The 55913-nt window shown below is 66.2% G+C and carries 53 protein-coding genes and 1 pseudogene (2 of these 54 cut by a window edge); 36 read left to right on the top strand and 18 right to left on the bottom strand.

Annotated elements, in window-relative coordinates:
• On the top strand, nt 1–43 hold the end of the coding sequence (locus DXK93_RS20370; protein WP_054450590.1) for a LysR family transcriptional regulator. 854 nt of this gene lie to the left of the window's left edge; only the last 43 of its 897 coding nucleotides appear in the window; its start codon lies beyond the left edge, outside the window; its stop codon occupies nt 41–43.
• A gap of 142 nt (nt 44–185) precedes the next feature.
• Here DXK93_RS20370 and DXK93_RS20365 read toward each other — a convergent pair whose 3' ends face one another.
• A complete protein-coding gene (locus tag DXK93_RS20365) occupies nt 186–3242 on the bottom strand; it encodes an Rne/Rng family ribonuclease (protein ID WP_225591433.1) in 3057 nt (1018 codons plus the stop codon).
• Nucleotides 3226–3273: pseudogene (locus DXK93_RS32630) on the bottom strand (hypothetical protein); the annotation flags it as partial. The gene DXK93_RS20365 and the pseudogene DXK93_RS32630, both read right to left, overlap by 17 nt.
• A 501-nt stretch (nt 3274–3774) precedes the next feature.
• Between DXK93_RS32630 and DXK93_RS20360 the strand changes: the two are divergent.
• The 4 genes from DXK93_RS20360 to msrQ all read left to right on the top strand — a co-directional run bounded on the left by DXK93_RS20360 (nt 3775) and on the right by msrQ (nt 7195).
• Nucleotides 3775–4737 (top strand): RluA family pseudouridine synthase, encoded by a 963-nt coding sequence (locus DXK93_RS20360; protein ID WP_175181235.1) that lies wholly within the window; start codon nt 3775–3777, stop codon nt 4735–4737.
• Nucleotides 4738–4739: 2 nt separating this feature from the next.
• Nucleotides 4740–5390: an HAD family hydrolase gene (locus tag DXK93_RS20355; protein WP_054450595.1), complete on the top strand. Its 651-nt coding sequence runs from the start codon at nt 4740–4742 to the stop codon at nt 5388–5390.
• Between the two features lie 182 nt (nt 5391–5572).
• Nucleotides 5573–6535: a protein-methionine-sulfoxide reductase catalytic subunit MsrP gene (gene msrP / locus DXK93_RS20350; RefSeq protein ID WP_054450597.1), complete on the top strand. Its 963-nt coding sequence runs from the start codon at nt 5573–5575 to the stop codon at nt 6533–6535.
• Nucleotides 6536–6544: 9 nt separating this feature from the next.
• A complete protein-coding gene (msrQ, locus tag DXK93_RS20345) occupies nt 6545–7195 on the top strand; it encodes a protein-methionine-sulfoxide reductase heme-binding subunit MsrQ (protein WP_119450974.1) in 651 nt (216 codons plus the stop codon).
• A 12-nt stretch (nt 7196–7207) separates the two neighbouring features.
• Here msrQ and DXK93_RS20340 read toward each other — a convergent pair whose 3' ends face one another.
• The 3 genes from DXK93_RS20340 to DXK93_RS20330 are packed head-to-tail and all read right to left on the bottom strand — an operon-like array spanning nt 7208 to nt 9306.
• The gene (locus tag DXK93_RS20340) at nt 7208–7993 is read right to left on the bottom strand and encodes an N-acetylmuramoyl-L-alanine amidase (protein ID WP_054450601.1); all 786 of its coding nucleotides are present in this window, start codon (nt 7991–7993) and stop codon (nt 7208–7210) included.
• Between the two features lie 3 nt (nt 7994–7996).
• Nucleotides 7997–8707, bottom strand: coding sequence for an SAM-dependent methyltransferase (locus DXK93_RS20335; RefSeq protein ID WP_119450973.1), 711 nt, complete (start codon nt 8705–8707; stop codon nt 7997–7999).
• Nucleotides 8704–9306: a Maf-like protein gene (locus tag DXK93_RS20330; RefSeq protein WP_119450972.1), complete on the bottom strand. Its 603-nt coding sequence runs from the start codon at nt 9304–9306 to the stop codon at nt 8704–8706. Before DXK93_RS20330 ends, DXK93_RS20335 begins: the two co-directional genes overlap by 4 nt.
• 241 nt (nt 9307–9547) lie before the next feature.
• Between DXK93_RS20330 and DXK93_RS20325 the strand changes: the two genes are divergently transcribed.
• From DXK93_RS20325 to DXK93_RS20235, 18 genes are all read left to right on the top strand, one after another.
• The gene (locus DXK93_RS20325) at nt 9548–10096 is read left to right on the top strand and encodes a DUF177 domain-containing protein (protein ID WP_199728318.1); all 549 of its coding nucleotides are present in this window, start codon (nt 9548–9550) and stop codon (nt 10094–10096) included.
• 52 nt (nt 10097–10148) lie between these two features.
• Nucleotides 10149–10331: a 50S ribosomal protein L32 gene (gene rpmF, locus DXK93_RS20320; RefSeq protein ID WP_013392223.1), complete on the top strand. Its 183-nt coding sequence runs from the start codon at nt 10149–10151 to the stop codon at nt 10329–10331.
• A gap of 59 nt (nt 10332–10390) precedes the next feature.
• Complete coding sequence (gene plsX, locus DXK93_RS20315; RefSeq protein ID WP_054450609.1) at nt 10391–11458, top strand: phosphate acyltransferase PlsX; 1068 nt, start codon at nt 10391–10393, stop codon at nt 11456–11458.
• On the top strand, nt 11458–12444 hold the full coding sequence (locus DXK93_RS20310; protein WP_054450612.1) for a beta-ketoacyl-ACP synthase III: 987 nt from the start codon (nt 11458–11460) through the stop codon (nt 12442–12444). Before plsX ends, DXK93_RS20310 begins: the two co-directional genes overlap by 1 nt.
• A 98-nt stretch (nt 12445–12542) precedes the next feature.
• Nucleotides 12543–13478, top strand: a complete 936-nt coding sequence (gene fabD / locus DXK93_RS20305) for an ACP S-malonyltransferase (protein ID WP_054450614.1) — start codon at nt 12543–12545, stop codon at nt 13476–13478.
• 4 nt (nt 13479–13482) lie between these two features.
• Complete coding sequence (gene fabG / locus DXK93_RS20300) at nt 13483–14235, top strand: 3-oxoacyl-ACP reductase FabG (protein WP_059374778.1); 753 nt, start codon at nt 13483–13485, stop codon at nt 14233–14235.
• 215 nt (nt 14236–14450) lie between these two features.
• Nucleotides 14451–14690: an acyl carrier protein gene (gene acpP, locus DXK93_RS20295; RefSeq protein ID WP_003813816.1), complete on the top strand. Its 240-nt coding sequence runs from the start codon at nt 14451–14453 to the stop codon at nt 14688–14690.
• 192 nt (nt 14691–14882) lie between these two features.
• Nucleotides 14883–16112: a beta-ketoacyl-ACP synthase II gene (fabF, locus tag DXK93_RS20290; protein WP_054450616.1), complete on the top strand. Its 1230-nt coding sequence runs from the start codon at nt 14883–14885 to the stop codon at nt 16110–16112.
• 492 nt (nt 16113–16604) lie between these two features.
• The gene (gene rpoE / locus DXK93_RS20280; RefSeq protein WP_006389292.1) at nt 16605–17204 is read left to right on the top strand and encodes an RNA polymerase sigma factor RpoE; all 600 of its coding nucleotides are present in this window, start codon (nt 16605–16607) and stop codon (nt 17202–17204) included.
• Between the two features lie 12 nt (nt 17205–17216).
• A complete protein-coding gene (locus tag DXK93_RS20275; protein WP_054450617.1) occupies nt 17217–17723 on the top strand; it encodes a sigma-E factor negative regulatory protein in 507 nt (168 codons plus the stop codon).
• Complete coding sequence (locus DXK93_RS20270; RefSeq protein WP_054450619.1) at nt 17723–18805, top strand: MucB/RseB C-terminal domain-containing protein; 1083 nt, start codon at nt 17723–17725, stop codon at nt 18803–18805. Before DXK93_RS20275 ends, DXK93_RS20270 begins: the two co-directional genes overlap by 1 nt.
• 40 nt (nt 18806–18845) lie before the next feature.
• Entirely contained in the window at nt 18846–20333 is a 1488-nt protein-coding gene (locus tag DXK93_RS20265) for a DegQ family serine endoprotease (protein ID WP_054450621.1), read from the top strand.
• Between the two features lie 199 nt (nt 20334–20532).
• On the top strand, nt 20533–22326 hold the full coding sequence (gene lepA / locus DXK93_RS20260; protein WP_054450623.1) for a translation elongation factor 4: 1794 nt from the start codon (nt 20533–20535) through the stop codon (nt 22324–22326).
• Between the two features lie 22 nt (nt 22327–22348).
• Nucleotides 22349–23233 (top strand): signal peptidase I, encoded by an 885-nt coding sequence (gene lepB, locus DXK93_RS20255; RefSeq protein WP_054450625.1) that lies wholly within the window; start codon nt 22349–22351, stop codon nt 23231–23233.
• 2 nt (nt 23234–23235) lie between these two features.
• The gene (gene rnc / locus DXK93_RS20250; protein ID WP_054450627.1) at nt 23236–23997 is read left to right on the top strand and encodes a ribonuclease III; all 762 of its coding nucleotides are present in this window, start codon (nt 23236–23238) and stop codon (nt 23995–23997) included.
• Nucleotides 23994–24884, top strand: coding sequence for a GTPase Era (era, locus tag DXK93_RS20245; RefSeq protein ID WP_054450629.1), 891 nt, complete (start codon nt 23994–23996; stop codon nt 24882–24884). The genes rnc and era overlap by 4 nt, the downstream gene beginning before the upstream one ends.
• On the top strand, nt 24877–25464 hold the full coding sequence (recO, locus tag DXK93_RS20240) for a DNA repair protein RecO (RefSeq protein ID WP_054450631.1): 588 nt from the start codon (nt 24877–24879) through the stop codon (nt 25462–25464). Before era ends, recO begins: the two co-directional genes overlap by 8 nt.
• 18 nt (nt 25465–25482) lie before the next feature.
• Complete coding sequence (locus DXK93_RS20235) at nt 25483–26391, top strand: LysR family transcriptional regulator (RefSeq protein ID WP_054450632.1); 909 nt, start codon at nt 25483–25485, stop codon at nt 26389–26391.
• Between the two features lie 24 nt (nt 26392–26415).
• On the opposite strand, the gene DXK93_RS20230 is transcribed toward DXK93_RS20235, so the two are convergent.
• The 9 genes from DXK93_RS20230 to DXK93_RS20190 form a co-directional block, all read right to left on the bottom strand.
• On the bottom strand, nt 26416–27513 hold the full coding sequence (locus DXK93_RS20230) for a pyridoxal-phosphate dependent enzyme (protein ID WP_119450971.1): 1098 nt from the start codon (nt 27511–27513) through the stop codon (nt 26416–26418).
• Nucleotides 27514–27516: 3 nt separating this feature from the next.
• A complete protein-coding gene (locus DXK93_RS20225) occupies nt 27517–28497 on the bottom strand; it encodes a succinylglutamate desuccinylase/aspartoacylase family protein (RefSeq protein WP_119450970.1) in 981 nt (326 codons plus the stop codon).
• 31 nt (nt 28498–28528) lie between these two features.
• Nucleotides 28529–29491, bottom strand: a complete 963-nt coding sequence (locus tag DXK93_RS20220; RefSeq protein ID WP_119450969.1) for a tripartite tricarboxylate transporter substrate binding protein — start codon at nt 29489–29491, stop codon at nt 28529–28531.
• A gap of 90 nt (nt 29492–29581) precedes the next feature.
• Complete coding sequence (locus DXK93_RS20215) at nt 29582–30871, bottom strand: NTP/NDP exchange transporter (protein ID WP_119450968.1); 1290 nt, start codon at nt 30869–30871, stop codon at nt 29582–29584.
• 4 nt (nt 30872–30875) lie between these two features.
• On the bottom strand, nt 30876–31793 hold the full coding sequence (locus DXK93_RS20210) for an aldo/keto reductase (protein WP_054450642.1): 918 nt from the start codon (nt 31791–31793) through the stop codon (nt 30876–30878).
• A 131-nt stretch (nt 31794–31924) separates the two neighbouring features.
• On the bottom strand, nt 31925–32635 hold the full coding sequence (locus DXK93_RS20205; protein ID WP_054450644.1) for a Bax inhibitor-1/YccA family protein: 711 nt from the start codon (nt 32633–32635) through the stop codon (nt 31925–31927).
• Nucleotides 32636–32765: 130 nt separating this feature from the next.
• Nucleotides 32766–33164, bottom strand: a complete 399-nt coding sequence (locus DXK93_RS20200) for a hypothetical protein (RefSeq protein ID WP_119450967.1) — start codon at nt 33162–33164, stop codon at nt 32766–32768.
• A gap of 46 nt (nt 33165–33210) precedes the next feature.
• Nucleotides 33211–33675 carry a DNA polymerase III subunit chi gene (locus DXK93_RS20195; protein WP_119450966.1) on the bottom strand — a complete coding sequence of 155 codons (465 nt, stop codon included), beginning with the start codon at nt 33673–33675 and terminating at the stop codon, nt 33211–33213.
• 22 nt (nt 33676–33697) lie between these two features.
• Nucleotides 33698–35206 carry a leucyl aminopeptidase gene (locus tag DXK93_RS20190; protein WP_054450650.1) on the bottom strand — a complete coding sequence of 503 codons (1509 nt, stop codon included), beginning with the start codon at nt 35204–35206 and terminating at the stop codon, nt 33698–33700.
• Between the two features lie 57 nt (nt 35207–35263).
• Here DXK93_RS20190 and lptF point away from each other — a divergent pair, with 57 nt between their 5' ends.
• On the top strand, nt 35264–36367 hold the full coding sequence (lptF, locus tag DXK93_RS20185) for an LPS export ABC transporter permease LptF (protein ID WP_054450652.1): 1104 nt from the start codon (nt 35264–35266) through the stop codon (nt 36365–36367).
• A gap of 51 nt (nt 36368–36418) precedes the next feature.
• Here lptF and DXK93_RS20180 read toward each other — a convergent pair whose 3' ends face one another.
• The gene (locus DXK93_RS20180; RefSeq protein ID WP_054450654.1) at nt 36419–37339 is read right to left on the bottom strand and encodes a LysR family transcriptional regulator; all 921 of its coding nucleotides are present in this window, start codon (nt 37337–37339) and stop codon (nt 36419–36421) included.
• 223 nt (nt 37340–37562) lie between these two features.
• Here DXK93_RS20180 and DXK93_RS20175 point away from each other — a divergent pair, with 223 nt between their 5' ends.
• The 4 genes from DXK93_RS20175 (at nt 37563) to DXK93_RS20160 (ending at nt 41923) form a co-directional block, all read left to right on the top strand.
• Nucleotides 37563–38780, top strand: coding sequence for an ABC transporter substrate-binding protein (locus DXK93_RS20175; RefSeq protein ID WP_054450656.1), 1218 nt, complete (start codon nt 37563–37565; stop codon nt 38778–38780).
• A gap of 93 nt (nt 38781–38873) precedes the next feature.
• Nucleotides 38874–40367 (top strand): CoA-acylating methylmalonate-semialdehyde dehydrogenase, encoded by a 1494-nt coding sequence (locus DXK93_RS20170; protein WP_054450658.1) that lies wholly within the window; start codon nt 38874–38876, stop codon nt 40365–40367.
• Nucleotides 40368–40461: 94 nt separating this feature from the next.
• Entirely contained in the window at nt 40462–41406 is a 945-nt protein-coding gene (locus tag DXK93_RS20165; RefSeq protein WP_054450660.1) for a CysB family HTH-type transcriptional regulator, read from the top strand.
• 193 nt (nt 41407–41599) lie between these two features.
• Nucleotides 41600–41923 carry a DUF2325 domain-containing protein gene (locus DXK93_RS20160; RefSeq protein ID WP_054451313.1) on the top strand — a complete coding sequence of 108 codons (324 nt, stop codon included), beginning with the start codon at nt 41600–41602 and terminating at the stop codon, nt 41921–41923.
• Nucleotides 41924–42079: 156 nt separating this feature from the next.
• Here the strand turns inward: DXK93_RS20160 and DXK93_RS20155 are convergent, their stop codons facing one another.
• Complete coding sequence (locus DXK93_RS20155; RefSeq protein ID WP_054450662.1) at nt 42080–42739, bottom strand: C40 family peptidase; 660 nt, start codon at nt 42737–42739, stop codon at nt 42080–42082.
• 287 nt (nt 42740–43026) lie between these two features.
• On the opposite strand from DXK93_RS20155, the gene DXK93_RS20150 reads away from it, so the two are divergent.
• From DXK93_RS20150 to ltaE, 6 genes are all read left to right on the top strand, one after another.
• Entirely contained in the window at nt 43027–44916 is a 1890-nt protein-coding gene (locus DXK93_RS20150) for a propionate--CoA ligase (RefSeq protein WP_054450664.1), read from the top strand.
• Nucleotides 44913–45320, top strand: a complete 408-nt coding sequence (locus DXK93_RS20145) for a heme-binding protein (protein ID WP_119450965.1) — start codon at nt 44913–44915, stop codon at nt 45318–45320. The genes DXK93_RS20150 and DXK93_RS20145 overlap by 4 nt, the downstream gene beginning before the upstream one ends.
• A complete protein-coding gene (locus DXK93_RS20140) occupies nt 45317–46657 on the top strand; it encodes an MFS transporter (RefSeq protein WP_054450669.1) in 1341 nt (446 codons plus the stop codon). Before DXK93_RS20145 ends, DXK93_RS20140 begins: the two co-directional genes overlap by 4 nt.
• Nucleotides 46658–46874: 217 nt before the next feature.
• Nucleotides 46875–48854, top strand: a complete 1980-nt coding sequence (gene acs / locus DXK93_RS20135; RefSeq protein ID WP_119450964.1) for an acetate--CoA ligase — start codon at nt 46875–46877, stop codon at nt 48852–48854.
• Nucleotides 48855–49007: 153 nt separating this feature from the next.
• Nucleotides 49008–49895 (top strand): DMT family transporter, encoded by an 888-nt coding sequence (locus DXK93_RS20130; protein WP_119450963.1) that lies wholly within the window; start codon nt 49008–49010, stop codon nt 49893–49895.
• A 38-nt stretch (nt 49896–49933) separates the two neighbouring features.
• Complete coding sequence (gene ltaE / locus DXK93_RS20125; RefSeq protein ID WP_119450962.1) at nt 49934–50944, top strand: low-specificity L-threonine aldolase; 1011 nt, start codon at nt 49934–49936, stop codon at nt 50942–50944.
• Nucleotides 50945–50957: 13 nt separating this feature from the next.
• Here the strand turns inward: ltaE and DXK93_RS20120 are convergent, their stop codons facing one another.
• Both DXK93_RS20120 and DXK93_RS20115 read right to left on the bottom strand, forming a co-directional pair.
• Nucleotides 50958–52292 (bottom strand): aspartate aminotransferase family protein, encoded by a 1335-nt coding sequence (locus tag DXK93_RS20120; RefSeq protein WP_119450961.1) that lies wholly within the window; start codon nt 52290–52292, stop codon nt 50958–50960.
• Nucleotides 52293–52450: 158 nt separating this feature from the next.
• Entirely contained in the window at nt 52451–53332 is an 882-nt protein-coding gene (locus DXK93_RS20115; RefSeq protein ID WP_054450677.1) for a GntR family transcriptional regulator, read from the bottom strand.
• Nucleotides 53333–53489: 157 nt separating this feature from the next.
• Here DXK93_RS20115 and DXK93_RS20110 point away from each other — a divergent pair, with 157 nt between their 5' ends.
• Entirely contained in the window at nt 53490–54596 is a 1107-nt protein-coding gene (locus tag DXK93_RS20110; protein WP_054450679.1) for a C45 family peptidase, read from the top strand.
• Between the two features lie 50 nt (nt 54597–54646).
• Nucleotides 54647–55913 carry the 5' portion of an ABC transporter substrate-binding protein gene (locus DXK93_RS20105; RefSeq protein ID WP_054450680.1) on the top strand. It continues 305 nt past the right edge of the window, so 1267 of the gene's 1572 nt are visible here — the first part of the coding sequence; it begins with the start codon at nt 54647–54649; its stop codon lies beyond the right edge, outside the window.

The raw sequence follows: 55913 nt of genomic DNA, 5'->3' as shown, positions 1-55913 counted from the left end.
CCTGGCTTTGAACCTGCCCGCGGAGCCGATAGAGGACGAGTGAGCGGCCGAGGGGGCGCGCTGCGAATCGCGCGGGGCGTCGCTGCCCTGCGGACCCACCATGAAAAACACCCCGTACGCTGGATCGGTATCCAGCGTACGGGGTGCGATGTGCTGCCAGTCGCAAGCCCTTGCGGGCCTGCGGTTTAGTGGCGCGTTTCGACCTGAACCAGCGGCTCGTTGGAAACGGGCGCGACCGGCTTGCGCTCGCGGCCCAGGCGGACCGGCGTGTGCGCAGCGGCGATACGCAGCTGGGTCTGGGCGTGGCGGTCCGGATCGGTCTCCACCCACTGCAGGCCGGCGGCATTCACCACGTCGTGCAGGGCCTGGGCCTTGGCCGACGGGGCGACAGCCGGCACCACGATGGGCTGGCTGGCTGCGGGCGTCGCGGCAGCCGCTTCCTGCGCGACAGGCGCGGCCGGAGCAACCGGGGCCACCGGCGCCGGGGCGGGAGCAACCACGGGTTCGACGGCGGCGGCTTCCACCGGCGCCGGCTCGGTCGCTGCGGGGGCGGAAACCTCGCTCGCGGCCTGCACGGACACCGGCTGGGTCACTTCGGCGGCAGCCGTCTGCACGGGCTGGGCCACGGGTTCGACGGCTTGCTCGGCTTGGGCCTGCACGGGCGCTGCCGGCTGGGTTTCAACCGGAGCAGCGGCAACCTGGACGGGCTCGGCTGTCGTGGTTTCGGGCTGCTGGGCTTGCGCCGGAGCGGCCTGGACATGTGCGGCAGGTTCCTCGGTTTGCGCAGCGGTCACGGCGGGCTGGGCAGCGGCTTCTTCCGACTGTTCGATGCTGTCGTCGTCGGCGCCATCTTCCTGCTGGTCGTCGCTGCCGGCCAAGCCAGCTTCTTCCTGGCTGCGGCGGCCACGGCGGCTGCGGCGGCGGCGGCGCTTGCGCTCGGGATCGGCGGCGCCTTCGGCGCCTTCCACGGCGGGTACGCCATCGGCGGTCTGTTCGAGCACGGCTTCGGCTTCGCCGGCCTCGGCGGTCACCGCGGCGGCTTCAGGAGCCGGTTTGGTTTCGGGCAGGGCGGTGGCGACCGTCTGCGCCAGGGCGGCGACCATGCTTTCCTGTTCGCTCATCGGGGCGTCGGACTGGCCTTCCTCGCGGCGATTGCGGCCACGGCCGCGGCGGCGGTTGCGGCCGGCGCCGCTGTCCTCGCCGCCAGCTTCCACGGCTTGCTCGGGGCGGTTGGACGCCAGGGCAGCTTGCGCAGCCTGGGTGTCGCGTTCGCCACGGGCGTCGTTGCGGTTGTTGCGGTCGCCGCGTTCCTGGCGCTCGCCCTCGGCGCGGCGGTTGCCGCGGACGTGGTGGCGGCCGCCTTCGCTGCCCTCGGCGCCTTCGCCGCGGGATTCGCCGCGGCGGTTGCGGTTGCGGTCCGAACCATGGCGTTCGCCACGGCGTTCCTGGCCGTCATGGCTGCTGCGGCCCTTGCCGCGGCCGGAGCTGGCGCGCTTGGCGCTGTCTTCCTGGGCAGCGGGAGCGGGCTTGGCCGCTTCGGAGCTGCCGCCCAGCCAGCCGAACAGGCGCTTGAACAGGCCGCCCAGGCCGCCGGTTGCTGCCGGCGCGGGAGCCGGCGCAGCGGGAGCCGGGGTCGAAACCGGAGCGGGCTGCGAGGGCGTGATGCCCTTGACCAGCGCTTCCGGACGCGACTTGATTTCGTGCTCGCGCGGCTGCCAGGGGGCGTCCGTGGCCGGGGCTTCAACCAGTTCGAAGCTGGTCTTCAGTTCTTCCAGGCGCGGATCGTCGTGGCGCAGGCGCTCGATGTGGTGGTGCGGCGTTTCCAGATGCTTGTTGGGGATCAGCATCAGGTTGACCTTGAGGCGGGCTTCCATCTTGGTGATGTCGGCGCGCTTTTCGTTCAGCAGGTAGGTTGCAACGTCGACCGGCACTTGGGCGTGCACGGCGGCGGTGTTTTCCTTCATGGCCTCTTCCTGCAGCAGGCGCAGCACATGCAGGGCGCTGGACTCGGCGTCGCGGATCACGCCGGTGCCGTTGCAGCGCGGGCAGGTGATGTGCGAGCCTTCGTTCAGGGCGGGACGCAGGCGCTGGCGCGACAGTTCCATCAGGCCGAAGCGCGAAATCTTGCCCATCTGGACGCGGGCGCGGTCGAAGTGGAGGGCGTCACGCAGGCGCTGTTCGACGGCGCGCTGGTTCTTGCTGTCCTCCATGTCGATGAAGTCGATGACGATCAGGCCGCCCAGGTCGCGCAGGCGCAACTGGCGGGCCACTTCATCGGCTGCTTCCGAGTTGGTGCGCAGCGCGGTTTCCTCGATGTCGGCGCCGCGCGTGGAGCGGGCCGAGTTGACGTCCACGGAAACCAGGGCTTCGGTGTGGTCGATGACGATGGCGCCGCCCGAGGGCAGCGTGACCGTGCGCGAGTACGCCGTTTCGATCTGGTGTTCGATCTGGAAACGGGAGAAGAGGGGGATATCGTCGCGGTAGCGTTTGACGCGCTGGACGTTGTCCGGCATCACCACGCTCATGAAGGCCGTGGCCTGGTCGGCGATCTCGTCGGTATCGATGAGGATCTCGCCGATTTCCGGGGAGAAGTAGTCGCGGATGGCCCGGATGACCAGGCTGGATTCCAGGTAGATCAGGATCGGCGCGGAGTTGTCGCGCGCGGCGCCGTCGATCGCGGTCCAGAGCTGCAACAGGTAGGACAGGTCCCACTGGAGCTCTTCGACGTTGCGGCCGATGCCGGCGGTGCGGGCGATGATGCTCATGCCCTGGGGCAGATCGAGCTGCTCCATCGTGTCGCGCAGTTCCTGGCGGTCCTCGCCCTCGACGCGGCGCGAAACGCCACCGCCACGGGGATTGTTGGGCATCAGGACCAGGTAGCGGCCGGCCAGCGAGATGAACGTGGTCAGGGCGGCGCCCTTGTTGCCGCGCTCTTCCTTTTCAACCTGGACGATCAGTTCCTGGCCTTCGCGCAGGGCGTCCTGGATGCGGGCGCTGCGGACGTCCACGCCTTCCTTGAAGTAGCTGCGGGCCACTTCCTTGAAAGGCAGGAAACCGTGACGGTCTTCACCGTAGTTGACGAAGCAAGCTTCGAGGCCGGGTTCGATCCGGGTGATGACACCTTTGTAGATATTGCCTTTGCGTTGTTCGCGGCCGGCAGTCTCGATGTCGAGGTCGATGAGTTTTTGCCCATCGACGATAGCGACGCGTAATTCTTCCTGATGCGTCGCATTGAACAGCATGCGCTTCATGAGAGGGGTTCTCCGTTGTCATGACGCGCCGATATCGGCGCGTGACCTCGGGTCACTCGGGCTGCGGGCTGAAGCGGGCAAGAGTTGCGGACCGTACCTGGGCGGCGCCCAGGCGTATCCGCCGCGGGTCAGGCGGGCACGTCGAGCCGTGGGGCTCGGGGTTCTGTCAGCAGGAGGGTCAGCTTCACTGAATGTGGTTTGACGGAAAAGTGCTGTGAACGGCAGTTGCGGTCGGATTGGTTGCCCACGCGCAGCTGGTGCTTTAAATATGCGACGATTCTTGCGGTGCTTCAGAGCCGCTTGCGGCATGCAACGGACCTGCTGGGACAGCGGGCAAAATGAATGCCACACCACTATCCGGCAGGGCGCGGTTGCGCCGGCGACCAAATGACCCCGGGGGTTGAATGAGCAGGCAGTACAATGGCGGCCCGCGCGCTCGACGGAGTTGCGTAACGTTGCATCTCTACGTCAGGCGGCTAGTTCAGCCCCTTTAGGCTGTCCCGATTATATGTCGCTTTTCGCAATGCGCAAAGAAACTTCCCCCTCGCTTTCCCTCTCTAAAGCTCCCCCTGCCGTCCGGATGGTGGAAGTCGATGCCGAGCATGCCGGCCAGCGTCTGGACAACTACCTTGCGCGCCTGTGCAAGGGCGTCCCCAAAACCCATATCTACAAGGCCATACGCGGCGGCGAAGTGCGGGTAAACAAGGGACGCACTTCGGCCGACTACCGCGTCGCCGAGGGCGACGTGGTCCGCGTTCCGCCGCTGCGGCTGCCTGACCCGGGCAAGCCCCGTCCGGTGCCTGGCGCCGAATTCCCCGTGGTGTTCGAGGACGAGGCGCTGCTTGTCGTGGACAAGCCCGCCGGCGTGGCGGTCCATGGCGGCAGCGGCGTGTCCTTCGGCGTGATCGAACAGCTGCGGGCGGCCCGGCCCGGCGCCAAGTTCCTGGAACTGGTCCATCGCCTGGATCGGGAGACCTCGGGTCTCTTGATGGTGGCCAAGAAGCGCAGCGCCCTGCTGGCGTTGCACGCCATGCTGCGCGAAGGAAAAGGGGACAAACATTACCTGGCCCTGGTCGAGGGCGATTGGGTCAATGACCGCCAGCACATCAAGCTGGGGCTGTCCAAGTGGACCACCCAGTCCGGCGAGCGCCGGGTCAAGGTCGATCCGGACGGCCAGTCGGCGCACACCATCGTCACGCTCAAGCAGCGTTTTGGTGGCTATAGTCTGGTCGACGCCGAATTGCGTACCGGTCGCACCCATCAGATCCGGGTGCACCTGGCCGCCAGCGGCTTCCCCATCGTGGGCGACGACAAGTACGGCCACGACGAAGTACGGGCGCAGTTCGCGCGCATGGGTTTTGGCAGGATGTTCCTGCACGCCCACCAATTGACCCTGGCCCACCCGGTGACGGGCGAGTCCCTGACGCTTACCGCCGAGCTGCCCCCAGCTTGCCGGAAAATACTGAAACAACTGGAGTCGGTCTGATTATGTCGTATTCGCTGGTCGTTTTTGACTGGGATGGCACCCTGATGGATTCCACGCACAGCATCGTGGCCGCCATCCAGGGCGCCTGCCGCGACCTGGAACTGGCGGTGCCTTCGGCATCCGATGCCAGCTGGGTGATAGGCCTGTCCCTGGAAAGCGCCCTGCGCCGCGCGGTGCCGGAACTGACGCAGGCGATGCTGCCGCGCTTCCTGGAGCGCTACCGCACGCACTATCTGCTGCGTGATCCGGAATTGCGCCTGTTCGAGGGTGTGCAGGAACTCTTGGCCGAACTGGCCGGGCAGAACGTGCGCCTGGCGGTGGCTACCGGCAAGAGCCGCGTGGGCCTGACCCGCGCGCTGGCCGCGACCGGCCTGGGGCCGCTGTTCGATGCCACGCGCACCGCCGACGAAACTTTCAGCAAGCCGCATCCGGCGATGCTGCACGAGCTGATGCAGGAGCTGGACGTGGATCCGGACCGCGTCGTGATGGTGGGTGACACCTCGCACGACCTGCAGATGGCGATCAATGCCGGCGTGCATGGCCTGGGGGTGACCTATGGCGCACATACCCTGAAGGAACTTGAGGGTTGTTCGCCCCAGGCGGTGCTCGACAGCGTGCCGAAGGTGCGCGAATGGCTGCTGCCTCGTATCTAGCGACCTGGCGCCCGGGATTCTCCGGGCGTGCGCAGTCCGGGCGCGGAACGCCCGCCGTACGCGCGGGTCTATAGGAAATACCCGCAAGCGCCGGCTGCCGCGGAATATCATGGGGCGGCGCGGCGTCCATGGCTTGCGCAGGGCGCGTCCATGATCCTGCGGGCGCTACACCGGAGACCATGATGTTGATACGCAAGCCCGACGATATTCTTCCGTCCGAGATCACCTCCGAGGACGTCTGGCGTTCGCGCCGCGAACTGATGCTGCGCGCGGGGCTGGTCGCGGCCGCCGCAGGCCTGCCGGGGTGGGCCATGCGCAGCGCGCACGCCCAGGAGGCCGGCGTCCTGCCGGGCAAGCTCAACCCCGCCTTGAGCGTCATGGACAAGCAGACGACGCTGGCCGACGTCACCTCCTACAACAACTACTACGAGTTCGGCGTGGATAAGGGCGATCCGGCCGCCAATGCCGGCAAATTGCAGACACGCCCCTGGAGCGTGAGCGTCGAGGGCGAAGTCGGCAAGCCGCGCACCTTTTCCATCGAAGAGCTGCTCAAGCTGGCGCCGATGGAAGAACGCGTCTACCGGCTGCGCTGCGTCGAGGGCTGGTCCATGGTGATTCCGTGGATGGGCTATTCGCTGTCGGCGCTGCTCAAGCAGGTCGAACCCACGGGCAACGCCAAGTACGTGGAATTCGTCACCGCCGTGCAGCGCGAGAACATGCCGGGCGTGCGCGCCGCGATCCTGGAATGGCCTTATGTGGAGGGCCTGCGCATCGACGAAGCCATGAATCCCCTGGCCATGCTGGTGTTCGGCGTCTACGGAAAGGTGCTGCCGAACCAGAACGGCGCGCCGCTCAGGTTGGCGGTGCCCTGGAAGTATGGTTTCAAGTCGGCCAAGTCCCTGGTCAAGATCCGCCTGGTCGAAAAACCGCCCGTGTCGTCGTGGATCAAGGCCGCGCCCCAGGAGTACGGCTTTTACGCCAATGTGAATCCCGAGGTGCCTCATCCGCGCTGGAGCCAGGCCACGGAACGCCGCATTGGCGAGGACGGGCTGTTCTCCCCCAAGCGCAAGACCCTGATGTTCAACGGTTATGCCGAACAGGTGGCGTCGCTCTACCAGGGGATGGACCTGAAGGCGAACTACTGAGGCGATTCTATGCCTGACGGCACTCCGCAGGTGGCTCCGGCCACGCCGCCGCGCAAGACCCAGCTTTCCGCCAAGACTGTGGGGCGCTTCAAACCGTTCCTGTTCCTGCTGGGGCTGGCGCCGTTCGCGCGCTGGATCTGGCTGGGCGTGAATAACGGGCTGACGGCGAACCCGGTCGAGTTCCTGACCCGTTCATCGGGCACCTGGACCCTGGTCTGCCTGCTCGTGACCCTGGCCATCACGCCGCTGCGCCGGCTGACTGGCCAGCCGGCATTGGTGCGTCTGCGGCGCATATGCGGTTTGTTCGCGTTTTTCTATGGATCCATGCACTTCATGGCCTGGGTCTGGTGGGATCGCGGCTTCGATCCGGCGGGCATGCTGCGCGATATCGGCGAACGCCCCTTCATCATGGTGGGATTTGCGGCGTTCGTGCTGATGGCCGCTCTGGCGGCTACCTCCACGCAGTGGGCCATGCGCAAGCTGGGCAAGCGCTGGCAAAGCCTGCACCGCGCCATCTATGCCATCGGCCTGCTGGCGGTGCTGCATTATTGGTGGCACAAGGCCGGCAAGAACGACCTGACGCAGCCCGCCTTGTACGCCGCCGTGCTGGCCTTGTTGCTGGGCTGGCGGCTGGTCGCCTGGTTGCGCGGCAGGCGGTAGCGCTGCGCGTCCCTACAGCATCGCCAGCATGATGGCGGCAGTCTCCGCGTCCGGCTGGCCGTCGTACAGTGTCGGCCGGTAGTGCATCTGAAAGGCTGCCAGCGCGCCGATGGTGGCCGGGCTCAGTGTGCCGTCCTGTGGACACGCATAGCCCAACCGTGCCAGCTGTTTCTGGAACCATGCGACATCCGGGATGCCCTGGACCTGAAGGCGCGCGAGGTGTTCGGCGGCTCCGGTCTCGTCGTACCAGCGCCCGATTCCCGCCTCGGCCAACGTCTTCCACGGGAAAAGAGGGCCGGGATCCACCTTGCGCTGGGGCGCGATGTCGCTGTGGCCCACGATGTTCTCGGGCGTGACGCCATGCCGTTGCGCAATATCGCGCAGCAATATGGTCAGTGCGCGCAATTGCTGGTCGTTGTACGGATGCCAGACAGGCTTGCCGTCAGAGCCCTCCGTCCAGCCTGGGTTGACGATTTCTATGCCGATGGACGTGCTGTTCATGGCGATGTTGCCATACCAGGAGCTGGCGCCGGCATGCCAGGCGGCGCGGTTCTCGTCGACCAGCCGGTAGACGCGGCCGGCGTCGTTAACCAGATAGTGCGAACTGACCTTGCCCTTGGAGAGCAATTCCATGGAACGGGCGTCGTCCACGCTAGTGTAGTGCAGCACGATGCTGCGTACCCGGCTGGCCTGGCTGACCGCGGTGATCGAGGTGTCCAGGTCCAGGCCGGCGGGGCCGCGCGCGGCGCATCCCGCCAGGATGGCCGCGGCAAGCGGCACAAGGAATAGGCGGCGCATGGATCAGCGCGCCAGGAAGAGGAATAGCGTGGGCAGCTTGTCGAGCTGGGGCGCCGGCTGCTTTTTCCAGTCGGCCACGCTGCGGGTGACGATCCATTCGTCGGCGGTCGTGACCGAGCGAGCCACGCACAGCTTGGTGTCGCCCTTCAGGCTGGCCAGCAGCGTGGCGAACATGGCGGCGTTGCGATAGGGGGTCTCGATCAGCAGTTGGGTCTGGTTGTGCTTGGCCGAGTGCTGCTCCCAGGCGCGCAGCTGCTTGGCGCGTTCCGCGGGGTCCACCGGCGCGTAGCCATGGAAGGCAAAGCGCTGGCCGTCCAGTCCGCTGGCCATCAGGCCCAGCAGGATGGAAGAGGGGCCGACCCAGGGTTTTACCGTGATGCCCAGGCGGTGCGCGGCGTCCGCGACCTTGGCGCCCGGGTCCGCGACCGCGGGGCAGCCCGCCTCGGAGACCAGGCCGATTTCCGCGCCCTTGAGCGCCGGTTCCAGCCAGGCCTTGATCTGGGCGGCGTCTACCTTGTCGTTCAGGGTGTGGATGGTGATTTCCTGCAGCGGCCGGGTTGTGCCGATCAGCTTGAGGAAGGCGCGCGCGGTCTTGGCGTTTTCGGCGATGTAGGTGTCCAGCTGGCCTGCCAGGGTGCGGACCTCGGCGGGGAGCCAGCGCTCGGGCGGGGCTTCACCCAGGCCGACCGGGATCAGGTGCAGCGCGCCGCTCATGCGGATGCTCCGGGGGCGTCCAGCGGATCCAGGCCGAACTGCGCCAGCATGCCGGTCAGCGCGATCAGCGGCAGCCCGATGATGGCGGTGGGGTCGTCGCTCTGGATGCTTTCCATCAGGGCGATGCCCAGGCTTTCCGCCTTGGCGCTGCCTGCGGTATCGTAGGGTTCTTCGGCGCGCAGATAGGCTTCGATCGCGCGGTCCGACAGCTGGCGGAAATGGCAGCGCGTGACGATGTCGGCTTTTTCCACCCGCTGGCCGTCCGTGACCGCCAAGGCGCTGTGAAATTCCACGATTTGACCCGACAGGGCCCGCAATTGCGCCAATGCGCGCGGGAAATCCCCCGGTTTGCCGATGGGCTGTCCGTCGATGGTGGCCACCTGGTCCGAGCCGATCACGATGCTGCCGGGGTAATTGGCCGCGACCGCCATGGCCTTGGCCACGGACAGGCGCAGCGCCAGGGCTTCGGGCGTTTCGCCGGAGTGTGGCGTTTCGTCTACATCGGGGGAAATCGCCGTGAAAGGCAGGCGCAGGCGGGACAGCAGTTCTTTGCGGTAACGCGAGCTGGACGCGAGGATCAGGCTGGGCTTGGAAGGCATGCGATATTTGACGTTAAGGCGTAAGTCACAGTATTATCTAACGTTTTGCGGGATTTTTGCATGAATGGGCGCGCGAGCAAGCCGGTGGCGAAGCTTGGCGGCCTCGGCAAAATCATGGGTTCTGGGTTTTTCGGGGTTTAAACCCCCGGGGTTTTAAACCCGCGAGTTCGGGCTCTGTGAACAGCCCCGCGAATGCAAAGGACTGAACATCAAGCGCATCGATGCATACGCATTTGCCCAGATGGGCAAGGAAGCGCAAGGAACCATACCTCTTGTGCGGCTTACGCGCGTGGTTGACGGGCTGCCCGAACAACCGCAGGGCGATGCCGGACTCGTGACGTGGTCCGTGCGCGGCGAAATGGGTAGAACCGGCCTGCTGATGGGCCGGCCGCTACTGCATATCCATGTGCAGGCGAATCCGGTGCTGGTGTGCCAGCGGTGCAACGAGCCGTTCGTGTATCCGATCGACAGCGAAGTCCTTTTGCAGCTGGTCAAGTCCGAAGCCGATCTCGACGACGATGCTTCCTACGGGGATCCATCCGGCGAGGACGACGAGGACGAAGAAGGAAATGGTTTTGTGTCCAACCTGCCTGAAAAGGTGGTGGGTTCGCATCATTTTGATCTGCTGGCCCAGATCGAAGATGAGCTCATTCTGAGCGTTCCGTATGTGCCCAAGCATGATGTATGCCCGGGCGCGCTGGCCAAGGTCAGCGAAGCTTCTCCCGAGGAGCCCGCTGTCAAGCGTCCGTCGCCGTTTGCGGTGCTGGAACAACTGAAGCACAAAGATTGAGATCAACATCGGGCCGCATCGCGTACAATGCGCCCCGTTTCTAGGAGTCATCATGGCCGTTCAACAAAACAAGAAGTCCCCGTCCAAGCGCGGTATGCACCGCTCGCACGATTTTCTGGTGAACCCGCCGACCGCGATCGAACCCAACACGGGCGAAGCGCATCTGCGTCACCACATCAGCCCCAACGGCTTCTACCGCGGCCGCAAGGTCCTGAAGACCAAGGCCGACGAATAAGGCCCCCGGGCCGAACTCGTACTCGGACCATTTCGGCTGAGCGCTGATACCTGGCACCCGTGATACGCATCGCCATAGACTGTATGGGCGGAGACTTCGGTCTGCCCGTCACGATTCCGGCTGCGATCGAGTTCGCCCGGCAATTTCCGGATACCCGGCTATTGCTGGTCGGGCTTCCCGACGCCATCGAAGCGGCGCTCTCCGAGCACCGCGGCGTGGCGCGTGATCGCATTGAGATCGTGGCGGCTTCCGAAGTCGTCACCATGGACGACCCGGTCGAGGTCGCCCTGCGCCGCAAAAAAGACTCCTCCATGCGCCTGGCCGCCCAGTCCGTCAAGGACGGGCGCGCCGACGCCTGCGTTTCCGCGGGCAATACCGGCGCGTGGATGGCCATTTCACGCTATGTGCTCAAGACGCTGGACGGCATAGACCGCCCCGCGATCGCCACGTCCATTCCGAACCAGACGGGCCGCGCCACCACGGTGCTGGACCTGGGCGCGAATGTGGACTGCACGGCCGAGCATCTACTCCAATTCGCCATCATGGGCGCCGCGCTGTCGCAGGCGGTGGACCATCGCGAGCGCCCCTCGGTGGGCCTGCTCAACATCGGCGAAGAAGTCATCAAGGGCAACGAAGTCGTCAAGGAAGCCGCCGAGCTCCTGCGCAGCAGCCCGCTCAACTTCTACGGCAACGTGGAAGGCAATGACATATTCAAAGGCACGGTCGACGTCGTCGTCTGCGACGGTTTCGTCGGCAACGTCGTGCTCAAGTCCGTCGAAGGGCTGGCGAAGATGTTGTCCAGCGTCATTCGCGAAGAGTTCAAACGCAATCTGATCACGCTGCTGGCTGGCGCGGTGGCCAAGCCGGTGCTCAACCGCCTGCGCACCCGCGTCGACAACCGGCGCTATAACGGCGCCGCGCTGCTGGGCTTGCGCGGCGTGGTCATCAAGAGCCATGGTTCCGCGGACGTCTACGCCTATGGATTTGCGTTGCAGCGCGCCCGTGAAGCCGTAGTGAGTAAACTGCTGGAGCGCACCGCTGAGACGGTCGCTCAGATTACCAAGCGCGTTCAATCTGGCGAAGGCCCCTCGGTGTCGTCGCCAAACGTGGCTGGGGACACCGCTTGATGGATACCGCAATGAAATATTCCGTGATCGCGGGCACCGGCAGCTTCCTGCCGGAACGCGTGGTTTCGAATGACGAACTGGCGGCGGAGCTGGCGACGCGCGACATCGCCACCTCCGACGAATGGATCGTCGAGCGCACCGGCATCCGCCAGCGCCATCTGGCCGAGCGCGGCGTGACCACCAGCGTGCTGGCGACCGAGGCCTCGCGCCGCGCGCTCGCCGATGCCGGCGTGGACGCCTCCGAGGTCGACCTGATCGTCCTGGCCACGTCGACGCCGGACTTCGTGTTTCCGAGCACCGCCTGCATCGTGCAGTCCAATATCGGCGCCAAGGGTTCGGCGGCATTCGACGTGCAGGCCGTGTGCAGCGGTTTCGTCTATGCGATGACCACCGCCGACAGCTTCATCCGTGCCGGCCGTGCGCGTTGCGCGCTGGTCATCGGCGCTGAAGTCTTCTCGCGCATCCTGGACTGGAACGACCGCTCCACCTGCGTGCTGTTCGGCGACGGCGCCGGCGCCGTGGTGCTCAAGGCTTCCGACAAGCCTGGCATCCTGGCCGCGCAACTGCACGCCGACGGCAGCCAGGCCAAGATCCTGAACGCTGCGGGCAACGTAGCCTATGGCGACGTGACCGGCGATCCGTTCCTGCGCATGGACGGGCAGGCCGTGTTCAAGCAGGCCGTTACCGTGCTGGACCGTTCCGCGCGCGACACCTGCGCCGAAGCGGGCGTCGAGATCGCCGACGTCGATTGGCTGATCCCGCACCAGGCCAACGTGCGCATCCTGAATTTCCTGGCGCGCAAGCTTGCCGTGCCGGTCGAGAAGGTCGTCGTCACCGTCGACAGCCACGCCAACACCTCTGCAGCCAGCGTGCCGCTGGCCCTGGACGCCGCGCGCCGCGACGGCCGCGTCAAGCCGGGCCAGTTGATCCTGATGCAAGGCGTGGGCGGCGGATTCACCTGGGGCTCGGTACTGGCCCGCATGTAAGGGCGCGCTCCGGCGCGGCGTGGCGCTCGGCGCCGCGGCCGCCGGAACGATGTGCCTGGCATTCCACACAGACACTGAATCAATCCAAACGGTCAAACATGAAAATCGCTTTTGTCTTTCCTGGCCAAGGTTCCCAAGCTGTCGGCATGCTGGACGCCTGGTCCGGCGTCGCGGCCGTCACGGACACCGTGGCGCGCGCCTCGCAGGCGCTGGGTCAGGACCTGGGCGCGCTGATCGCGCAAGGCCCTGCGGAACAGCTCAACCTGACCACCAACACCCAGCCCGCCATGCTGACCGCTGGCGCTGCGTTCTACGCGGCCTGGTGCGCTGCTGGCGGCCGCAAGCCCGACGTCGTGGCCGGCCACAGCCTGGGCGAATACGCCGCGCTGACGGCCGCGGGCTCGCTCGCGCTTGAAGATGCCGTGCGCCTGGTGCGCGTGCGCGCCGACGCCATGCAGGCCGCCGTGCCGGTAGGCACCGGCGCCATGGCCGCCATCCTGGGGCTGGACGACGACGCCGTGCGCGCGGCCTGCGAAGCCGCCGCCCAGGGCGAGGTTGTCGAGGCCGTGAACTTCAACGCGCCCGCGCAGGTCGTGATCGCAGGCCACAAGGCCGCGGTCGAACGCGCTTGCGAACTGGCCAAGGCCGCAGGCGCCAAGCGCGCGCTGCTGCTGCCGGTGTCCGCGCCGTTCCACTCCAGCCTGCTCAAGCCCGCCGCAGACGTGCTGGCCGGCGCGCTGGCCGGCGTGACCGTGTCCGCGCCGCAGGTGCAAGTGATCAACAACGTCGACGTGGCTTCGCCTGTCGAACCCGATGCAATCCGGGATGCGCTGGTGCGCCAGGCATGGCATCCTGTGCGCTGGGTCGAAACCCTGCGCGCGATGAAGGCGCAAGGCGTCACGCACGTCATCGAATGCGGTCCCGGCAAGGTGCTGGCCGGCCTGACCAAGCGCATCGATCCCGAACTCACGGGCATGGCCATTACCGATCCTGCTTCGCTTGAAGCAGCGTTGGCCGCCGTCAACGGAAATTAAGAACATGGACAACACCTCGATCGAACTGCAGGGCAAGATCGCGCTGGTGACCGGCGCCACGCGTGGCATTGGCCGCGCCATCGCCCAGGAACTGGCTGCGCGCGGCGCCACCGTCGTCGGCACCGCCACGTCCGAATCGGGCGCTGCCGCCATCACCGAAGCGCTGGCGCCCCTGGGCGGCCGCGGCGTGGTGCTGGACGTGACCGACGCCGCTGCCTGCGATGCGCTGATCGACGCGCTGGGCAAGGAGGGCGGCGGTCCCCACATCCTCGTCAATAACGCAGGCATCACCCGTGATACGCTGGCGATGCGCATGAAGGATGAGGACTGGTCGGCTGTCATCGATACCAACCTGGCTTCGGTTTTCCGCCTGTCGCGCGCCGTGCTGCGCAGCATGATGAAGGCCCGCTGGGGACGCATCATCAACGTCACGTCCGTGGTGGGTTCCAGCGGCAACCCGGGCCAGGCCAACTACGCCGCGGCCAAGGCCGGCGTGGCAGGCATGTCGCGCGCCCTGGCGCGTGAACTGGGCAGCCGCAACATCACCGTGAACTGCGTCGCGCCCGGTTTCATCGATACCGACATGACGCGCGCGCTGGGCGAAAATCAGACTGCGGCCTTGCTGCAGCAGATTCCGCTGGGCCGCCTGGGTTCGCCTGCCGACATCGCCCACGCCGTGGCGTTTTTGTCCGGGCCGCAGGCGGGTTACATTACCGGCACCACCCTGCACGTCAACGGCGGGATGTACATGCAATAAGTCACGAATCGCGCGTAGGCGGCCAGTTCCGCCATGCCGCCGCCGGACACAAACGGCGAGGCAACGCGAGGTTCAACCGGAAACGCCGCACACCGGTTTCCTGCGCCATTCCCGGCGACAGATCAAGTGCGCGGTGTTATTTTTGTCACGGCCAGGCGTCGCAAAACTCCGCGCTTGGCTATAATTCGCGGGATTTTTCCCAATTGGAGATCTGCATGGAAAGCATCGAACAGCGCGTCAAGAAGATCGTCGCTGAACAACTTGGCGTCAACGAAGCCGAGATCAAGAACGAATCCTCCTTCCTTGACGACCTCGGTGCCGATTCGCTCGACATGGTCGAACTGGTCATGGCGCTCGAAGACGAATTCGAGACCGAGATCCCCGACGAAGAGGCCGAAAAGATCACGACCGTGCAACAAGCGATTGACTACATCAATTCGCACGGCAAGCAGTAAGCTGGGCTTTTACCCTTCTGGTTGCCTCGCGACGTCCGTCGCAGCCAGCCGGAAAATCGGGGCGGTTTCAGGAATTTGCCGTGCGGTCCGCATGCGGGAAGGGCGTAGTAATGCCCGACCCGCTTTCGCGTGGGCCGCACGTGCAGCGCATCCCGAAAACCGCCTTTCTTTTGTCTGTTTGAGGAGTCATCCGTGAAGCGACGTGTCGTCATCACTGGCCTGGGTATCGTTTCTCCCGTCGGGAACGACTTGACCACCGCTTGGGACAATATCGTCAACGGACGTTCTGGCATCAGCCGCATCACCCGTTTCGATCCCTCGGCCATCACCACGCATATTGCCGGCGAAGTCAAAGACTTCGACATCAGCACCTATATCTCGGCCAAGGAAGCCCGCCAGATGGATACCTTCATCCATTACGGCCTGGCCGCCGGGATGCAGGCATGGCGCGACAGCGGCCTGGAAGTCACCGAAGCCAACGCGGAACGCATCGGCGTGATCGTGGGCTCGGGCATCGGCGGTCTGCCGCGCATCGAGGAAACGCAGGTTGAATACCTGGCCAAGGGTCCGCGCCGCATTTCGCCGTTCTTCGTGCCGGGTTCGCTGATCAACCTGATCTCCGGTCATTTGTCCATCGCATATGGCATGAAGGGCCCGAGCTACGCGGTCGTGTCGGCCTGCACCACCGGCCTGCATTGCATCGGCGACGCTGCGCGTCTGATCGAGTACGGCGATGCCGACGTCATGGTTGCCGGCGGCGCCGAGTCCACCGTGTCGCCGCTGGGCATCGGCGGTTTTGCCGCGATGCGCGCCTTGTCGACCCGCAATGACGATCCTCAGACGGCTTCGCGTCCCTGGGACCGCGATCGCGACGGCTTCGTACTGGGCGAGGGTGCGGGCGTACTGGTGCTGGAAGAGTACGAACACGCCAAGAAGCGCGGCGCGCGCATCTACGGCGAGTTCGTGGGCTACGGCATGAGTTCCGATGCGCACCACATCACGGCTCCAGACAAGGACGGTCCGCGTCGCGGCATCGTGAATGCGCTGCGCAACGGCGGCCTGAACCTCGAAGACGTGCAGTACGTCAACGCGCATGGCACCTCGACGCCCCTGGGCGACAAGAACGAAACCGACGCCTTGAAGCTGGCTTTCGGCGATCACGCCAAGAAGCTGGTGGTCAATTCGACCAAGTCCATGACTGGGCACCTGCTTGGCGCGGCCGGTGGTATCGAGGCGGTGTTCACCACCCTGGCGGTCTACAACCAGGTGTCGCCGCCCACGATCAACATCTTCAATCAAGATCCGGAATGCGATCTGGATTACTGCGCCAATGAGGCGCGGCAGATGAAGATCGATGTCGGCCTGTCCAACTCGTTCGGCTTCGGCGGCACCAACGGCTCGATGGCCGTTCGCCGGGTCTGATTTGGAAGAGGCGCTCGGGGAACGCTGGGCGTTTCGCGTGCCCGTCAGGCGGCCAGGAAGCGCCACGGCGCTTTTTGGCCTGGCGCTGGCCGCGGCTGGCGCCAGCGTGCTGACGGCGGCGTCCTGGCACGGCGTGGCATGGGCAGCGGGCGCGGCGATTGCGCTCCTGCTTGTGCTGGCCGGGCTGTTACACTCGGCACGGAGCAGCCTGTCCCCCGTATCCGCGTTGCGCGCGGCAGCCGGGGCAGGGAGCTGGCAGGTACGCCTGCCGCAAGGCTGGCAGGACGCAAGGCTGTTGCGAGAACAGCGTGGTCCCCGCTGGCTGACGCTCACTTTGCAGCCCTTGTCCACCGGGAGTACGGCCTTTACCAACAGCACAATCACCCTCACCGTCTGGCAGCGGACGTTGCGCCCCGAGTCCTGGCGGCGCCTGTGCCTGCTGGCCGGCGCGGCGCGGCCTGCCCGTCCGGCGCCCAGCCTGCGGGAGGCGTCATGAGCGAGCGCGAAGTCGACGCCGAGCTTGTCGCGCGCGTCCAGCGGGGCGACAAGAAGGCTTTCGACCTGCTGGTGCTCAAGTACCAGCGCAAGATTCTCCGTCTGCTGGCCCGCATGATCCGCGACCCCGCGGAAATCGAGGACGTGGCCCAGGAGGCTTTCATCAAGGCCTACCGCGCCTTGCCCCAATTCCGTGGGGAGAGCGCCTTTTACACCTGGTTGTACCGGATCGCCATCAACACGGCGCGCAACTGGCTGGCCTCGCAGGGCCGGCGTCCCAGCGCGCCCAATGCGATAGAAACGGAAGACGGTGAAACTTTTAACGAAACCGACAACCTAACCGATATAAGCACGCCGGAATCCATGGTCGCCAGCCGCGAAATCGCCGAGACGGTGAACGCGGCTATTGAGGAATTGCCGGAAGAATTGCGTACCGCAATTGTCCTGCGTGAAATCGAAGGTATGAGTTACGAAGACATCGCCCAGAGCATGGATTGCCCGATAGGTACGGTGCGTTCCCGCATTTTTCGTGCGCGTGAAGCCATCGCCACCAAGTTGCGTCCGTTGCTAGGCACCGATGCCGAGCGTCGCTGGTAAGGAGTGGCAGTCATGCAAACAGCAGCCAAATCCGTTGTGATCGCCGAGTCCTCCTGGGAGGAGTCGGTTTCCGCCTGGATGGACGGAGAGGAATCCGACGACATCTTTCCCGGCTTGTTGTCCCGCGAGGGGCGCGAGACCTGGGACACCTATCATCTGATCGGTGATTCCCTGCGCAACGCCGATCTGGCGCTGACCCCCAGCGCGGCCTTCCAGGCCCGCCTGGCACGGGCGCTGGACGCGGAATTGCCCATTGTTGCGGCGCCTCGGCGCCGCTCGCCATTGCGGGTCGGCCTGTCCGGCCTGGCGGTGGCCGCTGCCGTGGCGACCGTCGCCTGGGTGGCGCAGCCTTACCTGACCGGCGAACCGGCGACCGAAGTCCGGGTACTGGCCGATGCCAGCTCGCCCGCCGCGGCTGCCGACGATTCGGGCTTGCGCGACTACCTGGAAGCGCATCGCCAGATGGCTGGCCCGAGCGCCGTGCGCCAGGTGTCCTTTGACACCGGGGTGGGGCGCTGATGGCGTTGGTGCTTCCATCGCGCTGGCCGGTGCTGGGCCGGGCCGCCACGCTGCAGGCCCACCGCGCCGGCTGGTTTGCCGCCACGCTTTTGACCGCTTTCCTGGCTGCGCACGAACCCGCGCGCGCGGCCGATGCCGCGCCTGCCGTCACCGATGACGTGGTCCAGCTGCTGACCCGCATCCAACAAGCCGCCCGCAAGCAGGACTACGCGGGCGTCTTCATGTACCAGCAGGGCGAAACGATCCAGTCCTCGCGCCTGGTGCACGTGGTGGACGGCACCGGTGAACGCGAACGCCTGGAAATCCTCGACGGCCAGCCCCGCGAGTACCTGCGTCACAACGAAGACGTGCAGTGTCTGCTGCCCGAGCGCAAGACCGTGTTGCTGGAGCGCCGCCGAGGCGACCGCTTCCCCGGCCTGCTGCTGGGCGACGCGGCCAACCTGTCCGAGCACTACAAGATCCACGCCGAGTCCGCGCTGCACCGCGTGGCCGGGCGCGAATGCCGCCTGATCACGATCGAGCCGCTGGACAAGCTGCGCTACGGCTACCGGCTGTGCGCGGACGTCGAAACCAATCTGCTGCTCAAGGCCCAGACGCTGAACGCCGCCCGCGGCGTGGTCGAGCAGGTGTCCTTCACCTCGCTGCGGCTGGGCTCGGAAGTCGATCCCCAGTTGCTGAGCTCGCGCTGGAGCACGCGCGACTGGAAGGTGCTGGAACCCTCGATGAAACCGGTGGATCTGGCTGCCCAGGGGTGGCGCATCCCGGCGCCCAAGGGCTTCAAGGCCGTCATGCAGGTGGCCCGTTCGATGGGGAAGGGCATTACGGTCAACCAGATGGTATTGTCCGACGGACTGGCGGCCATTTCCGTGTTCATCGAACCCTACGACAGCCAGCGCGGCCACCGTCCTCCCCACGGCGCCGCGCAGCGCGGGGCGATCACGGTCTATGGCACGCGCATCGCTGATTTCTGGCTGACCGCCGTGGGCGAAGTGCCCATCGCGACGCTGGAGCAGCTGGCGCAAGCCACTGAATATGTGCCCGCCGCGCCTGCGGCAGCAGCCCCCGGGGCCGAGTCCAAGTGATCGGCCGGGTGTGGCAAGCAGCAATTTCGGAGTAACACTTATGAAAGCAATGACAGTGTCGAATGCTTTTTTCCGGCGCTTTCTGGTGGCGGCCGCGGCCAGCGTCATGTTGGCCGGCGCCTATGTGCCTGCCGCCGTCGCCCAGGCGCCGACGGTGACGCTGCCTGATTTCACTAGCATTGTCGAAAAGGCCGACCCCGCGGTCGTCAACATCCGCACCACGGCCACGGTGCCGGTGCGCGGCATGGGCCCCGGCGGCGGCAATGATCCCTATGAACTGTTCCGCTGGTTCTTCGGCCCCGAATTCCAGCCGCCCGGCGGCGGCGCTCAGCCCGGCCCCTCGCCGCGTCAGCGTCCGCAGCCATCCCAGCCCGAAGAGCGCACCGTGCCGCGCGGCGTGGGTTCCGGCTTCTTCATTTCCGATGACGGCTACATCCTGACCAACAACCACGTGGTGGTGGACGCGACGGACATCTACGTCACGCTGACCGACGGCCGCGAGTTCAAGGCCAAGGTCATCGGCACGGACGAGCGCACCGACGTGGCGCTGATCAAGATCGAAGCCAAGGACATGACCCCGCTGGTGATCGGCGATCCTAAGAAGCTGAAGAAGGGGCAGTGGGTGCTGGCCATCGGTTCGCCGTTCGGCCTGGATTCCACCGTGACCTCCGGCATCGTCAGCGCCATCGGCCGCGATACCGGCGAATACCTGCCGTTCATCCAGACCGACGTGGCGGTCAACCCGGGCAACTCGGGCGGTCCGCTGATCAACCTGCAAGGCGAGGTGGTGGGCATCAATTCCCAGATCATTTCGCGCAGCGGCGGCTTCATGGGCATTTCGCTGGCCATTCCGATCGACGAAGCCATGCGCGTGGTGGACCAGTTGCGCGCTACCGGCAAGGTCACGCGCGGCCGCGTCGGCGTGCAGATCGGCGAAGTGGGCAAGGACGTGGCCGAAGCCATCGGCCTGCCCAAGGCCGAAGGCGCGCTGGTCAGCAGCGTGGAAGCCGATGGTCCTGCCGAGCAGGCAGGCGTGCAGCCGGGCGACGTGATCCTCAAGTTCAACGGCGAACCCATCAAGCGTTGGTCCGACCTGCCCCGCATCGTGGGCGAAACCAAGCCGGGCACGCGCGCCGACATGGAAGTGTGGCGCAAGGGCAAGAACCTGACGCTGACGGTCAAGGTGGGCGAGATCCCGACCGAGAAGGCCGCGGGCGCCAGCAAGAAGGGCGCGCCGCCAGTCCCGGAAGTCACCAATGCGCTGGGTCTGGGCGTGGTCGACGTGCCGGCCGACGTGCAGAAGAAGCTGCGCATCAAGGGCGGCGTCCAGGTCAAGGTGGCCGAAGGCGCTGCGGCCAAGGCCGGCCTGCAGGAAGGCGACATCGTGTTGGCCCTGAACGACACCGACGTCACGGGCGCCAAGCAGTTCGGCGAACTCGTGGCCAAGCTGGACAAGGGCCGCGCCGCAGGGTTGCTGGTGCGCCGCGGCGACCAGACGCAGTGGGTGGCGGTGCCGGCATCGAAGTAATGCCGGGCCCGTCTTCCGAGTCCGCAGAAAAAAGGCGCAAGACCGGCTAAAATGCCTGGTTGCCGCAAGAGGGGGCGCATGGCGCCCCCTTGTTTTGCCCGGGCCAGGCCCGTTGGCACCCTCCTCGTCAGCCGTGCGTATTCCGGCGGCGGTGTCTTCCGGCCCAGTGCCGAGTGTTCCGTCCCTTATAACTTCAAGCATGCAGCATATTCGCAACTTCTCCATCATTGCCCACATCGATCACGGCAAATCGACCCTGGCCGATCGCCTGATCCAGCGCTGCGGCGGATTGGCGGATCGCGAGATGTCGGCGCAGGTCCTCGATTCCATGGAAATCGAACGCGAGCGCGGCATCACCATCAAGGCCCAGACCGCGGCCCTGCACTACAAGGCGCAGGACGGCAAGGTCTACAACCTGAACCTGATCGACACCCCGGGGCACGTGGACTTCTCGTATGAAGTCAGCCGCTCCCTGTCGGCCTGCGAAGGCGCGCTGCTGGTGGTGGACGCTTCGCAGGGCGTGGAAGCGCAGACCGTGGCCAACTGCTACACCGCCATCGAGCTGGGCGTGGAAGTGCTGCCCGTGCTGAACAAGATGGACCTGCCGCAGGCTGATCCCGACAGCGCCCGCCAGGAAGTCGAGGATGTGATCGGCATCGACGCCTCGCAGGCGGTGCTGGCCAGCGCCAAGACCGGCATGGGCATCGATGAGATCCTGGAAATGGTCGTGGCCCGCGTGCCGCCGCCCAAGGGCGATCCCGACGCGCCGCTGCAGGCCCTCATCATCGATTCGTGGTTCGACAACTACGTGGGCGTGGTGATGCTGGTGCGCATCATCAACGGCGTGCTCAAGCCCAAGGACAAGATCCTGCTGATGGCGTCCGGCGCCACCCACCTTTGCGAGCAGACCGGCGTGTTCACGCCGAAGTCGCAACAGCGTCCGCATCTGTCGGCGGGCGAAGTGGGCTTCATCATCGCCGGCATCAAGCAGCTGGAAGACGCCAAGGTGGGCGATACCGTCACGTTGGCCAACAAGCCTGCAGCCGAACCGCTGCCCGGCTTCAAGGAAGTGAAGCCGCAGGTGTTCGCGGGCCTGTACCCCGTGGAAAGCTCCGAATACGACCAGCTGCGCGATTCGCTTGAAAAGCTCAAGCTGAACGACGCCGCGCTGATGTTCGAGCCGGAAGTGTCGCAGGCGCTGGGCTTCGGTTTCCGTTGCGGCTTCCTGGGTCTTTTGCACATGGAAATCGTGCAGGAGCGCCTGGAGCGCGAATTCGACATGGACATCATCACCACCGCGCCGTCGGTGGTATACGAGGTCGAACAGCGCGACGGTTCCGTGATCACCGTGGAAAGCCCGTCGCGCATGCCGGAAATCGGCAAGATCGCCGACATCCGCGAACCCATCGTGAAGGTCACGCTGTTCATGCCGCAGGACTACGTGGGTCCTGTCATGACGCTGTGCAATAACAAGCGCGGCGTGCAGGTCAACATGAGCTACCACGGCCGCCAGGTGCACCTGGTGTACGAGATCCCGCTGGCCGAGATCGTGCTGGACTTCTTCGACAAGCTGAAGTCGGTGTCGCGCGGCTACGCTTCGATGGACTACGAGTTCCTGGAGTACCGCTCGGCCGACGTGGTGCGCGTGGACCTGCTGATCAACAACGACCGCGTCGACGCGCTGGCCGTGATCGTCCACCGCAGCAACGCGCGCCATCGCGCCCGCGACGTGGTCACGCGCATGCGCGGCCTGATTCCGCGCCAGATGTTCGACGTGGTGATCCAGGCCGCCATCGGCGCCGAAATCATCGCGCGTGAAAACGTCAAGGCGTTGCGCAAGAACGTGCTGGCCAAGTGCTACGGCGGCGACATCTCGCGCAAGAAGAAGCTGCTGGAAAAGCAGAAGGCCGGCAAGAAGCGCATGAAGCAGGTGGGTAGCGTGGAAATTCCGCAGGAGGCGTTCCTGGCCATCCTGCAAGTGGAAGACAAATAGAACCCGAAAAGGCGGTTAGCTGATGAGTTGGAACTTTGCCCTGATTCTTTTTGTTTTGCTGGTGTTGACCGGCATTATCTGGGTGCTTGATCTGGCAGTGCTGCGCAAGGGCCGCGAACGCCGGGCCCAGGCGGCAATGGCGCAATACGATACGGCCCTGGTCGGCGACGCCCAGGAAGCCGAGCGCCTGCGCCGCGAAGCCGGCGACGCCGCGCGCCGCATGCCGTGGTGGATCGAATACGCCGTCAGCTTCTTCCCCGTCATCCTGTTCGTGTTCATGCTGCGCTCGTTCGTGGTCGAGCCGTTCCGCATTCCGTCGGGCTCGATGCTGCCGACCCTGCAATCGGGCGATCTGATCCTGGTGAACAAGTTCAGCTACGGCCTGCGCCTGCCGGTCATCGACAAGAAGATCATCGAGGTGGGCAAGCCCCAGCGCGGCGACGTGTTCGTGTTCCGCTACCCCGTGGATCCGGACGTTGACTACATCAAGCGCGTGGTCGGCCTGCCGGGCGACGAGGTCGCCTACCTGGACAAAAAGCTCTACATCAACGGCGAATTGGTGCCGCATGAGCGCGACGGCGACTACTTCGAGCCGGATCGTGTGTCATATATTGCGCAATATAAAGAGAAGTTGGGCGACGTTGAGCACAAAATCCTGCTGGATGAGGGCAAGCCGCAGGAGTATGGCCCGATGTGGCAATTTCCCAACCGCCAGAACTGCCAATACAGCCGTAATGGGGTACGCTGCAAAGTACCCGAGGGGCAGTTTTTCGCCATGGGCGATAATCGGGATAACAGCGCCGACAGCCGATACTGGGGCTTCGTACCGGAAGCCAATATCGTCGGCCGCGCGTTCTTCATCTGGATGAATTTCAGCGATCTCAGCCGCATCGGCCGGTTCAACTGATTATGTCGCTAGCCACGCTAGAAAACCGCCTGGATCACCACTTCAGTGATTCGGCATTGCTCGAACAGGCGCTGACGCACCGCAGCCACGGTGCGCGCCACAACGAGCGCCTGGAATTCCTTGGGGATTCCGTGCTGAACTTCGTCGTTGCGGCGATGCTGTTCGAGCGTTATTCCAAAATCGACGAAGGCGATCTGTCGCGCCTGCGCGCCAATCTGGTCAAGCAGGCCTCGCTGGCGGATATCGCCCAGCGGCTGGAACTGTCGCAATACCTGCGTCTGGGCGAAGGCGAATTGAAGAGCGGCGGTTTCCGCCGGCCTTCCATCCTGGCGGACACGGTCGAAGCCCTGTTCGGCGCCGTGTTCCTGGACGCGGGTTTCGACGCCGCCCGTCGCGTGATCGTGCGCCAGTACCAGCCGGTGCTGGCTTCGGTCGATCCCAAGACCCTGGGCAAGGACGCCAAGACCTTGCTGCAGGAATTCCTGCAGGGCCGCAAGCTGGCGCTGCCGGTGTACACGGTGGTGGCCACGCATGGCGCGGCCCATAGCCAGCAGTTCGAAGTCGAGTGCGCCATTCCGGCGCTCGAGATCAAGGTGATGGCGCCCGGCGCCAGCCGCCGCGCCGCCGAGCAATCGGCGGCCAAGCTGGCGCTGGAGGCCGCGTTGGCCGTCAGCCCGGCGACCAAGGCTGCCCGCAAGTCGGGCAAGGCGCGCAAAACCGCGCAATTGTCGCTGCCGGTGGCAGTGGCTCAAGAGACTAAATGAGCGATACCCCTTTTCGTACCGGCTTCGTCGCCATCGTGGGCCGCCCCAACGTGGGCAAGTCCACCCTGACGAACGCCCTGATCGGTTCCAAGATTTCCATCGTGTCGCGCAAGGCGCAGACCACGCGCCACCGCATCCACGGTGTGTTGACGCGCGAGCACGAGCAGTTCGTATTCGTCGATACGCCGGGTTTCCAGACCCGCCATGGCGGCGCCATGAACCGCATGATGAACCGCGTGGTCACGCAGGCCCTGGCCGACGTGGACGTGGTGGTGCATGTGGTGGAAGCCGGCAAATGGTCCGAGGGCGACGCCAAGCTGCTGCCGCTTTTGCCCGCGCCGGAACGCACCATCCTGGTCGTCTCCAAGATCGACGCATTGAAGAACCGCGACGACCTGTTCGCCTTCGTGTCCAAGATCATGGCGCTGCATCCGTTCGGCGCCGTGGTGCCCGTCAGCGCCACCAAGAACCAGCAGCTGGATCAGCTGTTGCAAGAAATCGCGTCGCGCCTGCCGGAAGGCGAGCCGATGTTCGAGGAAGACACGCTGACCGACCGCCCCATGCGCTTCATCGCCGCCGAACTGGTGCGCGAGAAGATCTTCCGCCTGGTTGGCGACGAACTGCCTTACGGCTGTACCGTCGTCATCGAGCAATGGGAAGAGACCAGCAAGGGCGCCAGCATCAATGCCTGCGTGGTGGTCGAGCGCGACAGCCACAAGCCCATCCTGTTGGGCGCGGGCGGCATGCACATGAAGCGCATCGCCACGGAGGCGCGGCAGGACATCGCCAAGCTGCTGGACAAGCCGGTGCACCTGGAGGTCTACATCAAGGTGCGCAAGGGCTGGTCCGACCGCGAGGGTGCGCTCCGCGATCTGGGCTATGAGTAGACGGGCGCCTCGCGTCCAGGATCGCCCCGGATACATGTTGCACGCCACCGCGTGGCGTGAAACCTCCCTCATCGTTCAGACTTTCTCACGCGATCACGGTTGTGTGGCCATGGTCGCCAAGGGCGCGAAGCGCCCGTATTCCGTCCTGCGTCCCGTGTTGTCCGCGTTCCAGCCGCTGCTGCTGTCGTGGACCGGCAATGGCGAGGTCAAGACGCTGACGCGCGCCGAGATCGCGGGCATCCGGCCGCTGACCGGCACCGCGCTGATGTCGGCCTGGTATATGAACGAACTGCTGCTGCGGCTGCTGCCGCGCGAAGACGCCCATCCGCTGTTGTTCGACGCCTACGACTTCGCCTTGCAGCAGTTGTCCGGCGGCACCCGCGCCGCGGGCGCGCTGCGCCGCTTCGAATGGACGCTGCTGCGCGAAACCGGTTATGGCGTGGACGAGGATCCCCCCGATTTCGACGACCCGGCGATCGAGCCGGCCCTGCGCCGCGACCTGCGCGAACGGCTGGCCGAAATCCTGGCGGGCCGTCCCTTGTCGACCCGCCGCGTGTTGCTGGACCTGCAACGCATCTGAGCGCACCGCGATCCGGCCATGACCTTCACGCTCAAGCAGGTCGAGACCTTCCGCACCGTCTATGAAACGGAAAGCGTCACCGCCGCTGCCAGACGGCTGGACGTGTCGCCCGCCACCGTCAGCGCGACCCTGGCCGCGCTCGAAGCCAGCATCGAGCTGCGTCTGTTCGAGCGCGTACGCCAGCGCATGCAGCGCACGCCCGAGGCGACCCTGCTGTATGAAGAAATCCGCCGCCTGAACGTCGGGCTGGAAAGCCTGGGCCGCAAGATCCGCGCCATCCGCGGCGCGGCGCAGCCGCGGCTGCGCATCGGCTGCATCCATGCCTATAGCGGCGCCATCATCAGCGACACTATTGCTCGCTTTCGCGAGCGCTATCCTGATACCGGCCTGTATCTGCAGATCCGGGATTCCAATACCTTGCGCGACATGGTTGTGTCGGGCGAGCTGGACCTGGCAGCTGTGGCCGACGAATCCGAACTCGAAGGCTTGCGCGGCCACCGGCTGGCCAGTTTGCGCGCCGTGGCGGTTTTTCCCAAGGGGCATCCGCTGGCGCGGCTGGAGCAAGTGGATTTTTCGCACCTGGCCGACGCCGACGTGATCGCGCTGAACGCCGAGGACGGCTCGCGCAAGCGCCTGGACGCGCTGTTGGCGCAAGCGGGGCAGAGCCTGAAGGTGGCCATCGAGACGCCTTATTCCAGCACCGTGTGCCAACTGGCGCTGGCGGGGCATGGCGTGGGCATCGCCAACCCGGCCACGGCAGTCGGCATGGCGGCGGCGGGCCTGTGCTATCGCCCGCTGGCCGCGCCGGTGCATTTCGAATGCCACATGATCCTGCATGGCAGCCGCCCCTTGTCCGAGGCGGGCAAGTTCTGGGCGACCTGCCTGCGCGGCGCGTTGGCGCCGCTGGTGGAAAGCTTCGGCGTCTAGCGCGCCGAAGCCGGCCCCCGGGCGCTAGCCGCGGCGCCCGTCCGAGGTCACGATCAACACCACGGACGACTCCGCATCCAACAAGCCCGAGCGCCGCAGCCGCGACACGGCAGCCAGCGCCGCGGCCGATGACAGCTCGGTCGCCAGGCCGATGCGTTCCAGCCGCTGCTGCGCTTGCGCGGCCGCGGCGTCCGAGATCTCCACCGGCGTGCCGCCGGAACGCGTCAAGGCTTCCAGCGATTGCAGCGTGCTGGTGCTGCCCGCGATCGAATACTGGTCCGTCACGCCGTCCCATTGCTTGCGCGCGTCGCCCGTGGCGCGCGCGCGCGACAGGCGGGCGTACGGCTCCACCGCATGCAGGCGCGGCAGGCGCGCGATGCGGCCGGTTTGCAGCAGATGCTGCCAACCCAGGAAGATGCCCCACAGCAGATCTCCGCGCGCGGTGGGCACCACGATGTCGCTGGGCACGCCGCAGCTTTCCAGGATCTCCTGTGCGATGGGCTTGTAGCCTTCCACGCCGTAGGGGTGGGTGCCCACGGGCGGATTCAGATAGTTCGTGCCGGCGAAGGCGCCATGGTTGCGACACAGGTCCTCGACATGGGGCCAGCGGCTCAGGCTGTCCTCGAAGGCGGTCAGCCGGGCGCCGAAGCGCTGCATGGCCTCGCGCTGCAAGGGCGGGCAGTTGGTGGTGATGGCGATGTCGGCTTCCAGCCGCGCGGCGGCGCAATAGGCGGCCAGCGAGACGCCGGCATTGCCGCTGGAGGCGGCCGCCACGCGGGTGGCGCTGGCCAGGCGCGCGCGCGACACCAGTTGGGCCGCCATGCGGTCCTTGTGGCTGCCGGTGGGGTTGGCGCTTTCGCATTTCAGCCAGAGCTGGCCCACGCCTTCGGTCTGCGCCAGCGCGGGCGCCGCGAGGCAGGGAGTGGCGCCTTCGCCCAGCGTGACGGCGTCCAGCACCGGCAGGGGCATGGCGCCGTCGGCCGAGGGTTCGTACAGGCATTCCAGGCTGGCGGGGTGGCCGGCTTCCAGGCAGCTGGGGCAGCCTTCGGGGTAATCGGCCGGCGGCCACAGGCTGGCGCAACGGATGCAGCGCAGGCCGGACAAGCTAGGGTTCATCTGCATGGGTCAATACTTCGAGGCAAGGGAATCGAGGGAAAGGGCGGGCGCGACTTGCAGCAGGCAATCGCCGTCGTCGCTGCGGGCGATGGCGCGCAGGCATACGACAGTGCCGGCCTGCGGACTGGTCAGCGCGCGCGGCGCCATGTCGGGTCGGGCGGGTTCCAGCAGTTGGCCGATGCGCTGGCGCGCATTGACCAGTTGTCCCAGTTCGACAGCGGGCACGAACACGCCAGCCTCGCTGGCGCGCAGGGTGGCGGCGGGAGCGTCCAGGTCATAGAGGCGGACCTCGGGGCGGCGCGCGGGCGGGCGGTCGGGCAGGAGGCCGAGCTCGCCCAGGCAGCCCAGCAGGCCGTCGCGGCAGCGGTCGACCAGCGCCTGGCTGGTTTCGCGGCCGCCCCCGATCTCGGCGCTCAGGCGCAGCACCCCATGGCGGCTGGCGGCGGCCGGCATGGAGCCGGACTCCGTGCCGCGGAAGTACATGCAATCGGGCAGCCCGAAGGCTCGCGCCAGGGCGGGCAGGCGTTCGTCGTAGGCGTCGTCGCCGTAGCGCGTGATGACCGACGAGGGCAGGTAGCGCAGCGACGCGCCGCCGCTGTGCACGTCCACCAGCGCCTGTATGCGCGGCAGCAGCCGGGCTTCCAGCGCGGCGGCCACGCTTTCCGTGTAGCCGCGCGCGGGGGCGCCCAGGAAAGCGCGGTTGAGGTTGCCGCCGTCGGACGGCGACAGGCGCGTGCCCGCCAGCGAGGCCTCGGCGTTGGCCGCGGGCAGCAGGTAGACCGTGCCGCGTTGCAGGATGCCGGGCAGCAGGCGCCACAGCTCCAGGATGGCGGCCTGGCCTTCCCATTCGTCGCCATGCACGCCCGCCATCAAGGCAACGGCGGGGCCAGGCCCCGCCTCGATCCGCAGCATCGGTATGGTGACGCGCCGGTAGGCCGACGCGTTGGTCGCCGCGGCGCAGGAAAAGTCCTCGCGGCTTACCGTGGCCATGCGTCGGCTCCTGCTGATGTGACGATCCGGTTCAATCCAGCGTCGTGCCGGCGGCCTTGATGATGTCTTCCCATTTGGGCAGCTCCTTGCGTATCTGGTTCTGTACGTCCTGCGGCGTGCCACCCAGCGGTTCCTGGGAGCGGCTGCGCAGTTCCTTGCTGACGCCGTCCGAGCGCAGCGCAGCGTTCATTGCCGCGTTCAGCCGCGCGATGACCTCGGGCGGGGTGCCGGCGGGCGCGACCAGCGCGCTCCAGGCCGATTGCTCGTAGTCGGGATACCCTTGCTCCGCCACCGTCGGCACGTCCGGATTGGAGGCGGCGCGGGTCTTGGTCGTGACCGCCAGCGCGCGCAAGCGGCCATCCTTCAGGTTGCCGATCAGTGGCGGCAGGTTTTCCATCATGGAATCGACATGTCCGCCCAGCAGGTCGGACAACTGCGCGGCCGTGGCCTTGTACGGGATCTGGCGCACCGCGGCGCCGGTCTGGGCGATGAAGAGCTTGACCCCGACCTCGCTGGTGGTGCCCGGGTCGGCGGAGGTCATCGTCAGGCGCTCCGGCTGGGCGCGGCTGGCCTCGATGAACCCCTTCAGGTCGCGATAGGGCGAGGACGCGTTCACCACGATGACGTTGGGCGTTTCGGCCACCAGCCCGATGGCGGCGATGTCGCGGTCCAGGTCGTAGAGCTGCTGCTTGAACAGGAACCGGTGCAGCACCAGCGTGCCGACGTGGGCATAGCCGATGGTGTAGCCGTCGGCCGGCGCGCGCGCCACGGCCTGGGTGCCGATGCGGCCGCCCGCGCCGACGCGGTTCTCCACGACCACGGGCTGGCCCAGCTGGCGGCTCATTTCCTGGCCCACCAGGCGCGCGGTGATGTCGGCGTTGCCGCCCGCTGCGGCCGGCACGATCAGGGTGATGGCGCGTTCCGGATAGGCGGCCAGCGCGGCGGGCGCGGCCAGGCTTAGCAACACGGCGGCAAGACAGGCGGTGCGTTTCATGACGTTTCCCCAGGCATTGAGAGCTGCGCCATTGTGCGGTCGCGGCCTGGGGAATACGTTTGTTTCAGTGAGATGGATGTTCAATAAAACCTAAGACCTGTCCGCATTGCGCCGGTCGGCGGTCCGTCCCAGCCCGTGGCCCAGGGCGGCGGCCGCCAGCGCGCACAGGGCGCCCAGCGCGGCGATCAGCGCCGGGCCGTAGCCCAGCATGTCCACGCCCGCCTTGACCCAGCCGCTGGCCGCATCGCCCGCGCGGTAGACCACGGTGTCGATGACGTTCTTGGTCTTGTACTTGTCTTCGGGCGAGACTGCGGTGAACAGCATTTCGCGCCCCGGCCGGATCAGCGCGTATTCGCCGACCCGGCGCACGATCATGGCCGCGGCCAGCACGCCGAAGACGGGAAAGGCCGCCAGCGCCAGGAAAGCGGCCGTCATCGTCAGCGGCACGGCGGTCAGCAGGAAGCGCAGCCCCAGACGCGTGGCCACGCGTCCGGTGATGAAGAGCTGCGACAGCAGCGACAGCGCCTGCACCGTGAAGTCCAGCGCGCTGAAGACCCGGATGCGCTGGGCCGTGTCGGTAAAGGCATGCGCCACCAGCCGCGCCTGCTCCATGTAGAGAAACGTGTTGAGCGTGGCCAGCAGGATCACAAGCAGCGAAATCCCCAGCAGGTAAGGTGACTGGAAGATGCGCGAGAGGCCGGCCAGGATCGAACCTTCCAGCGGTCGGCGCATGTCGTCCGACGCCACGTCCTCGCGGTGGGCCGCGCGCCAGCGCAGCAGCCAGCGCTTGAGGGGCAGGGTGGCGGTCAACAGTAGCGCCGACAGCAGCAACAGGCCGGCCGGACCGAGCGCGCCGGCCAGCAGGCTGCCCAACAGCGGGCCTGCCAGCCCGCCGGCGCTGGCGCCCGCGGCAATCAGCGCGAACAGGCGCTTGGCGGACTCCATGCGGAATACGTCGGCCATCAGGCTCCAGGCGATGGAGACGACGAACAGGTTGAAGACCGACAGCCAGACGTAGAAGCTGCGCGCCGCCCAGACGCTGCCGGGGCGCAGATGGAGCAGGGCGGCGAAGCCGGCCATGCTGAGCGCGAAGGCGGCATAGACCCAGGTCACCAGCATGGCGCGCGGCACGCGCGCCGACAGCCAGCCGAACAGCGGCACCACGGCCAGCATGGCGATGAAGGTCGCGGTGAACAGCCATTGCAGCTGGTCGACGCCCGCCTGGATGCCCATGGTCTCGCGTATCGGCCGCAGCATGAAATAGCCGCAGAACAGAAAGAAGAAAAACGCGAAGCCGCAGGCTGCCGGCGCCAGTTCTTCCTGCGGAATGCCCAAGGCCTGCGCGGCGCGGCCTGGCAAGCTGCCGGGGGCGGACGCCATGGCGTCAGGCCAGCAGCGCGGCGATGCGTTCCCGCATGGCGGCGTCCGGCAGCGGCCCGAAGCCGGCCTGCGCGTTGTCCGCCATGTTGGCCGGCTTGGAAGTGGCGGGAATGACGGCGGTGACCGCGGGATGGCCGATGATGAACTTCAGGAAGATCTGCGCCCAGGATCCGCAATCGATCTCGGCGGCCAGCTCGGGCAGCGCCATCCCCTTGACCCGGCGGAACAGCGCGCCGTCCTGGAACGGGCGGTTGATCAGCACCGCGACGCCGTGGGCCTGGCAGGCGGGCAACAGGCGTTTTTCGGCGCTGCGGTCGGCTACGGACAGGTTGATCTGCAGGAAATCGGGCTTTTCGCGTTCGACCAGTTCGGTCAGTTCGTCGTGGGCATGGTCGGTGTAGTGCGTGATGCCCAGATAGCGGATCATGCCTTGCTGCTTCAGTTCGCGCAGCAGCGCCAGCTGGTTGGCGGTGTCGATCAGGTTGTGCACCTGGACCAGGTCGAGCTTGTCGCTGCCCAGCGCCTGTTGCGATTGGCGCACCTGGCGCATGGCCGACTCGTGGCCCTGCGTGCTGATCTTGGTCGCCAGGAAGGTCCTGGCCCGCACGCCGCCGTCGCGCGCCAGCAGCGCGCCGGTGACCGCTTCCGCCTGCCCGTAGCTGGGCGCGGTGTCGATCAGCTTGCCGCCCTTCTGCAGCAGCGTATCCAGCACCTGCGCCAGCGGCGCCATGGCGGCCTTGTCGGCGGGGGACACGTTGAAGGTGTCGGCGGTGCCCAGGCCGATCACAGGCAGCGCCTCGCCGGAGGCGGGTATGTTCCGCCTGTGCATGGGAGTTACCACGCTGAGGGCGCGGGCCGTCCAGGCCGGCCCGGTCAGGGCGGCGGCGGCAGCGGTCTGGAGGAAGCGGCGGCGGTCGGGCATGGCGTGGCTCCAGCGGCAAAGGGCGCCCGGGAGGGGCAAAGAAAAGGGCCTACACGTGAATGCAGGCCCAAGGTAAAAAAAGAGCCTACACGTGAATGTAGGCTCTTTGTGCCGGTTTGGCTGCGTTGCGATTACTCGCGGTTGCCGCCGAAGATGCCCAGCAGCATCAGCAGGTTCGAGAAGACGTTGTAGACGTCCAGGTAGATGGCCAGCGTGGCGGACACGTAGTTGGTTTCGCCGCCGTTGACCACGCGCTGCAGGTCGACCAGCATGAAGGCCGAGAAGATGACGATGGCCAGGACCGAGATGGTCAGCATCAGCGCGGGCAGTTGCAGGAAGATGTTGGCCAGGGCCGCCACCAGGATCACGACCGCGCCGATGAACAGGAATTTCTGCAATCCCGACAGGTCGCGCTTGATGGTGGTGGCCAGGGTGGCCATCGTGCCGAACACGATCGCGGTGCCGCCGAAGGCCGTCATGACCAGCTGCGAGCCGTTGCTCATGCCCATGACGAAGCCCAGCAGGCGCGACAGCATCACGCCCATGAAGAACGTGAAGGCCAGCAGCAGGACCACGCCCAGCGAGCTGTTCTTGTTCTTTTCGATCGCGAACATCAGGCCGAACGCGCCCACCAGGAACACGATGGCGGACAGGCCGGGACTTGCGCCCATGATGCGGTTGATGCCGGTGTACATGCCCACGGCCGCGCCCAGCACGGTCGGGATCAGCGAGAGCGCCAAGAGCCAATAGGTGTTGCGCAGCACCTGGTTGCGCGCGACCTCGCCCGGCGCGCCGGCTACGGCGCCGGAACGGTTAAAAGGGGACGGACGATATTCGTTCATTGAGAACTCCTGTGTGCGGCAGAGTAATGGTTGCCTAGAAGGCTTAGATGGGAAGGATACCTTACAGTTCCCTGAAGAATCCAGTTCTGCCTAGGATTAGACCAGAGGAGCGAAATAGGTTCCAGACGGGTCAACCCGGCCTGACGTCCTGCAGCACCCTGGCGACGATGCGCGGCAATTCCGCGTCCATGCGGGCCTGGATCTGTTCGATGGCCTCGGCCAGGGCTTCGCGCATCAGCTGCTCGACCTCGGCCTGGAGGCGGGCGCTCAGGACCGCGGCGTCCGGCGCCGCGGGAGGCGCAGCCAGGACGGCGGCTGCCGGCGGAATGATATCAGGGGACGCATCTGCGTCGTCCGCCACTTCCGTCAGTAGCGGAAAGGCGTCGTCGTCATGACCCTGCTCGCCATCGTCGGCCAGGTCGGTCAGCACGGGCATGTCCGCGTCGTCCGGGGACGCCGGCGGGTAGAGCGCGGGCTCGGCCCGCTGGGTCAGGGTAGGGATGCCGGGGTCGGCGTGGCGAGAGGGCATGATGGCTCCCGGGTGATCGAGGTGGCGCGCCGCAAGGCCGGCGCGTTCAGCCGTCCGGCTGCTGGCGGCTGAGGTCGTGGCTTTGCGGCGTGTGGCCCGCCGCCAGGTAGGTCCGCCAGCGCTGGCGGGCGGCCTGCTTGTCGTCGGGGTCGTCCGAGACGATTTCAAGCAGGCGCTCGAAGGCTTCGAAACCCGGAGGGCAGTCGAGGTCCAGGTTCAGCAGCCAGGACGGCTGGGGCTGTCCGCCCTGGCCCGCCGCGGCCGCGGCCTGTTGCGGATCGCCGGCAGTGAGAATTACAGGAGTCTCGCCCGCCAGCGGATCGTTGGCCAGCACGTGCGGCACGAAAGAAGTGTCGTCGAAGGCCCAGAGCATGCGGTCGAACGCGGCCAGCCGGGAGCCATCCCTACAGTACACCACCAGCCGCTGCCCTGCCAGGTAGCGCTTGCGCACCACCTGGCAGGCGGTGCGCAAGCGGTCGGGCGCGCCGAAGGCGAAGTCGATGCGCGTCATGCCGGGTTCCGTTGCTGCCGTTTCAAGCCTGGTCCAGCAGGTACTGCATCAGGAGCGGCACGGGGCGGCCGGTGGCGCCCTTGTCCTTGCCACCGCGCCAGGCGGTGCCGGCGATGTCCAGGTGGGCCCAGCGGTACGAGGTGGCAAAGCGCGACAGGAAGCAGGCCGCCGTGACCGCGCCCGCCGGAGGACCGCCGATGTTGGCGAGGTCGGCGAAGTTGGACTTGAGCTGTTCCTGGTAGGCGTCGTCCATCGGCATGCGCCATGCGGTGTCCAGCGACTGGCGGCCGGCCGCGGCCAGCGCATCGGCCAGCGCGTCGTCCTTGGAGAACAGGCCGCTATTGACGTTGCCCAGGGCCACCACGCAAGCGCCGGTCAGGGTGGCGATGTCGATCACCGCGGACGGCTTGAAGCGTTCCGCGTAGGTCAGTGCGTCGCACAGCACCAGGCGGCCTTCGGCGTCGGTGTTCAGGATTTCGATGGTCAGGCCAGCCATGCTGGTGACGACGTCGCCCGGCTTGTTGGCCTTGCCGCTGGGCAGGTTTTCGCAAGCCGGGATCAGGCCCACCACGTCCAGCGGCAGCTCCAGTTCGGCCAGGGCGCGGAACGAACCCAGCACGCTGGCGGCGCCGCACATGTCGTACTTCATTTCGTCCATGGTGGCGGCGGGCTTGAGCGAGATGCCGCCGGCATCGAAGGTGATGCCCTTGCCGACCAGCACGATGGGGCCTTGCGCGCCCTTGGCGGTCTTTTTGGCGGCCTTGTTGCCGGCATGGCGCAGGACGATGAAGCGCAGCGCTTCCTCGGAGCCGCGCGCGACCGACAGGAACGAGCCCATGCCCAGCGCTTCGACCTGCTTGCGATCCAGCACTTCCACCTTCAGCGACTTGAACTCGCGGGCCAGGCGCTTGGCCGTCTCGCCCAGGTAGGTCGGCGTGCAGATATTGCCGGGCAGGTTGCCCAGCGTGCGGGTCAGGTCCATGCCGTTGGCGATGGCGCCGCCTTCGCGCAGGCCCTTCTGGGCCTGGGCCGCGTCGGCGCGCTCGACGACCTGGACGATCTTCTTGAGCTTGGGACGGGCGTCGCGGTCGGGCTTGCCGAAGCTGGCGTCGTAATGATAGGTGGCGTTGCCGGCTGCGATGGCGGCGCTGCGGGCGCGCGCGATGACAGCCACGTCGGCGATCGGATTGGCGACCAGCGTGGACACGCCTTCAGCCAGCTGCGCCGATACGCAAGCCGCGGCGAAGGCCTGCTCGGCCGAGGCGTGGGCGCGGGCAGAATATTCTTCCTGCTTGCCCAGGCCCACCAGCACCACACGCTGCGCGGACACGCCGGGCAGGTTGCGCAGGGTCAGCGTGGAGCCGGCGCGGCCGCGGAACTCGGCCTTGACCACCGAACGCACCGCGCCATTGGAAGCGCGGTCGATGAGATCGGCGGCGGGGCTCAACACGCCTTCCGCATAGACCCCGACGGCCAGGGCGGCGGTCTTGACTTGGTGCAGGGAAGCAGTGGTCTGTGTGCTAAATTCCATGAGGGTTTCCCGTGTACGTCTGTGTAGAATGCGGTCGATTATCCCGCATATTCTCCCATGTCTCTATTCAAACGCTCTGTCGTCAGCGAGATCACCAGTCACGCTGGCGTTGTCTTTTCCACGTTGCTCATCGTATGGCTCAGCGTGTTGCTCGTGCGCCTGCTCGGTGAAGCAGCGGGCGGCAACATCGGGGCGGACGTCGTGGTGGTGCTGGCCGCGCTGTCGACCATCACCGCATTGCCGACCATTCTCGCGGTCTCCGTCTTCATTGCGGTCCTCACCACCGTCACGCGCAATTACCGTGAATCGGAAATGGTGGTGTGGTTCGCCAGCGGCCTCTCGCTGGCCGATTGGTTCCGGCCTGTGCTGCGCGTCGCCATCCCCGTGGCGCTGGCGGTGGCGGGGTTGACGCTGGTGGCGGCGCCTTGGGCGTACCGCCAGATCGGCGAATACCACGAACGCTTCGAGCAGCGCTCCGACCTGTCCAAGGTCACGGCCGGCCAGTTCGCGGAATCGTCCGGCGGCAACCGCGTGTTCTTCGCCGAAGATCCGCTGGAGCCCAGCGATGAACTGGGCAACGTATTCGCGCGCGAAAATGGTCCCGAATGGCTCAGCGTGCTGACCGCCAGCAAGGCCCATAGCGAAACCATGCCCAACGGCGACCGCTTCCTGGTGCTGGGCGAAGGCCATCGCTATGACCTGAAGCCGGGCACGCCCGAGATCCGGCTGGTGCACTTCGACAAGTACGGCCTGCGCCTCGAAAGCAAGTCCGGCGGCGATCCCGTGGCCGAAGCGCGCGCCAACGCGGAGCGTTCCGCCAAGGCGCGCACGACCTCGCAATTGATTGCGGACAACACCAATAGCAGCTGGTCGCAAGTGATGTGGCGGGTCTCGTTGCCACTGGCCGCGCTGAACCTGGCGTTGCTGGCGATTCCGCTGGGCGCCGTCAACCCGCGCCTGGGACGTTCGGGCGACCTGCTCATCGCCGGCCTGGTGGGCCTGCTCTACATGAACCTGATGAACCTGTCGCGCGCCTGGATCTCCAACGGCAAGCTCAGCTTTGGCGTGGGCGTGTGGGCGATCCATGCCTTGGTGGCGATGCTGACGGTCTTCCTGCTGATGCGGCGCTTGCGCGTGAAAGCGCCCAAGAACAGCGCCTGACGCCGGCACATCCAACGCCTTGCGGCCCGCCCAGCGCGGGCCGCGGCTTTTTCAGGGCAGGTACTTCATCGTGCCGCCCTTGCCGGCCAGCAGGTCGGCGTTCTTCAGCACTGACTTGCGAATGAACTCCCACAGGGCCGTCACGCGTTTGAGCTTGCGCAGGTCTTCATGGCAGTACATCCAGAACGAGCGCGTGATCTCGACCTCGTCCGCCAGCACGGGCGTGAGCCGCGGGTCCTGCGCGGCGATGAAGCAGGGCAGGATCGCCAGCGACTGGCCCTGCAGTGCGGCGTGGTATTGCGCCACCACGCTGGTGCTGCGCAATACCACCTTGCTGGCGGGCAGCAGGTCTTCCAGATAGCGCAGCCGCTCGCTGAACAGCAGTTCGTCGACGTAGCCGATGAAGGTGTGGTCGGCCAGGTCCGCGCGCTCGCGGATCGGCGGATGGCTGGCCAGATAGCCGGGCGTGCCGTACAGGCGCAGCGTGTAGTCGCACAGCTTGCTGCACACATAGGGGCCGCGCTGGGGGCGCTCGATGGTGATGGCCAGGTCGGCTTCGCGCTTGGACAGGCTGACAAAGCGCGGCACCGGCAGGATGTCCAGCGTGATGTGCGGATAGCGCCGCTGGAAGTCCGCCGCCAACGGCGTCAGCACATAGCTGCCGAAGCCCTCGGTGGCGCCGATGCGCAAGTGCCCCGACAGCGCCTGGCCGATGCCCGACAGGTTTTCGCGGGCGGAATGCACCGTGCTCTCCATCTGTTCGGCATGGACGAACAGGCGCTGGCCGTCTTCGGTCAGCACGAAGCCCGCGCCGCGCGACTTTTCGAATAGCAGGGTGTCCAGCTCAGCTTCCAGCGCGCGGATGCGCCGCGACACGGTCGTGTGCTCGACCCCGAGCTTGCGCGCCGCGGCGCTCACCCGCTGGGTGCGGGCCACTTCCAGGAAGTATCTCAGGCTGTCCCAATCAAGCACTTTCCGGCTCTCCAGGCCCGGCTGCGCGCTGCGCCGCCGGGCAAATTTTGCTTGTGCATGAATGCACAAGGAATGTGCATTTCTAGTGTTGCTTGTTGATTTTCACACATCTACACTGGGTCGGCGGGCTTGGGGCCTGTAGCCAGGCTCTCCGGGGCCTGAACCCCGGGACCGCAGGCCGCGTAGACGGCGCCATAACGAATAAAACTCAGGAGACAAATCCATGAAATTGCACGCACGCGGGCTGGCCGTAGGCTTGTGTCTGGGCGCCGCATTGGTCGGCCAGGCGCAGGCGGCGGATAAGCCGCCAGTGAAGATCGGCATTCTGACGGACATGTCTGGCACCTACGCCGGCATGGGTGGGCCTGGTTCGGTGGCGGCGGCGCAGTTGGCCATCGACGACTGCCTGGCCGCGGAATGCAAGGGCATGAAGATCGAGCTGGTGTCCGCGGACAACCAGAACAAGGCCGACGTGGGCGCGGCCAAAGCGCGCGAATGGTTCGACCGCGACGGCGTCACCGCCATCGCCGACCTGACCAACTCCGCGGTGGCGCTGGCGGTGCAGGGCATTGCGCGAGAAAAGAACAAGGTGGTGATGTTCTCCGGTCCCGCCACCACGGCGCTGACCAACAAGGAATGCTCGCCGGTGGGATTCCACTGGATGTTCGATACCTACTCGCAGTCCGCGGGCGGCGCCAAGGCCACGGTAAAGGCAGGCGGCAAATCCTGGTACTTCATCACCGTGGACTACGCCTTCGGCCACTCGCTGGAAGCCGACACGGCCAAGGCCGTGCAAGCGCTGGGCGGCACCGTCGCCGGCAGCGTGCGCCATCCCCTGAACGCGCCGGACTTCGCGTCCTACCTGCTGCAGGCGCAGGCCTCCAAGGCCCAGGTCGTGGCGCTGGCCAACGGCGGCCAGGACACGGTCAACGCGGTCAAGCAAGCGCGCGAATTCGGCATCGTGGCCGGCGGCCAGCGCCTGGTCTCGTTGCTGATTTTCTTGTCGGACCTGCGCGCGCTGGGCCTGGAAAGCGCCCAGGGCCTGTCGTACGTGGACGGCTTCTACTGGGATTACGACGACGCCACGCGCCAGTGGTCCGGGCGCTTCGAGAAAGCGTTCCGCGGCCTGAAACCCACCATGACGCAGGCCGGCGTGTACTCCAGCGTGCGGCACTACCTGCGCTCGGTCGCCGCTTCCGGCAGCACCGACGGCAAGGTGGTAGCCGACAAGATGCGCGCGCTGCCCATCGAGGATCCGATCATGCGCAACGCGTCCATCCGTCCCGACGGCCGCGTGATCCACGACATGTACCTGTATGAAGTGAAAAAGCCGTCCGAGTCCAAGGGCGGTTGGGACTATTCCAAGCTGGTGGCCACCATTCCGGCCGCCGAAGCCTTCCAGCCGCTGGCGGATTCGAGCTGCCCGCTGGTCAAGAAGTAAACCCGGGGCGCCGGCAGGCCCTTGCCGCCGGCGCCTCACCATCCATGTATGCGGATTCCATCCGCATCGACCATGCAGTGTGAGGAGCATCAAATGAGTGAAGTCCCCCGCGTTCCGCTATTGATCGGCGGCAAGCTCGTGCAGTCCAAAACCACCGAATGGCGGGACGTGATCAATCCCGCTACCCAGGAGGTCGTTGCCAAGGTGCCCTTCGCCACGCGCGAAGAACTGGACCTGGCCGTCTCCAACGCCAAGGAGGCTTTCAAGACCTGGCGCAACAGCGGGCAGGGCGCTCGCATGCGCGTCATGCTGAAGTTCCAGGAACTGCTGCGCGCCAATACCGGCAAGCTGGCCGAAATGATCACCCGCGAGCACGGCAAGACCCTGCCGGACGCCGAGGGCGAAGTCGGCCGCGGCCTGGAAGTGGTGGAGCACGCATGCTCCATCGCCAACCTGCAGTTGGGCGAGTACGCCGAGAATGCCGCTTCCGGCATCGACGTCTACACGCTGATCCAGCCGCTGGGCGTGTGCGCGGGCATCACCGCGTTCAACTTCCCGGTCATGCTGCCTTGCTTCATGTTCCCGATCGCCGTGGCCTGCGGCAACACCTTCATCCTCAAGCCTTCCGAGCAGGATCCGACGTCCTCGCTGTTCCTGGCGCAACTGGCGCTGGAAGCCGGCCTGCCGCCGGGCGTGCTGAACGTGGTGCACGGCGGCCCGGAAACCGCCAACGGCCTGTGCGAACACCCCGACATCAAGGCGGTCTCGTTCATCGGTTCGACCCGCGTCGGCACCGAGATCTACAACCGTGCCTCCGCCGCCGGCAAGCGCTGCCAGTCCATGATGGGCGCCAAGAACCACTGCGTGATCCTGCCGGACGCCGATCCCGAGGTCGCGCTGAACCAGCTGGTGGGCGCCGCCTTCGGCGCGGCCGGCCAACGTTGCATGGCCTCGTCCGTGGCCGTGCTGGTGGGCGAAGCCCGCAACTGGCTGCCTGACTTCGTCGAACGCTCGAAGAAGCTCAAGGTCAATTCCGGCATGGACCGCGAAGCGGATCTCGGCCCTCTCGTTTCGCCCAACGCCAAGAAGCGCGTCGAAAGCCTGATCCAGAAGGGCGTGGATGAAGGCGCCAAGCTGCTGCTGGACGGCCGCAGCCTGAAGGTCGCCGGCTTTGAGCAGGGCAACTTCGTGGGCCCGACGATTTTCGACGGCGTCACCGAAAACATGACCATCTACACCGAGGAAATCTTCGGGCCGGTCCTGTGCGTGGTGGGCGTGGAAACGCTGGAGGACGCGGTTGCGTTCATCAACCGCAATCCCAACGGCAACGGCGTGGCGCTGTTCACCCAGGATGGCGGCGCGGCGCGCTACTTCCAGAACAACATCGACGTCGGCCAGGTCGGCATCAACGTGCCGATCCCGGTGCCGGTGGCCTGGTTCAGCTTCACCGGCTCGCGCGGCTCCAAACTGGGCGACCTGGGTCCCAACGGCAAGCAGGCCGTGCAGTTCTGGACGCAGACCAAGACCGTCACGGCGCGTTGGTCGGCCCATGCCAAGAGCGTGAACACCACGATCTCGATGCGCTGAACTGGGGACGCCTTGCATGTAAGCTTATATAAATAAGTTATATAACAAGGCGTCCTTATTACTTATAATTGGCCCGTCTAACAGGGGCCAATTCATGAACCTGCAGCAATTTCGTTTTGTCCGCGAAACCATCCGGCGCGACTTCAACCTGACCGAAGCCGCCCGGATGCTCTATACCTCGCAGCCCGGCGTCTCCAAGGCGATCATCGAGTTCGAGGACGAACTGGGCATCAAGATCTTCGAACGGCACGGCAAGCGCATCAAGGGGCTGACCAAGCCCGGCCTGGCGGTGTCGCAGGTCATCGACCGCATCATGCGCGAAGTGGACAACCTGAAGAAGGTCAGCGACGAGTTCGCGCGCCGCGACGAAGGCGGCCTTGTCATCGCTTGCACCCACACTCAGGCGCGCTATCTGCTGCCGCGCGTGATTCCCGCGTTCCGCAAGCAATTCCCCAAGGTGCACCTGTCGCTGGCCGAAGGCAGCCCCGCGCAACTGGCCGAAATGGTGCTGCATGAGCAGGCCGACCTGGCCCTGGCGACGGAATCGCTGGCCTTGACGCCGGGCCTGGCGACCTTGCCGGTCTATGCCTGGGAACACACCGTGGTGGTGCGCCCGGACCATCCTCTGGCCGAACTGACCTCCAGCGCAGCCAAGCGCCTGTCGCTGGCGCAGCTGGCCGAGTATCCCATCGTGACCTACGACCGCGCCTTCACCGGCCGCAGCACCATCGATGAGATCTTCGCCAACCAGGGTATCCACCCAGACATCGTGCTGGAAGCCATCGACGCCGACGTCATCAAGACCTATGTCGACGTGGGCCTGGGCATTGGCATCATCGCCGGCGTAGCCTACGATCCGCGCCGCGACAGCAACCTGGTGGGCCTGCCGGTGGGCCATCTGTTCGGCACGCATACGACCCGCGTCGGCGTGAAGGCAGGCGTGTTCCTGCGTGACTACGTCTACACCTTCCTGGAGATGCTGGCGCCTTCGCTGACCCGCGCGGTGGTGACCGAAGCGGTGCAGGGCACGCCCAAGTAGGCATCCGTTTCACGGGGCGAGAGGCGCGGCGCCATTGGGCGGCGCGCCTTTTTTCTTGATGCGTCGCGGTCCGCGCTATCCCCTTTCATGGGCTCATAAAAATAATTAAATAAGAACTGATCTCATTTAAGTTGACTAAAAAATAGGAATCATTATCATTACATCCAGTCTCAACGACCCAGTGAGGTTCATCATGACGGCAGGATTAAGTGCAGTGGTAGTGGGCGCCGACCGCCTTGGCAACATCCCGGATCTGCTCAAAGGACACAATATTTCGATCACGCACCACATCAGCGGGCGTGATCCCTCGCATCAAAAGAAGACGTTGCAACTGCCCTCGGGCACCCAGCTGGTCATCCTGCTGACCGACTTCCTGGGCCACAACGTCATGAAAACCTTCCGCAACGCCGCGCAACGTGGCGGCATCCGGGTCGTCGCTTGTCGGCGTTCGGTATGCAGCATGCAGCAGGCCCTGCAGCAATGCGGCCTGTGCCAGCGGGCTGGCTCTGTGCACTGAAGACACGGTCTGCCGCCGCCAAACAAAAAACTGGGGAGGCCGAAACGGCCTGCGGCCCAAAGCGCCGCGAAGAGATGGAAAAACGCCGCCGGACTGGAAAGTCCGGCGGCGTTTTGCTTGTAGCGGGGAGAGCCTGGCGGCTATCCTGGGAATGTGTCAGTTGGAGGCGCGGGCGGACGCCATCAGACTGTTGTCCAGGCGGCGCGCGCCGTTGTAGCGCTTGGACCAGTAGGCCATGGTCATGTTTTCGACGCGGACCACGCCGCCAGCGCTGGGCGAGTGCACGAAGCGGTCGTCGCCCAGGTAGATGCCCACGTGCGAGTAGCGGCGGCCCAGCGTATTGAAGAAGACCAGGTCGCCGGCCTTCAGTTCGTTCTTGGCGACCGAGACGCCTTGCTGCGCCATCTCGGCGGCGTTGCGGGGCAGCTTCAGGCCCAGCGAACGTTCGGCGGTGTAGGTCACCAGGCCGCTGCAGTCGAATCCGGTATCGGGGGAATTGCCGCCGAAGCGGTAGCGGATGCCCAGATGGTTCAGGGCTTCGCTGACCAGGGCGTTGTCGCTGCTGACGCCCGAGTGGGTCTTCTGGCGTTCGCGCTTGAATTTCTGGCTTACCAGTACGCCGATGGGATCATCGGAGGTGGCGACCCATTCCGTCTCGTAGGGGTCAATCTCGGACGTATGGGCGGTTGACTTTTGATTTGTAGCGGCACAACCTGCCAGACCCACCACGCATGCAACCAACGCCAGCAAGCGCAGACCGCGAGTTGCTTGGCCGGAGGATGAATTCAGTCTCGCGTGGTTGGAGTGTCGATGCATGCGCCTGGGGGTGATTTGCAGATAACGGCAAAAAACACGGAATTCGCCGTGAATGTGGCCGAGATGTCAGCAAAATCAACATTGTTCTACAACTTCGCGGGGATTCTACCAAACTTTTAAGACCAGTTAGTTACGAAACCGGCGTTAATGTCCATGCAGCGTGGACATTTGGTAGAACATTTTGACTTGCGGCAAGCCTCGTGCAAGGTTTGCCTACCAGAATGACCGAAGGATCAGAGAAGAAATCAATCAGCCTTAAGGCCTAAGAAAGATAACAGGAGACATAAATGCAAAAAACCCGGGATTTCCATTACCGCTCGATACATGACCGCGACGCGTTCTGGCGGGAAGAGGCCGGCCGCATCCACTGGGAGACGCCGTTCGAGTCCGTGCTGGACTTCTCCCGGCCGCCGTTCGCCAAGTGGTTCACGGGCGGGCGCACCAATCTCTGTTACAACGCCGTCGACCGCTGGCTGCCGACCCAGGCTGAAACGCCGGCCCTGATCTGGGTGTCCACCGAGGTCGACCGCGAGCGCGTCTACACGCGCCAGGAAATGTATGAAGAGGTCAACGCCGCCGCTGCCATGCTCAAGGAGCTCGGGGTGGGGCGCGGCGACCGGGTGCTGCTGTACATGCCCATGGTGCCGGAAGCCGTGTTCACCATGCTGGCGTGCGCGCGGATCGGCGCGGTGCATTCGGTGGTGTTCGGCGGCTTCGCCTCGGTCAACCTGGCCCAGCGCATCGACGACGCGGCGCCCAAAGTGGTGGTCTGCACCGACGGCGGTTCGCGCGGCGGCAAGGTCGTGCCCTACAAACCGCTGCTGGACCGTGCCTTGGCGCTGGCCAAGACGCCGCCGGCCTCGGTGGTGGTGTTCGACCGCGGCCTGGCGCCGTTCGAACCCGTCGCAGGACGCGACCTGGATTACGAGACGCTGCGCCAGCGCCACCTGGGCGCGCGGGTGCCGGTGGAATGGCTGGAGTCCTCGGAGCCCAGCTATATCCTCTATACCTCCGGCACCACCGGCAAGCCCAAGGGCGTGCAGCGCGATACCGGCGGCTATGCCGTGGCGCTGGCCTCGTCCATGGAATACCTGTTCGACGGCCGCGCCGGCGACACCTTCTTCTGCACCAGCGACATCGGCTGGGTGGTGGGCCATTCGTACATCATCTACGGCCCCCTGATCGGCGGGCAGGCGACGGTGCTGTATGAAGGCACCCCGGTGCGTCCGGACGGCGCCATCCTGTGGAAGCTGGTGGAGCAGTTCGGCGTCAACACCCTGTTCTCGGCGCCGACCGCGGTGCGCGTGCTCAAGCGCCAGGATCCGGAGCTGCTCAAGCGCCACGACCTGTCCTCGTTGCGTGCGGTCTATCTGGCGGGCGAACCGCTGGACGAGCCGACCGCGCAATGGATCTCGGGCGGCCTGGGCAAGCCCATCATTGACAACTACTGGCAGACGGAATCGGGCTGGCCGATCCTGTCGGCCCAGCCTGGTGTGGAAAAGGTCCCGACGCGCTTCGGCAGCCCGTCGTTCCCGGTATATGGCTTTGACGCGCGCATCGTCAGCGAGTCCACGGGCGAGGATCTGGGCCCCGACCAGAAAGGCGTGGTGGCCATCGTGCCGCCGCTGCCGCCGGGCGCCATGTCCACCATCTGGGGCGACGACGAGCGCTTCGTGCAGACCTACTTCACCTCCATTCCCGGCCGCCAGGTGTATTCGACCTTCGACTGGGGCCTGGTGGACGCCGACGGCTACTGGTTCATCCTGGGGCGCACGGATGATGTGATCAATGTGGCGGGCCACCGGCTGGGCACGCGCGAGATCGAGGAATCCGTCAATAGCCACAACGCGATTGCCGAATGCGCGGTCGTGGGCGTGGCGGACTCGCTCAAGGGCCAGGTTGCGATGGCGTTCGCCGTGCTCAAGAATCCCGCCGGAGCCGAAACCGAGGAAGGGGCAAAGCGCCTGGAAGGCGATATCATGCGGCTGGTGGAAGAGCAGCTGGGAGCGGTGGCTAGGCCCGCCAGGATCCGGTTCGTGGGCGCATTGCCCAAGACCCGTTCCGGCAAGGTCCTGCGCCGCGCGATCGTCGCGGTATGCGAAGGACGCGATCCCGGCGATCTGACCACCATAGAAGATCCCACCGCCCTGGAACAAATAAAGGAGTCGCTGCAATGAATACCAAGCCCGTGCTGAGCGCCGAAGACGTCAAGAGGATTTTGGCTGCGGCCGAAGCACACGCCCTGCAGAACAAGTGGGCCGTCACGATCTCCGTGGTCGATGATGGCGGCCATCTGCTGGGCATGCTGCGCCTGGACGGCGCGGCTCCGATTTCGGCGCACATCGCGCCGGCCAAGGCCAAGACCGCGGCGCTCGGCCGCCGCGAATCGCGCGTCTACGAGGAAATGATCAACAATGGCCGCGTTTCGTTCCTGTCGGCCCCCTTGATCGACGGCCTGCTGGAAGGCGGCGTGCCGGTCGTGGCCGATGGCCATGTGGTCGGCGCGGTCGGCGTGTCGGGCGTGAAGTCGAGCGAAGACGTGCTGATCGCTCAAGCTGGCATCGCCGCCCTGGGCCTATGAGCCACGGCGAGCCGTCGGATGCGCCGGCCGGCGCATCCGCGCAGAACGCCGGGGCAGGGGGCGACGGCCCCCTGAATCCCGGCGTGGCCAAACGCGAGGTCTGGGCCTGGGCCATGTACGACTTCGCCAATTCCGGCTACACCACCGTGATCCTCACGGCGGTGTTCAGCACCTATTTCGTCGGTGTGGTCGGCGGGCGCGCGCCCTGGGCCACGCTGGCCTGGACCGCGGCGCTGTCGCTGTCCTATCTCCTCATCATGCTGACCATGCCCACGCTGGGCGCCCGCGCCGATGCGCGCGCCAGCAAGCGCCGCCTGCTGTTTTCGAGCACGGTGGGTTGCGTGGCCGCTACGCTGGTGCTGACGCAGGCCGGGCCCGGGGACGTCTGGCTGGCGCTGGCCGCCATCGTCATTTCCAACTACTGCTATTGCGTCGGCGAATCCGTGGTCGCGGCCTTCCTGCCGGAGCTTGCGCGGCCCTCCGCGCTGGGCCGCGTTTCGGGCTGGGGCTGGAGCTTCGGCTATTGCGGCGGCATGCTCACGCTGGGCTTGTCGCTGGTGGTCGTGACGCTGGCCGAGGGGCGTGGCGAGACGGCCGAGCATTTCGTGCCGTGGGTCATCGTGGTCACGTGCGCGGTGTTCGCGCTGGCGGCGCTGCCGTCCTTCTTCCTGCTGCGCGAACGCGCGAAGCCGCAGGCCGGCAAGCAGGAGGCGCTGCACATGCTCAAGCGCCTGGCCTATGCCTGGCGCGAAACCGGGCAGCATTTTCCGGAGTTCCGCCGCCTGCTCATGTGCATCGCCTGCTACCAGGCGGGCATTTCGGTGGTGATCACGCTGGCCGCGGTCTATGCCTCGGAGGTCATGGGCTTCACCACGCCGCAGATCATGCTGCTGGTGTTCACCGTAAACATCGGCGCGGCGGCCGGCGCGTTTTCGTTCGGCTACGTGCAGGACCGCATCGGCCACAAGCCGGCGCTGGCCCTGACGCTGTGCGGCTGGATCGTGATGGTGCTGGTGGCCTACGCCGCCGTGACCGCGCCCGTGTTCTGGGTCGCGGCCACGTTGGCCGGGCTGTGCATGGGCACCACGCAGAGCGCGGGCCGCGCCATGACCGGCGCGCTGGCGCCCGCCGGCCGGCTGGCAGAGTTCTACTCGCTGTGGACCTTCGCGGTGCAACTGGCCGCGGTGATCGGTCCGCTGACCTACGGCCTGGTGACCTGGGCCACGCACGGCAACCACCGGCTTGCGATCCTGGTGACCGGCCTGTTCTTCGTGGGCGGCCTCATCCTTTTGTCGCGCGTGGACGTGAAGCGCGGGCTGGAACGGCGCGCCGCCTGAGGCGCGCCGTTCGCGCAGGCTGCTATCCTTATGGACTGTCCGGTGCCGCCGCGTCGAGAGCGCGGCGGCACGCCTTGATTACCCGGCGCCGGCCTTGCGCCGCGGGCTCCGGCCCGCATTTTGCGTAAGGTGCCCGTAAGAGCGCGGCGATACGGTTGCGGTTGGGTAATGAACAAGCGGCACAAACAAACAGAATTACCGATTGGAGACAAAGATCATGTCGAACGCTATTGAGTCCGTACTGGTGGAAACCCGGGTGTTCCCGCCGCCCGAGCGCGCAGCAGAAGGCGCCGCGATTCCCAGCATGGAGGCCTACAACGCGCTGTGCGCGCAGGTCGAAAACGATTTCGACGGATTCTGGGCCGGGCAGGCGCGCGACAACCTGCAGTGGACCAAGCCGTTCACGCAGGTCCTGGACGAATCGGACGCGCCGTTCTACCGCTGGTTCGGCGATGGCGAATTGAACGTGTCGGCCAACTGTCTGGACGTGCACCTGACCAACGGCAATGCCGACAAGACCGCCATCATCTTTGAAACCGACGACGGCAAGGTCAACAAGGTCAGCTACCGTGAACTGCTGGCGCGCGTCTGCCGCTTTGCCAACGGCATGAAGGCGCTGGGCTACAAGAAGGGCGACCGCGCCATCATCTACATGCCCATGTCGATCGAAGCCGTGGTGGCCATGCAGGCCTGCGCGCGCCTGGGCGTGACGCACTCGGTGGTGTTCGGCGGCTTCTCGGCCAAGAGCCTGCAGGAGCGCATCATGGACGTGGGCGCGTCCCTGGTCATCACCGCCGACGAGCAGGTGCGCGGCGGCAAGACCATCCCGCTGAAGCCCGCGGTCGAAGAAGCCTTCACCATGGGCGGCTGCGAGGCCGTGAGCAAGGTCATCGTGTACCGCCGCACCGGCGGCAAGGTGCAATGGAACGAAGGCCGCGACCTCTGGATGCACGACGTCGAAGCCGGCCAGCCCGACACCTGCGAACCCGTGCCGGTCAACGCCGAGCATCCGCTCTTCATCCTCTATACCTCCGGCTCCACCGGCAAGCCCAAGGGCGTGCAGCATTCCTCGGCGGGCTACCTGCTGTGGGCGCTGCTGACGGTGAAGTGGACCTTCGACGCCCGCAAGGACGACGTGTACTGGTGCACGGCCGACGTGGGCTGGGTCACCGGCCACACCTACATCACCTACGGTCCGCTGGCCGCCGGCCTGACGCAGGTGGTGTTCGAAGGCGTGCCGACCTATCCCAACGCCGGCCGCTTCTGGGACATGATCGTGCGCCACAAGGTCACCACCTTCTACACCGCGCCCACCGCGATCCGCTCGCTGATCAAGGCCGCCGAGGCCGCGCCCGAAGCGCATCCGCAGAACTACGACCTGGACAGCCTGCGCATCATCGGCACGGTGGGCGAGCCCATCAATCCCGAAGCCTGGATGTGGTACCACAAGAACATCGGCCGCGAACGTTGCCCCATCGTGGACACGTGGTGGCAGACCGAGACCGGCGGCCACATGATCACGCCGCTGCCTGGCGCCACGCCGACCAAGCCGGGTTCCTGCACCTTGCCGCTGCCGGGCATCGCCGCCGCCATCGTCGACGAGACCGGCGGCGACGTGGAGCAGGGCAATGGCGGCTTCCTGGTCATCAAGCGTCCGTGGCCCGCCATGATCCGCAACATCTGGGGTGACCCGGAGCGTTTCAAGAAGAGCTACTTTCCCTCGGAACTGCGCGGCTACTACCTGGCCGGCGACGGCGCGCAGCGCGATGCCGACGGCTATTTCTGGATCATGGGCCGCATCGACGACGTGCTGAACGTGTCCGGCCACCGCCTGGGCACGATGGAAGTCGAGTCCGCGCTGGTGGCGCACGAACTGGTGGCGGAAGCCGCGGTGGTGGGCCGTCCGGACGACACGACGGGCGAAGCCGTGGTGGCCTTCGTGGTGCTCAAGCGTTCGCGTCCGGAAGGCGAAGAGGCGCAAGCCATCGCCAAGGTGCTGCGCGACTGGGTGGCCAAGGAAATCGGCCCCATCGCCAAGCCCAAGGACATCCGCTTCGGCGACAACCTGCCCAAGACCCGCTCGGGCAAGATCATGCGCCGCCTGTTGCGCGTGGTCGCCAAGGGCGAGGAAATCACGCAGGACGTTTCCACGCTGGAGAATCCGGCCATCCTGGATCAGTTGGCCAAGTCGCTGTGATCCTTCCCGTCCACTTGATGGACGGGAACGGCCCGCCTGCAGCCTCCGCGGGAGGCAAGGCAGGCGCATAATGTCATACGCCCGTATCGGAATCGCCGGTACGGGCGTATTTGCTTTTTCGCGCCCAGAATTTTTTCCCACGGAGCCGTGCCAGTGAGCCGCAGCAGTTTCGATCGAGCAGGGCTAGCCCTGATGTTCAGCACCATCCTGGTCTGGGCGGGCAGCTGGATCGCGATGAAACTGATCGTTCCCTACATCGGTCCCTTCGACTTCGTGGCGCTGCGCTACGTTTCGGGCGGCCTGGTGCTGTTCGCGCTGGCCATCGCAATGCGGCGGCCGCTGGCGATGCCGCCCTGGAAGCTGACATTGCTGATCGGCCTGACGCAGACGGCCGGATTCCAGGGGTTTGTACAGACGGCGCTGGTGTCGGGCGGCGTGGGCAAGGTCTCGCTCATGGCGTACACGATGCCGTTCTGGGTGATCCTCTTCGCGTGGTGGCTGCTGGGCGAACGTCCCACGGCGCGGCATGGGGTGGGCATTGCGCTGGCCGCCATCGGGCTGGTCTGCTTCGTCGAACCCTGGAACGGCCTGGGCGATATCCGGCCCGTGTTGCTGGGGCTGGGCAGCGGCCTGTGCTGGGGCGTGGGCACCGTGCTGTCCAAGCGCATGTTCGAGCGGCACGCGCCCGATGTGATGACATTCACCGCCTGGCAGATGCTGCTGGGCGGACTGGTCATGACGCCGGTCGCCTTTCTGGTGCCGCAGATGCCGGCCCAGTGGGGCTGGCAGCTCTGGGCCGGCATGGCCTACATCGTGCTGATCGCGACCGCCGCGGGCTGGTTGTTGTGGCTGCTGGTGGTGCGACTGGTGCCGGCGTCGATCGCAGGCCTGTCCAGCCTGGGCGTGCCAGTCGTGGCCATGCTGTTCGCCTGGGCGCTGCTGTCCGAGCAGCCTACCGCGGCTGAGCTGGGCGGCATGGCGCTGATACTGGCCGGCATCTGGGTAGTGAGCCGCGCGGCGCCGGCGGCGCGCGCCGAATAAGCGCTTTCCATATTCCTTTTCCTATCCTGGGATTTTCCATGATCGATCTGCGTAGCGACACAGTCACCCGGCCATCCGCAGCCATGTTGCAGGCCATGGTCTGCGCGCCCCTGGGCGATGACGTGATGGGCGATGACCCGACCGTGATCCGCCTGCAGGAGGCGGTTGCCGAGCGCACGGGCAAGGCGGCCGGGCTGTTTTTCCCCTCCGGCACGCAAAGCAATCTGGGGGCTCTGATGGCCCATTGCGAGCGCGGCGACGAGTACCTGGTGGGCCAGCTTGCGCACACCTATAAGTACGAAGGGGGCGGGGCGGCCGTGCTGGGCAGCATCCAGCCGCAGCCCATAGAACATGCGGCGGACGGCTCCTTGCCGCTGGACAAGTTGACCGCGGCGCTCAAGCCCGAGGGCGACGCGCATTTCGCCCGCACCCGCTTGCTGGCGCTGGAGAATACTTTCCACGGAAAGCTGATTCCGGCCAGCTACGTGCAGGCCGCGACCGACTGGGCGCGCCAGCATGGCCTGGCGACGCATCTGGACGGCGCTCGCGTGTTCAACGCGGCCGTCGCCAGCGGCAAGCCGGTGGCGGACTTGTGCGCGCCTTTCGACACGGTGTCCATCTGTTTTTCCAAGGGCCTGGGCGCGCCCGTGGGGTCGGTGCTGGTCGGCAGCGTCGAACTCATCGCCCGCGCCCGCCGCTGGCGCAAGATGCTGGGCGGCGGTTTGCGCCAGGCTGGCGTGCTGGCCGCGGCCTGCCTGTATGCGCTGGAGCACAACGTGGAGCGCCTGGCCGAAGACCACGAGAACGCCCGGCTGCTGGCAGAAGGGCTGCGCGCCATTCCGGGCGTAAAGGTATTGAGCCAGGACACCAACATGGTGTTCGCGGAATTCGAGCCCGCGCGCTGCGATGAACTCACCGCCAAGCTGGCGGCTGACGGTATCCAGATGCGGGCTGTGTATGGCGGCCCGACCCGCCTGGTCACGCACCTGGACGTGTCCGCCGCTGACGTGCGGCAGGTGGTCCAGGCGGTGACCCGGCACCTGGCATAAGCGGGGCGGGCGCTCAGGCGTCCCCGCGCAGCACATCCGACAAGACCGAGAACAATTCGTCGATCTGCGCGCGCTCGATGATGAGCGGGGGCGACAACAGCATGGTGTCGCCCGCCGAACGGATCAGGCAGCCGCGTTCCAGGCAGGCCTGGTGCACGGCGTACGCCCGCTGGCCGGGCTTGCCTTCCAGCGGTTCGAGTTCGATGGCGGCCAGGAGGCCGATGTTGCGGATGTCCACTACGTGCGGCAGTCCCTTCAGGCTGTGCGCCGCGTCTTCCCAATAGCGCCAGAGTTCGCGGCTGCGCTGGAACAGGCCTTCGCGGCGGCAGATGTCCAGGGTCGCGAGGCCGGCGGCGCAGGCCACGGGATGGCCGGAATAGGTGTAGCCATGCGACAGCTCGATGGCGCTGTCCGGCCCCTGCATGAACGCATCGTAGACATGCTGCTGCACCAGCGTGGCGCCCATGGGGATGGCGCCGTTGGTCAGCCCCTTGGCGCTGGTGATGATGTCGGGCGTGACGCCGAAGTGCGATGAGGCGAACGCGCCATCGATGCGGCCGAAGGCGCAGATCACTTCGTCGAAGATCAGCAGGATGCCGTGCGCGTCGCAGATCTGCCGCAGCTTCTGCAGATAGCCCTTGGGCGGCACCAGCACGCCGGTCGAGCCCGCCACGGGTTCCACGATGACGGCCGCGATGGTGGAGGCGTCATGCAGCGCGACGATGCGCTCCAGCGTATCGGCCAGGTGGGCGCCCCAGTCCGGCTGGCCGCGCGTGTAGGCCATCTGGCTGCGGTCATAGGTGTGCGGCAGGTGGTCCACGTAGGGCAGCAGATTGCCGAAAGGCTTGCGGTGGCCGGCGATGCCCGACACCGACAGGCCGCCGAACCCCACCCCGTGGTACGAGCGCTCGCGCCCGATCAGGCGCACGCGCTGGCCCTGTCCGCGCGCGCGGTGATAGCCCAGCGCGATCTTCAGCGCGGTGTCCACCGCTTCGGATCCGGAGTTCGAGAAAAACACGTTGGAGAATCCGGCGGGCGCTTCCTGGCGCAAGGACTCGGCCAGCTCGAAGGCCAGGGGATGGCTCATCTGGAACGACGGCGCGTAGTCCAGTTCATGGGCGGTGCGGGCGATGGCCTCGACGATTTCCGGGCGGCGGTGTCCGGCGTTCACGCACCACAGGCCCGCAATGCCGTCCAGCACGCGGCGTCCGTCCGGCCGGATGTAGTGCATGCCCTCGGCGGCGCTGAACAGCACGGGCGCGCGCTTGTAGCGGCGGTTCGCGGTGAAGGGCATCCAATAGGCTTCGGCGTTGATGGCGGGAGTGGGATGAGGCGCTGACGATGGCATGGGTGTTCCGGCGTGAAGAGATATTCGGGCTTTCTATTTTGTATTAATCAATTGATAAATACAATACAAGAAGACCCGAAGGTACTCGCAATGCGGACGCCATGCGTGCCGAGGGCCCGCGACGGCGGGCTGGCGGATGAATGAAAGCGGAGAGGGTGTCAGGACACTTGCAGCGAGGTCTTCAAGTGGCGCCGCATGAGCTGCGAAGCCCACTCCTGGTCGCCGGCCTCGAGCGCGTCGATGATCTGCAGGTGTTCGCTGCTGGAGTTGATGAAGCGCGCGTCGCGGTAGAACGCGGCATGCTCTTCCAGCCGGCGCAATTGGTTCTGCTGCTGCACCGCCTGCAGGATGTAGCGGTTGCCCGAGAAGCGGGCCAGCATTTCGTGGAACGAGGCGTTGAGATTGAAGAACTCGGTGGCCGAGATGTCGGCGTCGCTGCGCGCGGCCAGCGCTTCATGCGCGGCGCGCATGCGGGCCAGCGCCTCGCGGTCCAGGCGGAACGTGGGTTCCAGCAGGCCGGCGCATTCGATCGTCATGCGGAAGCGGTAGCTCTCGTTGAGCGCGTCGCGGTTTTCCAGCGACGGCGCGAATTGCCAGCCATGGCCCTTGCGCTTCTCGATCAGGCCGTCCGCGGAGAGCTGCAACAAGGTCTTGGTCAGCACGCTGCGCGGCGCTGGATAGCGCTGTTGCAGGTCGCGCTCGGTAAAGGTTTCCGGCAGCTCGCGCGAGGCGCGGTCATCGATCAGGCGCCGGTATAGCTCGTCCTGGGTGGGGCCGGCGCCCTCGATGGCTGGGGGCGCGGCCGCCGCGTGCGCCGCTACCGTGTAGCCGCTGTTGGGGCGGTGCGTGATGAGGCCCTGCGCAGCCAGCAGCTTCAACGCGCCGCGCACGGGCGTGCGCGACACCTCGTAGCTCGCGGCCAACGTTTCCTCGGACAGGTGGTCGCCGGGCGCATGGCGCCGGGCCACGATGTCTTCCGCGATAAGGCGCGCCAGGTCGACTTGCAGCGGAGTGGGGCGGGCGGGAGCGGCGTTGGACATGAAGGATGGGCGCGAAGGGCGACGGAGTCGGAATGGTACCGGAGAGCTACGCGCGCAACGTTCGCGATAGTGGCCCCGGGGAAACCCTTGTATTGAACTTTTTCTTATATTAGTACAAAATTTGACCGTCTTGAACCTTGCTCCGGAGCCTTGAGCCGTGACTTTGCCCACCCCCTTCCCCCTGGTCGATGTACAGGGCAGCCCATACGAGCGGGGCCGCCAGCATGGCGCCGCCGTCCCCGAGCGCGTGGCGCGCAGCGTGGCCCTCTACCGCGGGCAGCTGGAGCGGCGCGGCGTTGCCGCGGACCGCTTGAAGGAACTGGCCGCCGCCATGGTGCCGGTGGTGGGCGACTATGACGCGGCCTACCTGGAAGAGCTGCGCGGCATCGCCGACGGATCGGGCCAGGCGCTGGAGGATGTGGTGGTCATCAACTGCCGCACCGAAATGATGTTCGGCCATGCCGAGCTGGGCCGCGCCCGCAAGGGGCTGGACGATGGCTGCACCGGCCTGGTCGTGCTGCCCGAGGCCGCCGCCGGCGGCAAGCTCATGCATGCCCATAACTGGGACTGGCGCGAGGAATGCGTGGACACCGGCATCGTGCTGCGCATGCGCCGCGAAGACGGCCCCGACCTGCTGGTGTTCACGGAAGCCGGCAGCCTCGCGCGCCACGGTTTCAACAGCGCGGGCGTTTCCCTGTCCGGCAATTTCCTGTCTTGCGAACACGACTATCAGCGCCCCGCCGAGGTGCCGCTGGTGCTGGTGCGGCGCAAGATGCTGGAAGCCAGCAACATCTGCAACGCCATGAAGGTGCTGTGGGCCTCGCGCCGCTTTTGCTCCAACAACCTGATGCTGGCGCAGGCGCAGGGCGAGGCGGTCGACCTGGAGTGCTCGCCCGACGAAATCTTTTGGATTACCCCCGAGGACGGCCTGCTGGTACATGCCAACCACTGGATCAGCCCGCCCGCGCGCGCCAAGCTGTTCGACAAAGGGCTGGCGGCCAATCCGGATTCGATCTACCGCCAGCGCCGTGTGCAGGACATGCTGGCGCGCGCCACGGGCGGCATCGACTGGGACACGGTCAAGCGCATCCTGGCCGACGACTTCGCCGCGCCCGACGGCGTGCTGCGTTCGCCCAAGCCGGCCAGTTTCGACAGCATCTCGGCCACGGTGGCCACCACCTTGATGGAGCCGGCCAGCGGCGTGATGTGGATCGCGCGCAAGCCCTACGAAGGACGCAACTTCGCGGAGTACCGGCTCTTCTGAGCCGGCCCCCAGACCCGTATGCGGCGAGCGCCGCGCCTGGAGTGATCCCTATGAATTCGCATGCTACGCGCGCCAAGAACGCGCTGCTGTTGTCCGCCGCGCTGGCCGCCGCCGTGGCCGCTCTGCCCGCCGCCGTGCGGGCGCAGGCCGCCGCGCCAGAAATCCGCTACGCCGAAGGGTCGGGCACGCCGACCACGCTGCCCGGCGGGCGGTCCCGCAACACTTCCACCGACAACGTGCTGGCGCACGTGGTGGAGTCCCTGGTGGCGCTGCGCGCCGACATGAGCGTGGCCCCCATGCTGGCCGACAGCTGGACGCTGTCCGACGACAAGCGCGCCTATACCTTCAAGCTGCGCCAGGGCGTTACCTTCCATGACGGCACGCCCATGACCTCGGCCGACGTCAAATGGACCTACGACTACCTCAACGGCGCCCAGTCCGAGTACTCCTGCAAGAACCTCTACGACGGCAGCAAGGGCGCCAAGGTCGTGGCGGTGGAGACGCCCGATCCGGCCACCGTGGTGTTCAGGCTGGAGCAGCCCTACGCGCTGTTCCTGGACCAGATGGCCAGCGTGCAGTGCCCGATGCCGGTGCTGAGCGCCAAGAGCGTCGACGCCGACGGCAAGTGGGCCAGGCCCATCGGCACCGGTCCTTACGTGCTGGCGGAATGGAAGAAGGAACAGTACCTGCTGCTGACGCCGTACGCCGGCTACAAGCCGCGCGAGGAAGCGCCCAGCGGCATGGCCGGCAAGAAAGTGGCGCGGGCCAATGTGCGCTTCGTGGTGATTCCGGATGCGGCCGCGCAGAAGGCGGCGCTCATGGCGGGGCAGGTCGACGCCTACAACGCGGACGAAGACAATCTGCCGGCCAAGGACCCGCGCTGGAACATCGTCACCGAGCAGGGCCTGGACACCGTCAACCTGCTGATGCAGACGCGCGCGCCGTTGCTGTCGGATGTGAACATGCGCCGCGCCATCGCGCTGGCGCTGGACTTTCCCGGCATCGCCAAGGCTTTGAATAACGGCCAGGCGGCCTATAACCCGTCCCTGGTGCCCGCGGCCAGCGTCTACTACTCCGAGGCCGACCGCGCCGGCTACGAGAAGAACCTGAAAGAGGTCAAGCGCCTGCTCGATGCCGCCGGCTACCGCGGCGAGCCCCTGAAGCTGCAGGCCAACAAGCGCTATCCCTACCTGTACCGCGTCGCGGTGGTGACGCAGCAGCTGTTGGGCAAGGCCGGCATCAAGGCCGAGCTGGACATGCTGGAATGGGGCACCCAGGTGACCAACTTCCGCGAAGGCAAGTTCCAGCTGATGGCAT

This window comes from Achromobacter sp. K91, assembly GCF_003576205.1.
Lineage (GTDB): Bacteria > Pseudomonadota > Gammaproteobacteria > Burkholderiales > Burkholderiaceae_B > Achromobacter > Achromobacter aegrifaciens.
This window is presented reverse-complemented; position numbering and strand designations above follow the sequence as displayed.

What these genes read in the sequence shown, in the direction of transcription:
- DXK93_RS20150 (WP_054450664.1), top strand. Translation starts at nt 43,027, where the DNA reads ATGCAAAAAACCCGGGATTTCCATTACCGCTCGATACATGACCGCGAC.
- DXK93_RS20265 (WP_054450621.1), top strand. Translation starts at nt 18,846, where the DNA reads ATGAAAGCAATGACAGTGTCGAATGCTTTTTTCCGGCGCTTTCTGGTG.
- DXK93_RS20335 (WP_119450973.1), bottom strand. Translation starts at nt 8,707, where the DNA reads ATGAGCGGCGCGCTGCACCTGATCCCGGTCGGCCTGGGTGAAGCCCCG.
- DXK93_RS20230 (WP_119450971.1), bottom strand. Translation starts at nt 27,513, where the DNA reads ATGCAGATGAACCCTAGCTTGTCCGGCCTGCGCTGCATCCGTTGCGCC.
- DXK93_RS20340 (WP_054450601.1), bottom strand. Translation starts at nt 7,993, where the DNA reads ATGCGCCGCCTATTCCTTGTGCCGCTTGCCGCGGCCATCCTGGCGGGA.
- lepA (WP_054450623.1), top strand. Translation starts at nt 20,533, where the DNA reads ATGCAGCATATTCGCAACTTCTCCATCATTGCCCACATCGATCACGGC.
- rnc (WP_054450627.1), top strand. Translation starts at nt 23,236, where the DNA reads ATGTCGCTAGCCACGCTAGAAAACCGCCTGGATCACCACTTCAGTGAT.
- recO (WP_054450631.1), top strand. Translation starts at nt 24,877, where the DNA reads ATGAGTAGACGGGCGCCTCGCGTCCAGGATCGCCCCGGATACATGTTG.
- msrQ (WP_119450974.1), top strand. Translation starts at nt 6,545, where the DNA reads ATGCCTGACGGCACTCCGCAGGTGGCTCCGGCCACGCCGCCGCGCAAG.
- DXK93_RS20310 (WP_054450612.1), top strand. Translation starts at nt 11,458, where the DNA reads ATGGATACCGCAATGAAATATTCCGTGATCGCGGGCACCGGCAGCTTC.
- DXK93_RS20140 (WP_054450669.1), top strand. Translation starts at nt 45,317, where the DNA reads ATGAGCCACGGCGAGCCGTCGGATGCGCCGGCCGGCGCATCCGCGCAG.
- DXK93_RS20155 (WP_054450662.1), bottom strand. Translation starts at nt 42,739, where the DNA reads ATGCATCGACACTCCAACCACGCGAGACTGAATTCATCCTCCGGCCAA.
- DXK93_RS20165 (WP_054450660.1), top strand. Translation starts at nt 40,462, where the DNA reads ATGAACCTGCAGCAATTTCGTTTTGTCCGCGAAACCATCCGGCGCGAC.
- DXK93_RS20270 (WP_054450619.1), top strand. Translation starts at nt 17,723, where the DNA reads ATGGCGTTGGTGCTTCCATCGCGCTGGCCGGTGCTGGGCCGGGCCGCC.
- DXK93_RS20325 (WP_199728318.1), top strand. Translation starts at nt 9,548, where the DNA reads ATGGGCAAGGAAGCGCAAGGAACCATACCTCTTGTGCGGCTTACGCGC.
- DXK93_RS20220 (WP_119450969.1), bottom strand. Translation starts at nt 29,491, where the DNA reads ATGAAACGCACCGCCTGTCTTGCCGCCGTGTTGCTAAGCCTGGCCGCG.
- DXK93_RS20200 (WP_119450967.1), bottom strand. Translation starts at nt 33,164, where the DNA reads ATGCCCTCTCGCCACGCCGACCCCGGCATCCCTACCCTGACCCAGCGG.
- acs (WP_119450964.1), top strand. Translation starts at nt 46,875, where the DNA reads ATGTCGAACGCTATTGAGTCCGTACTGGTGGAAACCCGGGTGTTCCCG.
- DXK93_RS20175 (WP_054450656.1), top strand. Translation starts at nt 37,563, where the DNA reads ATGAAATTGCACGCACGCGGGCTGGCCGTAGGCTTGTGTCTGGGCGCC.
- DXK93_RS20160 (WP_054451313.1), top strand. Translation starts at nt 41,600, where the DNA reads ATGACGGCAGGATTAAGTGCAGTGGTAGTGGGCGCCGACCGCCTTGGC.
- DXK93_RS20120 (WP_119450961.1), bottom strand. Translation starts at nt 52,292, where the DNA reads ATGCCATCGTCAGCGCCTCATCCCACTCCCGCCATCAACGCCGAAGCC.
- DXK93_RS20195 (WP_119450966.1), bottom strand. Translation starts at nt 33,675, where the DNA reads ATGACGCGCATCGACTTCGCCTTCGGCGCGCCCGACCGCTTGCGCACC.
- era (WP_054450629.1), top strand. Translation starts at nt 23,994, where the DNA reads ATGAGCGATACCCCTTTTCGTACCGGCTTCGTCGCCATCGTGGGCCGC.
- acpP (WP_003813816.1), top strand. Translation starts at nt 14,451, where the DNA reads ATGGAAAGCATCGAACAGCGCGTCAAGAAGATCGTCGCTGAACAACTT.
- lepB (WP_054450625.1), top strand. Translation starts at nt 22,349, where the DNA reads ATGAGTTGGAACTTTGCCCTGATTCTTTTTGTTTTGCTGGTGTTGACC.
- DXK93_RS20210 (WP_054450642.1), bottom strand. Translation starts at nt 31,793, where the DNA reads ATGCCCGACCGCCGCCGCTTCCTCCAGACCGCTGCCGCCGCCGCCCTG.
- rpmF (WP_013392223.1), top strand. Translation starts at nt 10,149, where the DNA reads ATGGCCGTTCAACAAAACAAGAAGTCCCCGTCCAAGCGCGGTATGCAC.
- DXK93_RS20205 (WP_054450644.1), bottom strand. Translation starts at nt 32,635, where the DNA reads ATGAACGAATATCGTCCGTCCCCTTTTAACCGTTCCGGCGCCGTAGCC.
- DXK93_RS20355 (WP_054450595.1), top strand. Translation starts at nt 4,740, where the DNA reads ATGTCGTATTCGCTGGTCGTTTTTGACTGGGATGGCACCCTGATGGAT.
- DXK93_RS20115 (WP_054450677.1), bottom strand. Translation starts at nt 53,332, where the DNA reads ATGTCCAACGCCGCTCCCGCCCGCCCCACTCCGCTGCAAGTCGACCTG.
- DXK93_RS20235 (WP_054450632.1), top strand. Translation starts at nt 25,483, where the DNA reads ATGACCTTCACGCTCAAGCAGGTCGAGACCTTCCGCACCGTCTATGAA.
- DXK93_RS20215 (WP_119450968.1), bottom strand. Translation starts at nt 30,871, where the DNA reads ATGGCGTCCGCCCCCGGCAGCTTGCCAGGCCGCGCCGCGCAGGCCTTG.
- DXK93_RS20225 (WP_119450970.1), bottom strand. Translation starts at nt 28,497, where the DNA reads ATGGCCACGGTAAGCCGCGAGGACTTTTCCTGCGCCGCGGCGACCAAC.
- DXK93_RS20275 (WP_054450617.1), top strand. Translation starts at nt 17,217, where the DNA reads ATGCAAACAGCAGCCAAATCCGTTGTGATCGCCGAGTCCTCCTGGGAG.
- msrP (WP_054450597.1), top strand. Translation starts at nt 5,573, where the DNA reads ATGTTGATACGCAAGCCCGACGATATTCTTCCGTCCGAGATCACCTCC.
- DXK93_RS20365 (WP_225591433.1), bottom strand. Translation starts at nt 3,242, where the DNA reads ATGCTGTTCAATGCGACGCATCAGGAAGAATTACGCGTCGCTATCGTC.
- fabG (WP_059374778.1), top strand. Translation starts at nt 13,483, where the DNA reads ATGGACAACACCTCGATCGAACTGCAGGGCAAGATCGCGCTGGTGACC.
- DXK93_RS20170 (WP_054450658.1), top strand. Translation starts at nt 38,874, where the DNA reads ATGAGTGAAGTCCCCCGCGTTCCGCTATTGATCGGCGGCAAGCTCGTG.
- fabD (WP_054450614.1), top strand. Translation starts at nt 12,543, where the DNA reads ATGAAAATCGCTTTTGTCTTTCCTGGCCAAGGTTCCCAAGCTGTCGGC.
- DXK93_RS20190 (WP_054450650.1), bottom strand. Translation starts at nt 35,206, where the DNA reads ATGGAATTTAGCACACAGACCACTGCTTCCCTGCACCAAGTCAAGACC.
- ltaE (WP_119450962.1), top strand. Translation starts at nt 49,934, where the DNA reads ATGATCGATCTGCGTAGCGACACAGTCACCCGGCCATCCGCAGCCATG.
- DXK93_RS20360 (WP_175181235.1), top strand. Translation starts at nt 3,775, where the DNA reads ATGCGCAAAGAAACTTCCCCCTCGCTTTCCCTCTCTAAAGCTCCCCCT.
- DXK93_RS20145 (WP_119450965.1), top strand. Translation starts at nt 44,913, where the DNA reads ATGAATACCAAGCCCGTGCTGAGCGCCGAAGACGTCAAGAGGATTTTG.
- rpoE (WP_006389292.1), top strand. Translation starts at nt 16,605, where the DNA reads ATGAGCGAGCGCGAAGTCGACGCCGAGCTTGTCGCGCGCGTCCAGCGG.
- lptF (WP_054450652.1), top strand. Translation starts at nt 35,264, where the DNA reads ATGTCTCTATTCAAACGCTCTGTCGTCAGCGAGATCACCAGTCACGCT.
- DXK93_RS20330 (WP_119450972.1), bottom strand. Translation starts at nt 9,306, where the DNA reads ATGCCTTCCAAGCCCAGCCTGATCCTCGCGTCCAGCTCGCGTTACCGC.